The organism is Stieleria neptunia (assembly GCF_007754155.1).
Lineage (GTDB): Bacteria > Planctomycetota > Planctomycetia > Pirellulales > Pirellulaceae > Stieleria > Stieleria neptunia.
This window is the reverse complement of sequence record NZ_CP037423.1, coordinates 2,536,956-2,594,626: the sequence shown is the minus strand read 5'-3', so window position 1 is coordinate 2,594,626 and position 57,671 is coordinate 2,536,956. Positions and strand designations below refer to the sequence as shown.

Below are 57,671 nucleotides of genomic sequence, written 5' to 3'. Positions count from 1 at the left end.
GCTTGAGCGAAAAATGGCAAGCCTTGAAATCCCGCACCGACAAGGGCGTGATCCTCTACGCCGGCGAAGACCTGGACGGGGATGCGTATTTCGTCGGCGGCGGCGAAAAAGGGAAACCGCCCGAAGATGGCAAGGTCCAACGGTTCGCCATCGCCTCGCTGGATCGCATTCGCGAGGTCGCCGAAACCGAAGGCGCTTCGATTCCGTTGGTCCGCAGCATGCAAACCCTGTGGAATCAAACGAGTGTCGACAGTGATCTGGTCGCCCTGGTCACCCCCAACTTTCTGTTCGCCGACGGCCGCGAGATGTTGGCATCGTCGTTGCCGGAATTCAGAGACCCTCTGAAACGCTGGCTGATCCCCGATGTCGCCGCGTTCTCCTTCGCCGCGTCGGCACAGGACGGTGCGCTGTATCTGGAATTGCGCGAACTGCCCAGTGGCGGCGCGACCGCGGCGACGCTGCTGAAGTCACTCAAACAAACCGCCCAAACGTGGCCCGATTGGGCCGACAACTTCATTTTGAATTCGGTGCCCGACCCCTCGTGGCGCTTGTTGGCCACCCGCTTGCCGCTGATGTTGCGATTCGTCAATGAACAAACACGCAGCACGATTCTGGGCGAAACGGTCGTCGCATCGACTTACCTGCCCACCGATGCCGGAACCCAAGTCGCGTTGGCCACATTCCTGGCCATGAACACCGAACCCGGACAAGAAAGCCTGGCCCAAACCCCGACCGCAGACCCGCTGACGGTGGACGAATTGCTGGATCGCCCGATGTCGGTTTCGTTCCTGCAACTTTCCCTGCAGTTCGCCGTCGATGCCGTCGTCGATGAATTCAAACAATCCCTGCCGGCCGGGTCCACGATGCCGGGCGTCCGGATCATCGGCGCCGATCTGGAGAAAAATGGGATCACCCAAAACCAACAGATCCGCAACTTCCAACGCGATGAACAACCGCTGCGAAAGGTGCTGACCGACCTGGTCTTGGGCGCCAATCCCGACAAGACGGCGACGGGTCCGAGCGATGAAAAACAATCGCTCGTTTGGGTCGTGCATCCGAAGGGGAAACCGCCCGAGGAAACCGAGATTCTGATCACGACCCGCGATGCCGCGAAAGACAAGTACGAACTGCCGGCGGAATTCCAACTCGCCAGCCCCTAGTGGCGTAAGCTTCCAGCTTGCGATCCGTGCCTGCAAGGAACGCAGAGTGCTGACGCACTCTGGACGGCAAGCTAGAAGCTTACCCCACGTTTATTCGATCAGATCCAACAGGGCGTCGACTTTGGCTTCGGCGGGATCGATCGAGGCTGAGCGTTGGGCTTGCAAGACGCTGCTTCGCCAATGCTGCTTGGCAATCGCCGTCGTCGACTCCGCGGTCGCCGCTTGTCGCGGCCGCAGGTGCAAGTCCCAGCCTGCCGTTTCGGGGTCGACGCCGACCACATAGTCGCCGGGAGTGACCAGTGTCGACTTGCTGCTGCCGTCACCGAGTCCGCGATCGAAATCGATGCGTGCCGGCCCGTCCAACCGATGCTGCATCACCGTGCCGGCTGCGGCGATCTGCGGCTGACCATTGAGCAGGTAATGGAACGCTGCGGGCGAATGATTGGCGTCGATGCTGACTTCCACAGCGGTCTTTTGACGAACATCCCAGCCGTCTTGATCGACCACCCAGCGATACATGCCGTCGTTGATCGTGTATCGCTTGACAACGCCTTTCCCGTTTTGAAACGCGACGACAAACGATTGGTCCAACGGTACCATCTCACCCGGGGCAAGCGTGATCTCCAACGCGTCGTCACAGACAAAGCTGATCGGTGCCGTGTTGATCTCGGGGCTGTAGAGCACCACCGCTGGAATCCCTTCGGGAAGCTGCATGTCGGTGACGGCATTGCCGCCGGCTGCCAAGCTGACGCCCAGCAATCCCGTGACGGCTTCATCCGGCGCATCGCTCTTGGCCGCCGCTTCGGCGATCCGCGCGAACAGGTCGTCGCGGCGCTGAGCCCCCAGCACTCGCGCGATCTCGCTCAGCACGCCCATGTTGCGGATGTTCTTGGCGCGCTGGGCAATCACCGCGATCTCATTGCCGCTGAGCACCGACCCCGTGACGCCGGTCAGTTCACTTCGCAACGCTTCGATCGCTTGCGTCAGCGTTTGCCGGTCGGATTCCGGCGGCAACGCCGCGATCCGATCGGCAGCATCAGCCGCTTTGAAGAGGGGCGACCAGGATTGGCCGGTCCCCGTGGCGGTCAGTGCCGATTCGTGGTTGACCAGCAAGGCGGCGCGAGCGTTGTCTCGATGCTCGTTGTGCGCGAGGTTGCGATAGTCGCGGCGCAACGCTTCCACTGTCGAATCGCCACGCGATTGGTCAAGGGATCGCATCACGGCTTGGTCGAGCTGGTTGGCGATTTGGGTCGCTTCGGCGCGTATCACTTGACCGGTCAATTGCGGGCCTGCGGAAACGACATGGGTCAGTGCCATTTCGGTCGGCGACGGGTTGGGCGAAACCGACGGTCGCGTCACGATTCGGTTTTCCGGCGGATCAACCGGCGGCGGAGCGTTCGGCGCCGGGGCGACGTCGGATGGCGGCTGACTTTGGTACGAACCCGAGGGGACCGTTTGCGAAGAGGGCTGGGAACGGATGACTTGCGGCGATCCCTGACGTCGTGAAGGACGCGTCGGCACTCGACCGCCACGTCCGGGAAGCATTCCGCCTTTTCCGAATCCTCCGTTCAATCCCTTCTCCAGGATCTGGCCGCCGGCACGATCCAGGATGACAGGGCCGACCGCCGGCAAGATGATTTTCCCCAACGCTTCGCCGATGATGTCCTGCCCCGAAGAAGCAGACGGAAACGCGGTGAGTGTTCCAGCGGCAGCCAGAAGACAAAAGATTTTGTGTCGTCGATTCATCTCATCGCGTCATCGTTGGAGGATTCAGTGGTTCGGAAAGACTAGCTCAGAAACCAGCGACGTGGCGTCCGAGCGCTTGGGCAACGCTGTGAAGCATTTTCCCTTGTGTTTCTTGAGGTTTTAGCGGCAGGGCGCGAGCCCTCCGGTTCTCCATCTCTGCCAAAACACCGGAGGGCTCGCGCCCGACCGCTAAAAAATGCGTCACTGCATCACCGGCCGCCCCCTTCCATTGTGCCCGATTTCAGATCGCCGGGGGGGATTAATTTTTGCCCCCGACACCACCAGCCCACCGATAGCAGCGCGAACCCGCCGATGGGGAGCAGCAAAACATCCGTGGGTCCGCGCTGCCATCGGTGGGTTTTCTCCCTGAGGATCAAAATCGCAGGGACAGAGAAGTCGTGCTACTTTGACGCCAAGCAGGGTGCTTTTTGTTAGCGGTAGGGCGCCAGCGGGCTGTCGATTTAGTGAGCCGCGCGCCGCGTAAGCGGCCGGGCACTGCGACGTTGCCCGAGGCCTTACGGCCAGCGGCTCACCATTAACTCAGCAGAACCCGACTAAATCAACAGCCCGCTTGCGCCCTGCCGCTACACCCTCGCAAACCACAGGAAAGGAATGCGCTACAACGTTGCCCCTGGGGGCCGCGTTTCACCGTCCCGGGCGATACGGGTTGAACAACAGATAATTCAGATGGCGATACAGATCGCTGTCGCTGAGCAATTGGGAATGGTTTCCTTCGCCGGCGAGATTGGGGCCGTTGAGCAAAATCACGCGATCGGCCGTACGCAATGTTTGCAGCCGTCGTGGCAGCATGACGACCAACGATCCTTGGTCGACCAGTTTCTTGATCGCCTTCAAACACGGATCATCGGCCAGTTGCGCGTTCGGTGCCGGCGGTTCGTTGACCAGCAAGATCGGCGGGCGATGCAACAGCGCCCGCGCCAGCCCGATCCCGTAGGTCGCTTCGGTCGACAACGAGAACCCTTCGACCGATGCATACGTCGAAAGCCCCTCAGGAAGACGCTGGATCTGTTCATACACATCGACTTCGCGTAACGCATCGACGATGTCCGCGTTGCTGATCGAGCCGCCGCTTCCGGCCGACAGGTTCTCTTCGATCGTCCCATCCCACAACGGCCCCGACGGTTCGATCCACATCACATTCTTGGCCAGCGACGCGGGGTGCACTTCCAACAGCTTTAGCCCATCGATCCGCACCTCGCCCGAGCCGGGGCGTCCAAAACCCATCAACAATTCGACCATCGCTTGTGGGGACACCGAATCGGTGCCCAACAGCGTCACCAACGACTTGGGCGTGAACTCCGTCGTGATGTGATTGAGGATCGCTTGGCCGTGGGAATCGACCAGCGTCACGTCGCGAAACTCGACGCCGTCGCGCAGCCCCGCCAGACCGACCCGCTGTTCCGACGGGGTCGCTCCATCGCTTTTTCGCAAGTACGCATAGACGGCATCGCAGGCCGTCCCGCTGGCACGCAACCGTCGGCCGAGCGTCTGCAATCGCCAGACCCCCGACACCGCGCCGGCCAGCGACAACCCCAACACCACCGCCGACGAAAGACTCAATCCGGCATCGGTTTCCAGCAGGTTCAAGCCCAAGCCGATGACCATGATGGCGGTGGCCGCCGACGCGGCTAAAAACAACAGCGGCCAAACGCGTCCCCGATGGGCGTCGTTTTCCTCCAGTTTCTGATACAGCTGATCCAGCTCATGCTGAAACGACGCTTCGGCGATCCCTTGCGCCTGCAAGCGAGCCATCTTGGGGGCGCGACCGACCAACGCCGCCATCTGGGCGCGCAACTGCGGCAACTCCCATCGCCCCGCTTCGTCGGCGTCACCGCCACGGACCTGACGATACAAACGCCACACCATCACACCGCTGATGACCGCAACGATGGCCAACCAGATATGAACCAGTAACGCCAGCGACACACATCCCAGCAACAAAAACAGGCTGCGGGGCAAGGAACGATACCAAAGTGAAAGCCCGGATTGGACCGACGGCAGGTGTCGACCGATCAGCTTCTGAGCGTTCAACGATTGCGCAGCGGCGCCTTCCAGCTCGGCGCGTCGCACGCTCTGTTTCAAGACTTTCTGATGCAACGACTTGGTGATCGCCGCGGCACGACGATCCGCCAAGCGGCGATGACGCCAAACCGCAACGCTCAACACCACCGCCATCGCAAACGACAGCGAGGTCAGCTGGGTCAGCTGGACCAACGGCGGCTGATCGACAAACGACGCCGGCAACCGAACGTACAGATTGACTCCCAGCCGCACCGTCGATTGGCTCAGCTCTCCCGACTGCAGCAACAGCGAAATCAAGCCGACGACCAAGACCACGCACGGGACCAGCAGCCCGGCGAGCGTCGCCCAAAATAACGAGAAGAGTTTGCCCGGGCCCGCCTCCGGTTCATGACGGGCCGCCGAGAGGGTGTGAAAACGATTCAAAGCAACGGCTCCCCGATAATAAACGCCACTGAGTCTGCGGGGAACGAAACGTCTGTTGATCGAATCCGAGGGTTCCCGCAGTGCGTCCGGCGTTTGCCGCCCTGCGAAAACCTGCTTTTTCGTTCACCCACTATGCCAAATCGCGGTCTTCGAACAACAGCATCGCCAGCATCCAAATCGCGACCGCGAAACACACAAGATAGTTAAAAGAACCGGCCAAGTAGATCCAAGGGACCTGGCTTCCACTATCCATGGCGCTTTGAACGTTAAAAATGTTCAAATTCGGGACAATGACCGCGATCAGATTGCCAAAGAAGCCGACCAACGGGTTTTCGCCCTGGGCGGACGCGACGAGCGGCTGCGTCAGGTTTCCGATCACATAGATCACGAAACACAGAATCAGATTGGCCAGCAGGGGCAGCCGGGTGGCCAGGGCAACGGCGATCGACGCGATCACCATCGTCTGCATGAAGTACAGCCCGAGGACCGGAACGGTGGACATGATTTCGTTGAATCCGATTTCCCAGATCGGCGTCGCCTTGGCCGTCTCGCGGGCGTCATAGATCGGCTTGTAGGCCATCAACAACAACAACACGGCTCCGATGATGACAAACATCACCGCGACCGACATGACGATCCCGGCATACTTGCCCAGCAAAAACGATCGTCGCGAGACCGGTTTGCTGAGCACCGTCAACGCCGTTCGACCTTCGATCTCTTCGCTGACCGAGGTTCCCGAACTCCAGACCGCCTGCAACATGGCCAACACCATGATCAGCGTCACGCTGCTGTCCTTGAACATCCGAATGTCATCGCCGAGCGTGTTGAACGGGTAGATCGAAAAAATGATCACCCCGACCACCCCGATGACCAACAAGATCAAATACAGCGTCTGGGCCATCTCGTTCTTGGCCGTCGACCAGGCCAACGCCCAGACACGTGGTGCGGCTTGGCGAAACGCGACCAGCCCGCTGAACAGAAAGAACACCAGGGCACCGATGCCGGCCGCCTGAGTGATCTCGGGAATTTGGGGGATCGACGTCATCGTGATCGTGACGGTCGCCGGATCGAGTTCGCGGTTCTGGATGTGGAACCGAGACGGGTCTTGCGGCAGCGGCGGCTGGTCACGATCTTCATAGCGAAACACCAACGTCTCGCCGGCATCGACGCGCGTCGGGTTGCGTTCGAAATCAATCATCTCGGCGCCGTCGGCCAACATCACGGTCTTGTCGGTCGAAATCTTCAGCTCGGAAATGCCGGTCAAATCGTAGTCGATCGACTGCGGGTGAAACGTCGCCGCGTCGGGGCTGACCGACGGATCCGCCCCCGGAATCGTCAACGCGACTTCCGTGACGCCGTCACCGACCCAATGGACCTCCGAGAGCGAGCGGACGAACCGCATCGGCTCGGAAATGAAGTAGCTGCCCGCCAAGCCGACGACGACAAAAATTCCGGCCACCGACAACACGTAAGGCACGATGCCCTCGGTCAAGATCTCTCCCCATTCCACCCGCGTGCGATACCACATCGCGTAGATGATCGCATAGCCCATCACCACCCCGATCAGGCTCAGCGGCAGGATCAATGTTTGCGAAAAGCCGTCGTCGGACCACGCGTACTGGCTGCACAGCAGCACCGCAATCACCGCCCCGATCACGAGCGATGCGACGTTGCCGGTGGTCGAGGAATCGGCCAATTTCCCCAACGGCGGAATGAACGACAGCAGCGCCAGGGCCGCATAGAACACCGCCGCGACCCCCGCCCCGACCAGCAGGCCGACCGCGATCGTGTAGATCGGTGTGACCCAGATTGGAAACCAGTCCGCAATTTGTCCGAGCAGCATCGGTCCGGGGAACAAATTGGAAACGTCCAACGGTAAGCCAGAAATAGCGGCAGGAGCCGATAGCACAGACGGGGCCATGAGCAGGGCAGCAACGAAGTGAAGGGAGACAAGCGCGAGCGACGGACCTTTTCCGCCGACTGATCGCTACGCAACGAGTCGCCAAATGGTTGACCGGCTTCCCCGAGATTTCTCAGTTTCACTGCGAAGGGAAACCAAGCGTGAACCCTTCCGCTTCAGCCGACCGCCTTGCGCGCATGTACGATGGCCCTTCCGGGCCGTCGTCCAAGACTTGTTCCCAGACTCCGTCTGGGAACACACTGCCTTGGAGGCTCCGCCTCCGCGGTCCGCCGGCGGAGCCCTACGCCGTGAACGATTTTTTAGCGGCAGGGCGCGAGCCCTCCGGTGTGTTGGCAATAACAAGGAACCGGAGAGCTCGCGGCTGTCGATTGAGTGGAATTGGTTGAGTCAATGTGAGCCGCTGGCCGTAAGGCCTCGGGCGGGCGCCTGGATGCCCGGCCGCTTACGCGCCCGCGGCTCATTCACTAAACCGACAGCCCGCTTGCGTCCAGCGGCTTAAACCTCGTCAAACACGGGAAAGAATTCGTTCACGGCGTAGGGCAGAGCCCTGGGAACGAGTCGCGAAAGGACGTCGTACAAACGATCCGCTGACCCTCTCACTGACCGGCCGCGGACGCCTACAGCGACTCCAGCTTAACGCGGATGTCATCGGGGATTGCCACTTTTTCCAGTCCCCCCCGGGGCCGAAGACGACAGCAGACAACAACCGTCGCCCCTTTGGCGACCGGGACTGCACCCCCGCTTCCGTCTTGGCGTGAAAACGTCACCTCGTAACGGATGCTGGAGCGGCCGATGTGGACGACCGAGACCTCGATGTCCAGCCAATCTTCGAATCGCGCAGCGTTCGCATAATCGCAACTGACGCTGACGCGGGGCCAAGTCACCGAGGGGTCGTCGTGTGAATCGGGCAAGACCTTGATTCCCAACGACCGCAGCATTTCGTGCTCGGCGGATTCCATCCACGGAAAAAACGCCGAAAAATGAACAATTCCGGCGGCATCCGTGTCACGAAACTCGACAATGCGACGAGTCCGAAAACTCATCAATCGCCCTGGAAGGGCAACAGAGCCATGTAGCGGGCGCGTTTGACGGCGGCGGTCACCGCGTGCTGGCTGACGGCCGTGCAACCGCTCTTGCGTCGTCCGACGATCCGACCTTGGCGATTGATCATCTTTTTCAATAGCTCGACGTCCTTGTAATCCACGTACATCGGACGGGGACGCTGACCGTCGACAAAAATCGGGTCTTGCTTCTTGGCGCGGGAGCGGACGCGTGAACGTTTTCGGGCTCGGCTACGCGAGCTCATCGGTCGGGCTGGCATGTTTTGGCTCTAGGGAAAATCTGGCGATCGGACACTCAAGGCGGCGTGCAACACCCTTAAATCGCTGAAGCGGTGTTCACGGTGAAGACGTCGCGAGTGGTCGGTGAGACAGGAGCTTGGGCGGAAACCATTCCCGCGGGCGGCTCAGCGACTCGCCAAAGGATCAAATGAAGCGGGGGAGTATGCCGCGGCCGACGCCCTTGGGCAAGAGGAAACCGGTCGGGGTCTTGTGAAAACGGTGTGAAAAGCGGTCGAATTGTTGGCCGCTCCCGTTGGATTTGCCCTTTCCGCTGGGACAAACCTTTGCCATATTCCGCAAAAATTTTCGGCGTGATTCAGTCGGCCTCCTTTGCCGCGACCGAATCGGCCCTTCCCCGTTACTGAGACTTGTACCGACAACTGCTGTACCGTTTGCCCTCTCAGGGGGCGTCGCGGACGACACAGATCGGTGCCCCACAACACAATTCGTTCCGACCCACCATTCTCGGTCTTTCCAATAAACAAGTTGACGCGAATTGTTTTCCGCGTCCCCGAGACGTCTTCGGTCGGCTGCGACAGCTAGGTGAATGAGATGAAATTGGAGAAAGTTAGAAACATTGGGATCAGTGCCCATATCGACTCGGGCAAGACCACACTCAGCGAACGCATCTTGTTCTACGCTGGTCGAATTCACAAGATCGAAGACGTCCGTGGCGGCGGCGACGGCGCGACGATGGACCACATGGAACTGGAAAAGGAACGTGGGATCACGATCACCAGTGCCGCCACCAGCCTGGAATGGAAAGGCTACAAGGTCAATTTGATCGATACCCCCGGCCACGTCGACTTCACCGTCGAAGTTGAACGCTCGCTCCGCGTGCTCGACGGCGCCGTGCTGGTGCTCTGCAGCGTCGGCGGCGTGCAAAGCCAATCGATCACCGTCGACCGGCAAATGAAACGCTACCAGGTGCCCCGTGTCGCCTTCATCAACAAGATGGACCGCACCGGTGCCAACCCCTTCCGCGTCGTCGAACAACTCCGGGACAAACTCGGTGCCGAAGCGTTCTTGATGCAGTATCCGATCGGTGCCGAAGACAAATTCGAAGGCGTCGTCGACCTGATCGAAATGAAGTCCTACCGCTTCTCCGGCGACGAAGGCCAAAACGTCGACGTCGGCGAAGTCCCCGCCGATCTGCTGGAAAAATGCCAAGCGCAACGGATCCACATGCTCGAACAGTTGTCGATGTACAACGACGAGATGATGGAACTGTTGCTCAGCGAAGAAGAAGTGCCGTTGGAAATGATCTACAAGGTCACCCGCGATGCCGTCCTCGGCGGAGCCACGCCGGTCTACATGGGCAGTGCCTTCAAGAACAAGGGTGTCCAACCGCTGTTGGATGCCGTCAACCGATACCTGCCCAGCCCGCTGGATCGTGAAATCCGCGGCGTCGACCCCAAAGACGAAACCAAAAAGATCGAACTGAAACCCGATCCGGATGCACCGTTCGTCGGCATGGCGTTCAAGATCGTCGACGACGAGTTCGGCCAATTGACCTTCATGCGGATCTACCAGGGAACGATCGAAAAAGCCGGCACCTACGTCAACCAGCGAACCGGCCGCAAGGAACGCTTCAGTCAGATCGTGCGAATGCACAGTGACAAACGCGAAAAAGTCGACTCGGCCTGCGCCGGCGATATCGTCGCCGTCACCGGCATCGATTCGGCCAGTGGTGATACCTACGGCATCGAGCGTGATCAGTGCACGCTGGAATCGATGTTCGTCCCAGATCCTGTCATCAAGATCGCGGTCATGCCCAAGAACCGCAGCGACGGTGACAAGATGAGCAAGGCGCTGCAGCGTTTCCGCAAGGAAGACCCCACGTTCCGCGTCATGACGGACGAGGAAACCAACGAAATCTTGATCAGCGGCATGGGCGAATTGCACCTGGAAGTCTACATCGAACGGATCCGTCGCGAGTACGACGTCGAAATCGAAGTCGGGGCCCCCAAGGTCAGCTACCGCGAAAGCCCCACCCGCGCCATCGAATTCAATTACAAGCACAAGAAGCAAACCGGTGGTTCGGGACAATACGCCCACATCGTCGGCAAGCTCAGCCCGCTCGATTCGATCAGCGAAGACAGCTTCGAATTCGAAGATCACGTCGTCGGCGGTCGAATCCCCAAGCAGTACATCCCGGCCATCGAAAAAGGGTTCCGAGATATCCTGGGCAAGGGACCGCTGGCGGAATACCCCGTCGTGGGCACCAAGATCGACCTCGATGACGGCTCGTTCCACGAAGTCGACTCGTCGGAAAAGGCGTTCTACACCGCCGCCCAAGGTTGCTTCCGAGAGTACTTCAAACAAGCCGCTCCGAAGCTGCTCGAACCGATCATGAAGATCGAAATCGAGTGCCCGGAAGATTTCCAAGGGACCGTCGTCGGTGACGTCATCCGTCGCCGTGGCATCATGAACAGCAACGACATCGTCGACGGAAACAGCGTCATCATCGCTGAGATCCCGCTGGCCGAAACCTTCGGCTACTCGACCGATCTGCGCAGCATGACGCAAGGCCAAGGAACGTTCACGATGGAATTGGCGACGTATCGCGAAACACCGTCCAACGTTCAGGACGAAATCATCGAAATGAAACGCCGCGAGAAGGAAGGCAAGTAGACGGCCAGCGGCTTTCGTCATTGATAAGCGGAACGGCGCATGCGGGCTGTCGATATTGTGAGCCGCGACGCGTAAGCGGCCGGGCACTCCGACGTCGCCCGAGGCCTTACGGCCAGCGGCTCACCATTGACTCGTTCCAAGGCTCCGCCTTGGAACGCAATGCCCCGGAGGCTCCGCCTCACGCCGAACACGTTCACGCCGCGTCCCGCTCCACGGTCACGCCCCCTGCTCGGGCAACCGGCTGCGAATGATCTTCGTCGTCGGATCGCCGGGCAGGATGGTGTCGCTCCAGAGTTCCCCCTCAAAACGATAGCGGACTTGGATCGCGCGGGCCGTCCCCTGGGCGAAGGCCGCTTCGGCGTCAGCCAACGTCACCGCGGCATCGTCCGATTCGGTGCGCAGTTGCACGTGCCGGATCTCCGAACCGGCCTCTAGATCGGCGAACAACGCCATGACCTGATCCCGCGCCCATTCGGCCTGCAGGATTTCTGGAAGCGGCTCTTCGGGCGTCATCATGGCAAGCTCGGACGATTGAACAACGGCATCAGCAGGATCGCGTTTTCTGGTGCCGGACAAACATAACGACAGACGCCGCAACCGGTGCACGCGGCTTCATCAATCGTCGGCTTTCCATCGACCACTTCGATCACCCCTGCCGTCGGACAACGCTCGCTGCAAACCGTGCAGGTCGTCGAGTGATGGGCTAGGCACAGGTGCTCGGTGATCTTGGCGGTGCCGATCGTTTTGGGCAGCGCATGAGACAGCACGCCGGGTTCGCAAGCGCTAATGCAAGGAAAGTCCTCGCACATCAGACACGCGTTGGCATCGGCGTCGATGGTCGGCGTCCCCGCGATGGCGCCCATCCGCTCCGGTGCCTTGATGATCGCATCATAGGGACAGGCATCCGCACAATCGCTGCAGCGCGTGCAACCGGCCAGAAACTGAGGCTCGGCGACGGCACCGGGAGGCCGAAAGACCGGAAACGATCTCGGCGGCGCCGTGTCGGTGAACTCGGTCGGTCGAACCGGTTCGATCGCGATGCCGCCGATGCTGCGGGGCGGAACAGACGGTGTTTCTGGAGGCGATGTCTCTGGAGGCGACGCGTCGACATCCGCGCGTGTTTTTGGATAACGCATCACCAGCGGCGGACGCTCCGAGGGACGAATCAATTTCCACAGTCTGCCCTGTAGCAGATCGCGGCGATTGAGCCTCGGTTTTCGATTGGATTGATTGTCGTCAGCCGGCGATGGCATTGGATCGATCCGTCGGGTTTGGTGTCGATGGCCGTTGGCAGGTCCGCATCGCGTGGCGCTGGTCCACTGAAGGTGTGAGCTGTGAAATGATGTGATCCAAGACGCGATCACCTTCCCGTGTGGAGGTTGTGCAATGATGAAAGTCACCCTCCTGGCAGGAGGGTCGAGCGAAGCGAGGGGAGGTCGAGAACGGTGAATCGCGGCGTTCACTTCACTCTTGTTGGACGACCCCAAGCAACAACGCAAACCCTCTCCTCGCTGCGCTCGACTCTCCCATAGGGAGAGTGACCTAATCCCTTTATCCCATACGCCCCAAACGACACGACCTCCAGACGATAGGGGCGACGACCGGTGGCCGAATCTAATTCACCACCACATCCAGCGGCGGCAACATCGGAACGGTCTCAGCCGGAATGGCTTGATCCAGGATCGCCGACGGCGCGTGGCATTGAGTGCAATTGGTGCGCCAGGGGTGCGTCGATTCCATCCCGGCCCAACCGTTGGGTCCGCCGTGACAGGCGTTACAGCTCTCTCGCATCCACTGCGAATGCGGAATCGTCGGGGGCGCACCGGGGTAGGCCCGTTTGCCGGCCTGGGGTGCCGCCAGGCCGACGAAGCTGTTCTCGACATCGTGCGGTTGATCTTGAAACGGCGTCGGCGGCGGCGGTGCGTGGCACTGGACGCAGTTGGCCAAATACGCGTGTGACATCACGCTGGCCTTCATCCCGGCCATTTGAATCCCACCGCCGTGGCAGGCGTAGCAGGCCGCATCGGTCGTGTTTTCTACCGCGTGCGGAATGATCGGCGGGGCCCCGTTGTACGCCCTCCGAGACGACCGGATTCGACTCGATGCCGCTTTGTCGGCTTCACTCGGCTCGATCTGCTTGAACAGATCATACTCCGGCTGATCCGAGAGCGCGACGGGCTTGGATTGGTACGCGACGGTCGGCCCCATCGGCGTGCCGGGAATCTCCGCATAGTTGACCGCCGGGACGATCTTGCCCGACGCATCGGCCGCGGAGGTTTCGGCAACCTCGGTGGGAGAGCGCTCGGACACGCCATCGGGCATCGGCACACCGTCGGAGAGTCCGACCAGATAGCCGATCGCGGCCACCGCGATGGCGGTGAACAGAAACAGAGACATCAGGCGGCCGCGTCGGGCGGGTTTGTCTTGACCGCTCATGATGACGCCTCACTGAGCTTGCGAACCCGGACGGCGCACTTCTTGTAATCGGGTTGCTTGGAGAACGGATCGTGTTCGTCCAAGGTGCAGTTGTTGATCAGTTTTGTTTCGTCAAAGAACGGGACGAAGACCGTTCCGCGTGGCGGCCGGCCGCGGCCGTCGATCCACACCGGCAGCTGCGTTGTGCCGCGCCGGGATTCGATCACCACCGTTTCACCTTGGCGAATGTTCTGCGCCAAAGCATCCTGCAGATTCATTTCGACATAACCGGTCGGCATCGCGCGGTTGAGCTGGGGCAGACGCCGGGTCATCGTCCCGGTGTGCCAATGCTCCAAGACTCGACCGGTGCACAGCCACATCGGATAGTCGTCGTCGGGAACCTCCGGCGGCGGTTGGTAATCGTGGAACCAAACCTGGGCGCGTCCATCACCGCTGCTGGAATGATAGAAGTCGAATTCCTCACCTTCGGCCACGAACGGGTCGTCGAAGCCGGCGAAACGAAATCGCGTTTCACGCCACGATCCATCGTCCTGTTGAACGACCGGCCAACGCAAACCACGGGCTTTGACATACTCGTCATACGGCGCCAGGTTCTTGTGTTTCATCGTCGTGAACTGGCGATACTCCTCGAACAGATGCTTGTCGACATTGACGTCGTAATAATGTTCGAATTCCCAAATCGGGACCTCTTCGCCCTGCTCATCTTTGACCGCAAAGATAAATTCACCGTCCTTGTCTTTCATCCCTTCGTGACCGAGTTCCAGCAACCGGTGCGCGATAGCGATCGTCATCCAGGTGTCGTCGCGGGCCTCCCCTGGCGGGTCGACCATCTTGAACCACTGTTGGGTGCGGCGTTCGCTGTTGCCGAAGATCCCGTTCTTTTCGACCCACAGCGCGGCCGGCAAAATCAGATCGGCCAATTGCGTGGTCGCCGTCGGGTAGACCTCCGAGACGATCAAGAACTTGTCTTTCAGCTTTTCTTTGTCGTTGAACAATTTGTTCAAGTTGGGCAGGGTTTGCCCCGGATTGGTGACCTGGACAAAGACCGTGTCGATGTCGCCCCCTTCATCGGCAGATTTGGTGAACTGGTCGAACATCTTGACGGTGTGATAGCCCGGCGTGGGGCTGATGCGTCCGGCCGGCACGTTCCAAAACCCTTCACACTGGGCGCGGTGATCCGGATTGGCGACCACCCGACCGCCCGGCAAGGCATGGGCCAACGTGCCGACTTCGCGAACCGTCCCACAGGCGGACGGTTGCCCGGTCAGACTGGTCGGCGCATCGCCGGGACGTCCGAAGTGACCGCTCAGCAGATGGACGCCGTGGACCAGCGAGTTGATTGCCGTGCCCATCGTGTGTTGGTTCATCCCCATGCACCACAAACTGGTGATCCGCAGGTCGCGGTCCCCGAACAGTTTGCCCAACATGCGGATCTGGTCGGCGGGAACGCCCGAAAGCTCTTCGACACGTTCGGGGGTGTACGCCGCGATCCGTTTGCGAAACTCGTCCTCCGAAATCGCCTCACCTTGCAGCGTCGGGGTATCGGATTCGGGCGCCCGAAACGCGCAGTGTTTTGCAACAAAGTCTTTGTCGTAGGAATCCGAAGCGATCAACTGATTCATGATCCCCAACGAGATCGCCACGTCGCCGTGGGGGGCCATTTCCAGATAGTCGTTGGCCGCGTCGGTGGTCCGCGTTCGGCGGGTGGAAATGTCGATGATGCGAACGTTTTCCCCGCGGGAGCGTCGATCGGTCACCCGCGAAAACAGAATCGGATGCATTTCCGCGGGGTTATTGCCCCAGGTGATCAGGACATCGCAGGCGTCCAGATCGTCGTAGCATCCGGCCGGCTCGTCGACCCCGTACGTCGCCAGAAACCCGGTCACGGCCGACGCCATGCACAACCGCGCATTGGGATCGATATGATTGTTGGACAAACCACCTTTCATGAACTTCTGTGCCGCGTAACCTTCGGGGATGGTCCATTGACCGCTGCCGTAGAACGCGAACTTCTCGGGAGCCGCCATGATGCGCTGGGCGACGATGTCGAGCGCTTCGTCCCACTCGATTTCGACCAAACGGCCGTCTTTGCGAAGCAACGGTTTGGTCAATCGATCGTCACCATACAAGATGCCGCCGACGTGATAGCCCTTGACGCACAACAGCCCCTTGTTGACCTCAGCGGCTTTGTCGCCGGCGACCGCCACAACGCGGCCGTCGTGCACACCGACTTGGACGTGGCAACCGGTTCCGCAGAATCGACACGGCGCCTTGTTCCACGTCAATTCATCACCGTCGGTGGGCGGATCGGCCGCGCCGAGCACCGGCAAGGAAAACTCTGCGTCGCCGAGCACCATCGAACTGGCCGCAGCCATCGCGGCGGACTTGAGAAAACCACGTCGCTTTGAATCCATTTCTGTTCCCTACTGGTCAGTCCGCCGAATCGGTCGTTGAAGAGGAGTCTGCGATCGCTTCGTCATCGAATCCGACGAATGCAATCTGAATGCTCGCTACCCCAGGCAAGTCCTGTACCCACTGGTAAATCTTTTTGTCGTCCGCTTTGGAAGGCGTGTCGACCACGATCGCACATTGTTGCTCGTCGCGTGCGCCGATTTCGATCGTGGGTTCGGAACGCAACATCGCAATCGTTTCGCCGACGTCGTCGAACGTTTGATCGAAAGTGATCACCAAGCCGCTGATTGGCACTTCGCTTGCTTCTTATTCTGGAGTAGTGTTTAATCTACACTGCAGTGTATAGGTTTTATCTCGTCCGTTGAACCCAATCTCCGCCAGAAAATGCATGACGCGAATCGCCAGTCTTCTTTCAGCCGGTGTCGTTTGTACAGCCGTGCTGATGGTGGTGGTGTGCTGGGACGGCGCACCGCCGCGCGACAAATCGCACAGCGAGCGCGACGTTGCGGCGCAGTCGATCTCTTCAGCGCCATCCGGCGGACCGGCTCACGCATCCGCTGAGGCGCAACGCACCGTCGGTGAGACAGCGCATCACGCCGTCGTCGTCCGCCAGCCCGAAGGCCCACCGTTGATCGAGCTGGCCGAAACGGACCCGCAAGGGCGGACGGGCAAGGTCGCCTGCTCGACCTGTCATAGCGTCCGTAAACCCAACCTTGCCAACCGAACCAGCGCCTCGCTGGACGAGTTCCACCAGGGTTTGACGTTCAATCACGGCACGTTGGCGTGTTATGCCTGCCACAACCCCGACCAGTCCGACGCCTTGCGACTGGCCGATGGCAGTTTGGTCGAGTATCGCGACGTGATGACATTGTGTTCGCAATGCCATGCCGCCCAGGCGACCGCATTTCGACATGGTGCCCACGGCGGAATGAACGGTCATTGGGATCTGTCGCGTGGTCCGCAAACGAAAAACAACTGCATCGATTGCCACGACCCCCACGAGCCGAGTTACCCCAAGATGATCGTCGGCTTCAAGCCACGGGATCGCTTTCTGAAGGATGAAACGACGCATGACGACCACGAATGATTCGCCACCGAAGGGAGAGGACGGGCGTGATCGGTCGCTGCCTGTCATCGCAAATCCCAGCCGTCGCACCGCGGTCAAAGGCGCATTCGCGACCCTGGGCGCCGCCGCCTTTGTCGCCGCGGTTTCCCCGTTGCGGCAAGCCGCCGAGCGGACCTCGGCGGCCGAATTCATGCAGTCCCACTACAAACGCTTGACCGATGAAGACAAACGCAAAATCATCGAGCGGCTGGAAGCGGAGGCGAAAGAAAACCATGGCGTCGAGGTCGAGATCGCTGACGACCGTCCGATTCCGGGTACCAAGTTTGTCTACGCGATCAACTTGAGTGTTTGCAACGGCAACGGAAAGTGCGTCGAAGCCTGTCACAAAGAGAACAATCACGACCGTTCGACCGGCCAGTCGTACATCCGTGTTTTGGAAATGCCCAAGGGCACGATGGACATGGAAGAGGGCAACACGACGTACAGCGGCGTGGTCCCCAAGGACGACAAATTTTACTTGCCGGTCCAGTGCCAGCAGTGTGACGAACCGCCTTGCGTCGATGTTTGTCCGGTCAAAGCGACCTGGAAGGAAGAGGATGGGATCGTCGTGGTCGATTACAACTGGTGCATCGGTTGCCGGTACTGTGAAGCGGCCTGTCCCTACCACGCCCGGCGTTTCAATTGGAAACAGGCGGAGATTCCGGCCGAGGAGATCAATCCGGACCAAAGTTACCTGAGCAATCGCCTTCGCCCGGTCGGGGTGGTGGAAAAGTGCACGTATTGTCTGCATCGGACACGGCGCGGCAAGCTGCCCGCCTGCTTGGAAGCTTGCCCGACCGGCGCCCGCGTGTTCGGAAACATTTTGGACCCCGATTCGAACATCCGTTGGATCCTGGAAAACAAACGGGTCTACATCCTGAAGGAAGAACTGGGGACCAAACCGGCGTTCTTTTACTACTTCGACTAACACTCACAACATCCAAACCGTTGGTGTCCAGGCTTTAGCCGCCTCCTCGCAGCCGCGTCGCGGCTGCCGCCTGTACGGGATGCCGAAAGGCATCCGTGGAAACGCCTCAAGGGACCGTCCTGCTTTGGAAAGACACGAAACGCGACAAAGACCAACGAACTGGACGGTTGAGTAACGATGCGGTCAGCAGATCGTTGTACGACGTCCTTTTTAGGTCGTCGGGCAGAGCCCGACGGACGACGGCCCCGAAGGGCCATCGTACGTGCGAAAAGCAGTCGCCTTAAACTGGACGGTCCCTCAAGGCGGGGCACCAACGATCAACGCCCACCAACCCAATGCTTCGGCAAGCGAATCAAGGAATAGCATGAGCAGCACGACGGCCATTCCCACAAGCGATGATCATCGGAGCGAAGACTCCCATCTGCTGACCTACCCACGGTTCCTCAAACGCATCCTCTCGCTGGCAACCGAAGGATCGTTTGGATTTTACGCCTGGATGACGGTTTTGACCGCCTTGTCTTTGGTGGGAGCCAATGCCTGGGCCAATCAGGTCGCCGGCGGCATGATCGGCACCAACATGACCGATCACGTCAGCTGGGGATTGTACATTGCCAATTTCACCTTCTGTGTCGGGCTGGCTGCCGGCGGCGTGATGATGGTGATCCCGGCCTACCTTTATGACGACGAAGACATGCACAAGGTCGTGATCATCGGTGAAATGGTGGCGATCGCCGCGATCGTGATGTGCACGCTGAGCGTGGTCGTCGACCTGGGCCGTCCGGATCGGTTTTGGCACATGATTCCCGGCATCGGCGAATTCAATTGGCCGATGTCGATGTTGACCTGGGACGTGATCGTGCTCAATGGCTACCTGCTGATCAACTTGCACGTCGTCGGCTACTTGCTCTACATGCGTTACTTGGGTCGCAAACCGAACCCCAAGTGGTACATTCCGTTTGTCTTCTTGTCGATCTTCTGGGCGATCAGCATTCATACGGTCACGGCATTCTTGTACTGCGGACTGGGCGGACGACCGTTTTGGAACACCGCCCTGCTGGCGCCACGATTCCTGGCCTCGGCGTTTGTCAGCGGCCCCGCCTTCATCATCCTGGTGATGCGCGTGATACGGATCACCACCGGTTACACCGCACCGGTGGGACCGGCCAGGACGCTAGTTCAAATCATTCGCGTTGCGATGGTGGTCAACCTGGTGATGCTGGCCAGCGAGATCTTCACGCTCTTTTACACCGGTGGTGGGCATGCGTCCTCGGCCAAGTATCTGTTCTTTGGCGCCCACGGTCACTACGGTTTGGTGCCTTGGATGTGGTCCGCCATCACACTGAATTTGCTCGGCACGTTTTTGTTCTTCATGCCGTCAGCCATGGAACGCAGTACCGTCCGCATCGTCGCTTGCCTATGCTGCATCGTCGGCATTTGGATCGAAAAAGGGATGGGTCTGATCATTCCAGGATTCATTCCTTCGACGCTTCATGAGATCGTCGAGTACACACCCAGCCTGATCGAGTGGAAAGTCACCGTCGGCATTTGGGCGTTTGGAATGCTGATCCTGACCGTACTGATCAAATTAGTCGTCAGCGTCTTTACCGATCAGGTGAGTTCGAAACAGCCGACGGCGACGAGTTGAATTCTTGCGTGGCGTAAGCTTCCAGCTTGCGTCCCCTGAATCGCAAGCCGCAGGCTTGCGTCACTTCTTCAAACCGCCAATCGTTCGTCCGGCGGCCGTGTATAATAGGCGTCAGCATGCGTCCGTTGGTGCCCAGCTTTGGGCGACCGCCTTTCATCTGTACGACGGCCCTTCCGGGCCGTCGTCCGGAGGGCTCGCCCCGACGACCTCGAAAGGACGTCGCACAACGAGTTGCTGAACGCATCAACCACAATCGGCGAGATTGCCATATTTGTCGTGTCTCGCGATCGCCTTAAACGGGATCGGCTAAAGCCTAGACACCAACAACCATGCCCGTTTTATTCGCGTCCTCTAACGTCGTTGTCATGCGCCGATTTTCATTTTGCCTGTTGCTGGTTTTCTCCATCGGACGTCCCGCCTATTCAGCAGAACCTGCGATTCAACGAGATCTTTCGTATGCCAAGATCAACGGCGTCGATCTGAAACTGGATTTCTACCCCAGCCAGGCCGATGGCGTGTCGCCGTTGATCGTTTGGGTCCATGGCGGTGCCTGGCGAGCCGGTGACAAACGCAACGTGCCGATCAAACGCTTGACCGGTCAAGGATTTTCGATCGCAACTCTGAACTACCGCTTGAGCGGGACGGCACGGTTTCCCGCGCAAACCGAAGACATCAAAGCGGGAATCCGTTTTCTGCGTGCACACGCAGCAAGGTTTGAAATCGATCCCGATCGAATCGTGATTGCCGGCGCGTCTGCCGGTGGCCATCTGGCCGCATTGGTCGGCGTCAGCGACGGCGTGCAAACCGTGGAAAATCTGGCGATGGGAAACGCAGAGATTTCGTCTCACGTCTCGGCAATCGTTTCCTTGTACGGAGCGAGCAACTTGCTGACAATCCTCAGCCAATCGACGCCGCATGGTTTGAGCGATCGCGAGCCGGCACTGAAGCTACTACTCGGTGACTTGCCGACCGGCGCTCCCGAGGCGGCTCGGCTGGCCAGTCCGGTCCAGCACGTCGATCCCAGCGACCCGCCGCTACTGTTGATTCACGGCGATCAAGACCCGCAAATGCCGATCAACCAATCGCACGAACTCGAAGGAGCCTACCAGCGTGCCGGATTGGATGTCACGTTTCATGTCCTCCACGGCGCCGCCCACGGCGGAAATGCATTCTATGATGACCAGCACTTGAAACTGATTGCGGACTGGATTCGCAGCCGGCTGGATTAGCCAGCCCGTGTACAAGATGTCGTGCAGTTTAAAGTCACCCTCCTGGCAGGAGGATCGAGCGAAGCGAGGGGAGGTCGAACGATTGCCATTGAGCAACTCCAAGCCACAACAAACCCTCCCCGGCAACTCGTCCCTCGCGTCCGACCCTTCGTTTCCCACCAAAGAACTCCATGATGATCCTACGCCTTCTCATCCTATTCCTTGTTGTTTGCTCGGGCTTCACCTCGGCCCGCGCGCAATCCCCCACCCAACCACCGAACATCCTCTGGATCATCGGCGAAAATTTTGACTTGGATTTTGGATGCTACGGCGCGAAGAACGTTCACACCCCGAACGTCGACTCTTTGGCCACGGCAGGCATTCGCTACACCAACGTCTTTTCGACCTCACCGGTCTGCGCCCCCAGTCGTTCGGCGTTCATGACCGGCATGTACCAGACGACGACGGACACGCACCACATGCGTTCGCATCGCAGCGATGATTTCCGTTTGCCGCCGGGCGTGCGTCCGATCACCCAACGATTGCACGACGCCGGTTACATCACCGCCAACCTAAAAACAATCGGTGATCGCGTCATCGGCACGGGAAAACTGGATTTGAACTTCGTCAACGAAGGCCAGTTGTACACGACCGATGACTGGGAGAAACTCAAGCCCGGCCAGCCGTTCTTCGCCCAGATCAACATGCCCGAAGCGGAGTATGACATTTACGACCGCAAGTCGGCGGAAAAGGATCGCGTGAAGTGGGTCGGAGAAGAGTGGCATCCCAAAGTCGCGACGCCGGAAAACGTGACGCCGCCGCCGTATTACCCCGATCACCCGATCACGCGTCAGGAATGGGCGCGGTATCTCAATTCGGTCACCGGAACCGACGTCCGAGTCGGCTGGATCTTGGATCGGCTCGAACAAGACGGATTGGCCGACGACACGATCGTCGTTTTCTTTTCCGACAACGGCCGACTGGAAGCACGCGGGATTCACTGGTGCTGGGATTCGGGGTTGCACGTCCCGATGGTGATTCGTTGGCCCAAAAATTATCCCGCGCCGAAGCAAATCAAACCCGGCGCGGTCAGCGATGAGCTGATTAGCCTGATCGATCTGACGGCCACGACACTTTGGATGGCCGGCATCGAGCCGCCCGTCGGTATGCAAGGCCGTCGCTTCCTCGGTGATGCCATCGGACCATCACGCAAGTACGTCTTCAGCGCCCGCGATCGTATTGATGAAACCGAGATTCGATTGCGCAGCGTCCGCGACAAACGTTACCACTACGTTCGTAACTTCACGCCCGGAGCCGGATTCACGACGCTGAATCGCTACAAGGAAAAGTGTTTCTTGGTCAAGCCGTTGATGCGGAAACTACACGCCGAAGGAAAGTTGACGGGACCGCCGGCGGAGTTGATGAAGCCGTTCCCCGACGAACAGCTTTACGACACACAAGCCGATCCGTACGAGATTCAGAACCTGACCGATTCCGACGACGCATCGCATCAAGAAGCCTTGCTTCGAATGCGAGCAGCGCTCGACACCTGGATCGTCGAAACCGGAGACCGCGGAGAGATCCCTGAACCGCAGAGCGTCGTCGCTCCCTTCGAAAAAGAGATGCACGATTGGTTCGGCACGCCCGATTGGTACTCCAAGGGAGAGTGAACCACGTCTTGTTCCCAGGCTCCGCCTGGGAACACACATGACCAGAGGCTCCGCCTCCATCGCGTTCCAAGGCGGAGCCTTGCAACGAGGTGACGCGTGATGAGACGCGGTCAGCGGATCACCAGTACGACGTCCTTTCTAGGTCGTCGTCGGGAGTCCAACGGACCGTTGTACGACGTCCTTTCTAGGTCGTCGTCGGGAGTCCAACGGACCGTTGTACGACGTCCTTTCTAGGTCGTCGCGCAGAGCCCCACGGGCGACGGCCCGGAAGGGCCATCGTACATCAGAAAAGCGATCGCCTTAAGCTGGACGGTCTCTCAAGGCCGGACACCAACGGTGTGCGACTTCAATCCCCTGTCGGCTCCAAAATCAACACGACACTTGATTCACGTCTCGCGTCTACCGAATAACTTCGATTGAGATCGACGTTTAACTTCGGCTGGGTTTCCAACACGGTGTACCCTTTCGTCCGCACTCCGACCTCATAGACTTCGGGGGCCGCGTCGAGAATAGAAACCTTCGACGTCGTCTTTTGTTCCAGCGGCAACTGGGAACCGCGCCAACCGTAGCGTCGTCCGATGTAGACGTAACTGTCTTTCGGAAGTGGCGATCCGTCGCTGGTCGTCACGGTCACCAACAACCGCCTCGGTTCGACCGCCGCAATCTCCCCCAGGTCCGCCATTTCACCGTGTCGAGGTGCCTCGATCAAACTCAGCGGCAGCACCGCCGATGCAGCCTGGCCGGTGTGGGTGTAGACGGCGTAGTCGAGCCCCGGAGGAAGCTGGTCAAAGGTAAACACACCTGCTTCGTCGGTGTAAACCTCTTGGGGCGTCACGATGTTGCCCATCATGCGAATCTTTTGGACCAGTCCGACTTCGACGCCCGCGACGGGCTTGTCACGAAACACCAATTTTCCGCGCAGGCCTGCGCCAGACCCGAGCGAGATGGTGAGTCCGTCGTCGCCCGCACGAGTCCACCGAGTTTGTGCCGGCGCGTAGGCGGATGCGTTGATCCGCAGGTCGATCCATTCGATGTGATTTCCCACCGACATTTCAAAGACGCCTTCGGCATCGGTCAGCGTCAGCGGAGTCACCGAGCGGTCGGATCCGCCACCGATTCCGTTGTTGCGAAAGATGGTGTGTGGCCTGACTTGGGCGCCCGCGATCGGGTCACCGTCGAGGTTGATCACGCGGCCACGAAGCACTTCAATCTTTTCGGTGCGCTGGATCGGTTCGAGTTCGAATTGGATCTCGGGATTTTGTTCCGGATCAAAGTGCTCGGAGACCTGGCCTTGATAGCCTGCGCCGCCGGCGGCCAAGCTGAACAGCAGTTGATCGGACAACTCGGTGATCGAAAACGCCCCGTTTTCGTCGGTGACCGTGCGTTTGGTGCAATCGCGGTAGCACGACGGGCAAGTCGTGGCCGGGCCGACGCGAGGCTTGGCGGTGCTGACGACGACGATCGCTCCGGCAACGGGAGCCTCCTCGGAATCGACCACGCGGCCCGACAGTTCGGCCGTCCCCGCGGTCAGCAACAACGACAACAGAAATTTGATCGAAAGCATTTTGCGTGTCCGAGGGTGAAGGGGAATTGAAAAAGTGGGATAGGCTTCCAGGCTCGTCAATCACAGTGGGATAGGCTTCCAGCCTGTCAATCACAGTGGGATTGGCTTCCAGCCGATCCCACTTGTCCTACCGTTTTGGCGTGATCTCGATCGGCACCAACACCGGGATCGCGGGAGAACTCGGAAGGTTGAGCGTGATCTCCAGATCCGTCTCGCCGGTGCTGACCGAAACCATGGTCGAGATCCGTGTCGCCGAGACGGAGCTTTCGCCACGGGGGCCGCGGACCATCAGTTGATAGTTTCCTTGCGGGACGTTTTTGAGGTGAAAGCGTCCATTTGCATCGGTGGTCGATTGACTCTCACGATCATGATCGACCCAGAAATTTGGGATGACGTCTCGGTCACGGCGGATAGAAACCATCGCCTTGGCGACGGGGCTGCCATCAGCATCAATGACACGTCCGGCGATGGCTTGATCACCGCGGATCAATTCGAAGTCTTTGACGATCAGCTTTCCGTCGCCGGCGGGTTGCGCGTAGTAGCCGATCCCTGATCGGACATTAAGATTCGGAACGCTGCTCAGACTGACGCTGACCCGTTTTCCGGCCGGCACCGAGGCCCGATACACACCTTGGGAGTTCGTCGTGACGAATTGGTGACCGCTGGATTGATAAAACGTCATCGTCCTGCCGTTGGCCGTCCGCTGGACAGGCTTCGTCAGGCTGACCTGCACCCGAGCCCCGGCGACCGGTTCTCCGTCGACCAGCACGCGGCCTTCGACGATCGCGGAGGAATTCAGCACCAAATGGACCACGCCGTCCTTGGCTTCGCTCAGCTTGACCGTGCCGTCGAAGGCGTCGACGTCGCCGAGGTACTTGACGTCGATGAACGCTTTGGGGGACGTCATCCCATTGGGTACCAGCGTGACACGCCCGAGTGAATTCGTAGTCTCGGTCTCGGATCGATCGACGGTGCGAGTCCCCCGGTCGATTTCCGCAGCGTTCGGGCTCGCCGGTACTTCATCACGCAAGATCACCGACGCACCGACGGCGGGACTGCCATCGGGCAGCGACACGATGACCTGGTAGGTGGAAAGCTTGGGGACCACGATCGGTTCCAGCTCGCGAGGAGTAAGGTCCGTGATCGTGATTTTTCGATGGAGTAGCGATTCGGCCTCCTGCTTCGTCATTCCATACGAAGACGAAGGGATCGCGTACCCCGGTTCCCTGGTTGCCAACACCAAGAAATGCTCTCCAAGGGGGAGTTTCAGACTGAATGTTCCATCCTCTTTCGAATTGGCCCCATAGGGCGATGGGCTGTCGAGCGAACGAACCGAGATCCCTTTTACGGGAATTCCCGACGCGTCCACCATCTTCCCCCTGATCGCGACGGCACGTGGAAGCACAACGTTGATCGGCTCTTTCCCTGTCACTTGCCCCTGGGAAAGCTCGATCTGTTTCGACAGAAACGGGGTTTCCTCGGGCGTTACGACAGAAAACTTCATCGGCCGATCGTCGCGATCCAAATAGTCTTTGATCAGGTGCGTCGGGACGCGAAATCGAAAACGGCCCTCCGAATCGGTCTGGTGGCGATCCACGCTGGACGCTGGATAAACGGTGATTTCCGCGATCCCCATCCCTTGTTCGTCGCTTACGTGGCCGTGGAGTGTGTAACCGGGATCGGCGACGATCGTTGCCGGGCTCGCCACGACCTCTCCGCTAGGAAGCCAAGGGTTCGGGCGTTCAAATTCTCCGATCGCGACTTCATCACTGGTGCGAACCGCGGCGAATCCATTCTCCCAGTCATCATGAGCGGCGTGGATCGATGCGATCAAACCGGCGGGAATGTTTTCGAATTCGAAGTAGCCGGATTTATCGGTCGTGGCCCTCGGTGCCAATTGGCTCATCGACAATTCGAATCGCTCCGGAGCGTCCCAGGGGTCGGCCGTCGGAGTGAACAAGCCCGCCAAGTTGACGATCGCCCCGGCAAGGGGTTGGCCATCGGGCGTGACAAAACGGCCGCTGACCGAGTTCGTTGTCGTGAGCTGCAGGGCGACCGCTTCGAGCGGCGTCGGATTTGACTTTTCGATGATCAGCTGCGACGTCGCGACGCCCACGCCCGGCATCGCAGCGACCAACGATCCGACCCAACGGCCGGATCGATCACGTGGAAACGCTGGGGCCTTGAGATGAGAGAACTCAAATTCGCCGCTCGCGTTCGTCTCCACCAGAGCAATCGCGTCTGGAACGCGAATGAGGTTTCGGTCGACTGAGAGCAGATATTTGTTGAGATCGCTGGACGCACGACGCCCGCTTGATTCCCTCAGAACCACCGTTGCCCCAGCAACCGGCTGGCCGTCGGGCGAGAGGACTTTGCCGGAGACACTGACGATCACCGCGACATCCTCCGGCTCGCCCACGATCGGTTTGCACGTCACGATTCTGGCGATCAAATCGTTGTCTTCCGGTCGAATCGGCTCGATCAAGGACGTTGCATCATCTGTTTCCGCTTGAACCGGTTTCGTCGCAGCCGGCTTGGTGTCCTCGGTGGAAGTCTCTTGTGCGACCGAGCGATCCAGCCGCACCGTCGTTGCGACCGCAGTGACGGCCAGCATCGCGACCATCAAACGCAGCGACGCGATCCGCCAACGGGAAAGCCCCGGGACGCCGCCGAGAATCAATCTCAAGCGGTCTTCAATCTCCGCGTGGCGGCTCATCGCGATGGCTGCATGATCCGGCAGACGACGTGTCGCATCAGCGGCTCGAAATCGCGTCACGATGTTCAGCAAACTCTCCGCGTATCGCCCCGAAGTCAGTTCGCCGTCGATCGAAGACGAGTTTTCCAGTACGTCGCGATCGGTCGCCCATTCCCGCGATTCGGTCAATCGCCGATCGACCAGCCAGACGGCCGGATGAAACCAGTAGACCATCAGGTTCACCGACGCCAACAACTGGCCGACGCTGTCACGCCGGCGCACGTGCGTCAGTTCGTGAAGGAGAGTGGATCGGATTTCATGGTCATCCCACGTTTCAAAGTCCGTCGGAACCAAGATGACCGATCGGAACAGCCCAAAGACCAATGGCATCGATGTTTGATCCGTGCGAACGATCGTTGGCGTTTTGGACAAGCCGATCGTCCTCGAAATCTCGTCCGCGGTGTCGACGATCGGTCCACCGACACGCCCTCCCTTCGACGCGGTGCTCCGCAACCGAATCATCCCGACCGACAAACGTAACGCCACGAACGCAAATCCGATCGCGTATGCACATGCGAGTAGGATTCGCATGGCTGCCCCGCCGGACATGAAGTCAGCGGCAACAGACGTTTGGCCGACAACACCCGCTGTTTGCGGAAGCTCCGTTTCTGGAAAGCCGGATGCCGGTCGTGCTGTCGTGGGTGATGCATGCGAAAGTCGATTCGGATGCGTTTGCGATGCACGATCCGCGGGTGTTGAGCTATCGATGGAACCCGCGACGCTTGGCATGACCGGATTGTCTTGCATCGCTGGGTCATTGAGTTGTCCTTCGGCCGGTGTCGTCGCGACCGATCGCGTCGCCAGATCGACTCCGGCGGAAGCCAACGGAATCCGCCACCCACCGACCAGCAGGTGCGCCGGCAGAATCGCCAGCGTCAGACAAACCGCTGTCAGCCAGACGGCATACGTGCGTCCGGCGTCGACGCGTTTGATCCGCGATGCGACCAGCCACGCGATGGCCGAGACGATCGCGACCTGGACGACTACGACCACGCACAGCGACAGAGGACCGTCGATCAACCAGTGATTCATGTGACCGCTCATTGCTTGCCGCCTTTGGTTTGGTGTTGGTTCAACAATCGACGCAGACGTTTGACTTGCTCGTCGCTCAATTCCGTCTTGGGATCGGCAAGGTGCGTGGCGAGGGCGTCTTCCACTGAACCGCCAAAGAAAATCTCCAAGACTTTGCGAAACGCCTTGGCCGCGGCACTCTTGCGCGGCACCGCGGGCAAGTACACGAATTGTTTGCCTTCGCGGCGGTGTTTGACGACGCCCTTGGATTCCAGCGTGCGAAGCTGCGTCCGCACGGTCGCGTTGGCAAGCTCGTCGGGCATCGCAGCGACGATCTCGTTGGCCGTCGGTTCGCCGAGCTGATAGATCACTTCCATGATCTGCCGCTCGCGGCGGGAAAGGTCAGAACGCACGTGATGCTCCGGGGCGAACAGGGCGGTCGAATCCAAGTGTTAGAAATCTAACAAGTTGAAGGTCCGCCGACAAACCTTTTTTGTTATTTTTCTAACATTTGTTGGCCTGCACGCCGTTCATCGGCGTCGCGGCGCTAACCGCGTTTTAATCTCATCGGTGCACTCGAAACATCCATACCGGCACGATGAGTGAGACGCTCATTGACTTGCACGCCGAACGAATTGCGATTTATCCGGGTTCAGGAGAACCGGGGAAAGACCGGGCGACAGAACTCTGTCGGCCTTCACGTGGGCCGGTATCCCGGAGGGATTGCAGCGAGTAGCCGGAGGTCAGCGCAGCGCCACCTTCGGACCATGCCCCCAATTACGCGCCTCGACCCCGGACGGGGTCGCAGCGAATCCCATCACTCCGCCGTACGCAACCGCCGGCTAAACGGAAACCCCCGAGACCGACCGGAAACTCAGGAACGACACACTGGGCGCAAGTCGTTTTCCCAACCAGCCAGATGCAGACAGAAGAGAGGAAAATTTCGGGTAGGGAAAAGGGCTGTTGAAAAATGCCTCGTCCGCAGAAAAGTTGGGTCGAGAGCGTCTTGTCCCAAAACTCGCTCGCAGTCTTGAAGCAGTGACGAAGTAGGAAAACGTCTGGCTCACCACGTCGACAACTGAAATGGCAATCCGAATTCGATCCGATCTGACCGAGGAAGCTGTCGCGTTTTATCGCCGAGAAGCCAGCCTTCCGGCGGGACGCGTCAAGACGTGGAGCGTTTGGCCGCGAAAGAGCTCAAAGAGCACAAAAGGGAAGAACGCTATCCGCGCGCACCTTTTGCGTCCTTTGCGCTCTATTGTGGCTCTCTCTCCTTGCCAGACGTCTGGTGGATTGTGCCGACCGCGTTCTGATCTCATGGGTGCACTTCAAACATCCCAAGGCGCTCGACTCCCAAGGATCGGCGTGAGCGTGCGTTCAATCGGATTCGTCTCTTCGTCAAAGAAAAACACCCTCGGACCACACAACGCGAGTGACGGGGGAGTCATGCGCCGCCGGATCACTCGGGTGGGCCACAAGAGATCAAGACGGCTGCCGAACCATAACGCTGACGACCTACGGCCAGAGGATTCAAGAAGCTGGCGCCAGCCTTGCGTTGGCGAACCTCACGCAACCCCGGCCCACCGTGACCGCGCGTCAACCTTCGAAGCGGAAAGCAATTCGATCAAGTTCAACGGCACGCGTCACCCGGTACGCGAGAAGATTTCAACTCATAAACGCCGACTCGCGTACTCGGATACACGCGATGGTTCTGTCCCGTCATCTGCTGACCTGACGCTTGCCATCATAGTGTATCGCTCGCTGTCGGCCAGCAACCATGTCCCAATCCATTCGATGCGGCGGGCTGAGATAGTGTCGGTATGCGACAGCCATTTGCCGGGCGACCTCAAGGAAGGGCACACCGCCGAACCCCGCCCCCATGGCAGGAAACACCACTGTCTCGATCTGCGTTTGGCTTGAAGCTTTGTGGCGGTAGACCGCAAGAAGCGATGCCCATGTTGCGGCATACACTTTGTCGGTGCCCTCAATTGATCCCGGAACCCGCATTGTTGGAGAGTGAGCAATGAATGGATAGCCAGCAGTGCCAGTGGATTCGATGAATGAGGTGCCGATCGGTTGTTCGCCAAGGTATTCATCCATGATTCGAGCCTGCACGCGACGCATCAATTCGTCACCATGAAATCGAACGACGGCAGCGTCGATGCCAGCATTCATGATTCCGAATGCGTTTGCAGCGGTAACGAAGCAGTCGTGCGGTGGCAAATCCTCGAAACGTGATTGAATGACCGTGACACGTGGTAGTCCTTCGAAGCGATCGCGGAACGCATCGCACATTTCCGCTTCTGGATGAATCAGCCACAAGTCAATCGGTAGTGCCATTGCGTAAAGGTTCTCCAAGTGACAGAACGTCCAACGTTCACCGCGGCACGGCGAACGACATTGCGTTTTCGATTGACGCCGACTCCGTGCCTGCGTGTGCGGGCGGATGGTTCGCGCGTCCGGCCACGACGACAGCCCGAGCCATCGCCGCTCTGTGCCAATGTACCCCATCGGAATCGCCTTGAAAAACTTCACTCCCCTTGTTGGACCGATTTCTTTGTGAAGTCGCGATGAAGCCTGGAGGGCTGGCACAATGCTTGCCGGTGGCGTCAGCCACCGGTATCGAAAGAACGGATTTGCTGAGGCCTGAAAGGCCGGCACAATGGGGCTCCCGGTCCACTCCAAGCCGGGCATTGTGTCGACCCGCTGGGCCTTGGGGATTCCTTTGAATCCACCCCCGATGGCTGACGCCCAATGCCATCTACTTTGGCACGAGAGGTGTTAGCGGAATGGCACGAGTCGTCCGGTTGCGCTTCAAAAACACCGTGAAAGACCGGAGGGCTCGCGCCCTACCGCTAACAAAAACACCCCGCTTGGCGTCAAAGTAGATGGCATTGGGCTGACGCCACCGGCAGACACTTCACCGGCCCTCCGGGCCTAAGACACATCGCCCCGCCAGCCAAATCCGCTCCACCGATCCCTTCGGATTCGGAAACGCTAAGCAGTCACCATTTCGGGCGTCAGTTCGTTTTCCTCGGCCGAGTCGACCGCGCACCTAGCGAACGGTGACGTCAAATGCGAAACCCAGGAAACGGAGGTTCGACGAATTCCGGTGGGCGCCCTTCGGGCCACGATCAAACGACAGCAAATCAATTGCCACAAAAGAACGCGAGAAGACGCAAAAGAAGAAGTGGGCGCTGTCGTCAGACGCCGGTTGTCAGCGTGAACGTTCGGATTCAGCGAGTGCGAGCAGTTGATTCTACGCGAGGTGAAACAGCCGATCGAGCACTTCGTTGCAATCCATGGTTCGTCCATTATTCGGCGTTGCCTTGATTCGTGTCAAGCAAATTGGAATCGCCAGTCCCACGGTCGAATTCAACGAATATGGTTGGGTTAAGTCCTACTCCTACACACGCTTCAAGCAGATCCATATTCGCATTCGCCCCAAAGCCGAAAGTCGAATCGGTTAGCGGCAACACGACATGAAGTGAAAGCAGAAAGTAGTCGACTCCTGGAAAGTTACAACAGCGTCGTAGTTCCTCCTGATTCTTACGGATGAATTCCACCGCTATTGTCTGCTGAGCTTGATAGCCAAGTGCTTCCTCAGTGAGGTAAATGATAAACCCGTCCGTATCTGCCCGAACCATTCCGTGCGACCGCTGTCCGACATTCCACGTCAGTGACGGTATCAACGTTGAACTCCCAATAAACCGTTCGACGTCGAACGAATGCCCGTGAGCGAGTATGTAGAAAAGGTTCATTGAGGATGGCGGAATCACCTTTTGCGACGAACGGCGGTGGTCACCGCGTCGGCGCGATGGACCTGAACTCAAAAACAAACTCGACTCACCGACTGCGGTGCACCGAACCATCGCCGTTGACGGCCAATGTACTCGATCGGAATCATCGAGGGAAATTTCACCCGCCTTGCTGTACCGATTTCTTCTTGAAGTCGCGATGAAGCCCGGAGGGCTGGCACAATGCTTGCCGGTGGCGTCAGCCACCGGTATCGAAAGAACGGATTTGCTGAGGCCTGAAAGGCCGGCACAATGGGGCTCCCGGTCCACTCCAAGCCGGGCATTGTGTCGACCCGCTGGGCCTTGGGGATTCCTTTGAATCCACCCCCGATGGCTGACGCCCAATGCCATCTACTTTGGCACGAGAGGTGTTAGCGGAATGGCACGAGTCGTCCGGTTGCGCTTCAAAAACACCGTGAAAGACCGGAGGGCTCGCGCCCTACCGCTAACAAAAACACCCCGCTTGGCGTCAAAGTAGATGGCATTGGGCTGACGCCACCGGCAGACACTTCACCGGCCCTCCGGGCCTAAGACACATCGCCCCGCCAGCCAAATCCGCTCCACCGATCCCTTCGGATTCGGAAACGCTAAGCAGTCACCATTTCGGGCGTCAGTTCGTTTTCCTCGGCCGAGTCGACCGCGCACCTAGCGAACGGTGACGTCAAATGCGAAACCCAGGAAACGGAGGTTCGACGAATTCCGGTGGGCGCCCTTCGGGCCACGATCAAACGACAGCAAATCAATTGCCACAAAAGAACGCGAGAAGACGCAAAAGAAGAAGTGGGCGCTGTCGTCAGACGCCGGTTGTCAGCGTGAACGTTCGGATTCAGCGAGTGCGAGCAGTTGATTCTACGCGAGGTGAAACAGCCGATCGAGCACTTCGTTGCAATCCATGGTTCGTCCATTATTCGGCGTTGCCTTGATTCGTGTCAAGCAAATTGGAATCGCCAGTCCCACGGTCGAATTCAACGAATATGGTTGGGTTAAGTCCTACTCCTACACACGCTTCAAGCAGATCCATATTCGCATTCGCCCCAAAGCCGAAAGTCGAATCGGTTAGCGGCAAAACGACATGAAGTGAAAGCAGAAAGTAGTCGACTCCTGGAAAGTTACAACAGCGTCGTAGTTCCTCCTGATTCTTACGGATGAATTCCACCGCTATTGTCTGCTGAGCTTGATAGCCAAGTGCTTCCTCAGTGAGGTAAATGATAAACCCGTCCGTATCTGCCCGAACCATTCCGTGCGACCGCTGTCCGACATTCCACGTCAGTGACGGTATCAACGTTGAACTCCCAATAAACCGTTCGACGTCGAACGAATGCCCGTGAGCGAGTATGTAGAAAAGGTTCATTGAGGATGGCGGAATCACCATTTGCGACGAACGGCGGTGGTCACCGCGTCGGCGCGATGGACCTGAACTCAAAAACAAACTCGACTCACCGACTGCGGTGCACCGAACCATCGCCGCTGACGGCCAATGTACTCGATCGGAATCATCGAGGGAAATTTCACCCGCCTTGCTGTACCGATTTCTTCTTGAAGTCGCGATGAAGCCCGGAGGGCTGGCACAATGCTTGCCGGTGGCAACAGCCACCGGTATCGAAAGAACGGATTTGCTGAGGCCTGAAAGGCCGGCACAATGGGGCTCCCGGTCCACTCCAAGCCGGGCATTGTGTCGACCCGCTGGGCCTTGGGGATTCCTTTGAATCCACCCCCGATGGCTGACGCCCAATGCCATCTACTTTGGCACGAGAGGTGTTAGCGGAATGGCACGAGTCGTCCGGTTGCGCTTCAAAAACACCGTGAAAGACCGGAGGGCTCGCGCCCTACCGCTAACAAAAACACCCCGCTTGGCGTCAAAGTAGATGGCATTGGGCTGACGCCACCGGCAGACACTTCACCGGCCCTCCGGGCCTAAGACACATCGCCCCGCCAGCCAAATCCGCTCCACCGATCCCTTCGGATTCGGAAACGCTAAGCAGTCACCATTTCGGGCGTCGGTTCGTTTTCCTCGGCCGAGTCGACCGCGCACCTACCGAACGGTGACATCAAATGCGAATCCCAGGAAACAGAGGTCTGACGAAATCCGGTGGGCGCAGTTCGCTGCGTACTCATTGCGGCATCAGCGTGGTCAAGGGGAACAAGGACCACGCAAAGCCGCCAAGGAATGGGTTCTAATCTTTGCGGCTTTGCGACTTTGCGTGAGCCCCTTCCAGCGAGTACGTCAGCGCACCAGTCAAACCGCCGCAGATCACGTGCCACAAAAAGCACAAGAAGACACAAAAGAAGAAGTGGACGCTGTCGTCAGGCGTGGGGCAGCAGCGTGAACGGCGGTGGTCATCGCGTCGGCGCGATGGACCAGAACTCAAAAACAAACTCCACTCGCCGACTGCGGTGCACCACTTAGTTCACGCGTCCGGCCTCGACGACGGCTTGAGCCATCGTCGCTCGGTGCCAATGTACTCCATCGAAATCGCCGTGGAAACTTTCACTCCCCTCGCTGAACCGATTTCTATGTGGAGTCGGGATGAAGCCCGGAGGGCTGGCACAATGCTTGCCGGTGGTGTCAGCCACCGGTATCGAAAGAACGGATTTGCTGAGGCCTGGAAGGCCGGCACAATGGGGCTCCGGGGCCACGCCAAGCCCGGGCATTGTGTCGACCCGCTGGGCCTAGGGCGTGCCTTTGAATCCTCCCCCGGTGGCTCACGCCACCGGCAGACACTCTACCGGCCCTCCGGGCCTGAAAGCCGCCCTCGTACTCAGCACCGTGGTACTCGTGCTCGTACTCGAATCAACAGGCGTCGGTTTGTCTTCCTCGGCCGAGTCGACCGCGCATCTATCGAACCGTGACATCAAATGCGAATCTCAGGAAACAGAAGCTCGATGAAATCAGAGGAGCGTCCTATGGGTCACGATCCAACGACGGCGAATCAATTGCCACAAAAGAACGCGAGAAGACGCAAAAGAAGAAGTGGGCGCTGTCGTTCAGGGGTTCGCTGTGGGCAACAGCTCCCGTTAGAATATCGGCAGGAGCAAAGCATGGCAAACCATCGGAACAAAGAGATTCGAGCGGCCCTGACGCTGGCCGAAGCCGCCGGATGGACAGTAAAGAAAAGTGGGCCAAGAGCCCATGCGTGGGGTACAATTAAATGTGGATACGGGCACCGTCCCTGCTGGATGGCGATCTACTCGACACCGAAGAACCCCCAGAACCATGCAAAGCAAATTGGACGAAAAGTAGCCGCGTGCCCCGGACCCGATAACTAAAGTGAGCAATCAAATGACGGAATACCGATTTCGAGTGGTGGTACCTCACCAAGTGATGTCCGAACAGCAGATTCTCGATCTGGCGGATAAATTGGCGGCAGCGGGGTGCGATGACGGTCATCTCGCGGGGCATGACGACGGTATCGAAATCGTGTTTGATCGCGAGGCAGAATCACGTGACGAGGCAATGCGTTCCGCAGTGGCACAGGTCGAGCAGTGCGGCTTGGCGGTCAAGCGTGTCGAACTGGATCGCGAGGCCATCACCGCGTAGGTGCTGTCCGGTCGGGGAACGGCGGTGGTCACCGCGTCGGCGCGAGTGACCTGAACTCAAAAATAAACTCAACTCGCCGACTGCGGTGCACCACTTGGTTCCTCGCTGTCATCGAGTGGCAGTACGCAATTATTTTTTTCTCGCGGCCTTTTTCTTCGCGACCTTCTTTGATTGCCGCTTCGTTGCTGCCTTAAGCGACAAGTCATTGTCCCGTAAATATTCGACAACCGCATCGATGCCACGTTCATCGAATTTCAGATCCCATCCATCCCATGCTGGTTGAATCTTTGCAATGAACTTATCGGGTGATTCCGCTAGCAATTCATCCAATTCAACAAGATCTGGAAACGGATTGCCATCACCGTCAACCCAGTATTCCGGCCCCCAAGAATAGCCGTAAAGAATGCACTGTTTTGCGTCGTGATCAATGAGGATAGCCGCTTCCGCGAAAGCGCTGTCCATTAGCTCATCAACTTCTTCCGCCTCATACGTAAGTTCATCGCTGAATTCGTCTGGCCCCTTGGCGGCCCCGTAAATGGCTCCCATTGCTCCGTAGCTGTTGAAATAGGCGACCGCGACCCCATCTTCCACGATGACGTAGTTGGCACGATGGCTCATGAGCATTCATTTTCCGACGAGGAACGCCTGCCGTAACCGGGAACGAACGGAAGACTTTGATTTCAGTTGCCGCGTGATTGAGTGCTCCGGTTCACGGCTTTGTTATCGTGCGTTTCGGTGGGACGTGTGAGCGACAATCAGTGAGCCGACGGGAAAACACTTTGGGTGGATTTGAATCAATGGCGGCGAGAAATTCGTGGCCACAGATCACGATCGAATTGGTTTGCGGGAATCCGTAAACCCCAAAGCGGTGGTCATTTGGAATGAACAGGTAGAAATCGCCGTCGGGAAGAATTGGAACTGCCCATTCATACGGTGCCCCATCTGATCGAAGATTATGAGGATTGAAGCTGTACCAATCATGCTGCCAGTCTATCGCATATATTTCTTCAGTTGGCTCGGTGCATTCACGCAGCGCTTCCAGCATTCGCAGGTTGAGGTCTGTCTCCAATTCGGTGTAATTAGATTCCGATGCGTAGATTACGGATATATCCCATGTCGCGTGCGGTTCAGGTGGCTGGGAGTTGTCTAATGGGTAGCGGATTCGCAATTTTGCCTCGAGTTGCGCGTCCTCGACCGGCGACAGTTGACGCCAGCCCACCTGCTGCAAGTCGGCAGCGCGCCTGTCCATGATTGACCGAAAATGTGCGAACCGCTCATCAGCGGTCGTAAGGTCCGGCGGAGTTTGGTATTGCCATGGCATTGGGTGATTCGGATCAGATGTTCTTGCACGATAACGGTTGCCGTCACCTGGGACGGACGAGTGATTTTCCACTTGTGAAACCGCGCAAGCCGTCCTCAGGTGCACGGCTTGGTTCTGGTTTCCTGCCTTGATCGTACTCGTACTCGTACTCAGCATCGCGGTACTCGTACTCGGTCCCTGCATTGTACTCCACCGGCGATTCGGCCACGGCATCGGATCTCGCGATCAACCGAGTCAGCATCGAAACGATCCGATGAAGCGAACGTTTCAGTTCGTGGTGGCGTTCAACATCCAGTCCATCGGTTGCGGCAAGCACGTCTTGAATTGCGACACATTCCAGCGCCGAGCCACGAGCGATGTCAAGAAATCGACTACGATCTTTGAGGCTTCGCTTCCCGTTGCCCTCGGCGATGTTCAGCGGTATGGATTGAGCGGCGCGAAGCCATTGATCACGAGCGTGGCGATGACAGTCGCTCAAATCTCTCGCGGCGGCGAATGACGAAGCAACGTATTCGATAGAGAAACGGTAAACGTCTAGTCGATCGTGGTCGAAGATGGGTTCGGCACATTGGTGCCCCGAGTCGAGTAGGAGTACGAGTACCGGGCGGCGCCCTGAGTACGAGTACGATTTTCAATGCCAGAACGGCGGTGGTCACCGCGTCGGCGCGATCGACCTGAACTCAAAAACAAACTCGACTCGCCGACTGCGGTGCACCACATGGTTCACGCGTTCGGCCACGACGACAGCCCGTTCCATCGCCGCTGTTTGTCAATGTACTCGATCGGAATCGCCGTGGGAAATCGAGTGTCCCAATCTGCGGTCGGCACTTCAGGCGTCGGTCTGTCTTGAATCGTACTCGTACTCAGCATCGCGGTACTCGTGCTCGTACTCGATCAACAGGCGCCGGTTTGTCTTCGTCGGTCGAGTCGACCGCGCACCTATCGAACCGTGACCTCAAATGCGAAACCCAGGAAACGGAGGTTCGATGACATCCGGTGGGCGACCTTCGGGTCACGATCAAACGACAGTAAATCGCTTGCCACAAAAGAACGCGAGAAGACGCAAAAGAAGAAGTGGGCGCTGTCGTCAGGCGCCGGTTAGCAGCGTGAACGGCGGTGGTCACCGCGTCGGCGCGATCGACCTGAACTCAAAAACAAACTCAACTCGCCGACTGCGGTGCACCACTTGGTTCACGCGGTCGGCCACGACGACAGCCCGAGCCATCGCCGCTGTTTGCCAATGTACTCGATCGGAATCGTCGTGGGAAATCGAGCGTCCCAATCTGTGGTCGGCACTTCAGGGGTTGGTAGTCAGCGTTGGCATCGACTGGCGTCGGTTTGTCTTCGTCGGCCGAGTCGACCGCGCACCTATCGAACCGTGACATCGAATGCGAATCTTAGGAAACGAAGGTTCGATGACATCAGGTGGGCCGAGTTCAGTCACAACGTTCAGCAGCGTGGGCGTCCGGCATCGGTTTGTTTGCCTTCCAGTCGAGTACGAGTAGGAGTACCGGCTGACGCCTGAGTACGAGTACGAGTACGATTTGGGAACGTGAACGATAAGGATCACGCGGCGGCGACGCGAAATCAACCACTTCAAGAACGTCTACTCGCGGCCTCCGTTGCAACCGATGGTTCGTCGGCATCTGTGCCAGTAAAGACGCAAGAACGCGACTCATGATTGTAGCACGATGCCGAACGTGAGTCGTCTATCGATTTTCCGCCGCGGGACGGCGTCGCGTGATTGCATCCGACCGATCGCACGCAGTTGTCCGTAGACGTCGATCAAAACAAATGTCTTTACCACATTGAGGACATGAAACCAGGAGCGAAGGAAGACGATCCCATTCGACCTTCGTTCCCGGGGATAGTGTCAGTTTCACACCACAGCGGGTTAAGTCATGTTTTGCAATATCGGATAATGCATTCCCGCACCATGGGCAGTCCATTGACGCGATCGTGTTTGCCGACTTTCGGTCGCTCCGAATCATGAGAGGTATCGCAACCGCGTACATCGGCAGCGAAAAAATCACGATAACGAGTTCAATTGCTGTGCTGATGATACGCCACAAACGAGCTGTATCCTCTGGGGCATGGAAGGCTTTTCGTGCGACGAACGGTAGGCATAACCGAGTGGCGGCGAACGATTCTCCACTTCAAAAACCACGACTCCGCCACTTCGGTTCATGCCATGGTTCGTCGTGCCGTCATCATAGGAATGACCGCACCTCCGCGGATTCGCTAGTGCCATCAAGATACCTCATCACCTCTATGAAGTCTTCTTCACGCAGGAATCTCGGAACAGTAAAGCCAAAATCATAGAAGACCTTTGCATCGTCGGACATGTCGCGTTGAATACCGAAGGAAAACAGGTGAAACTGCCGCCAAATTATTCGAGTCTCTGGTGCAAACCACCCGGTCGCTCTGAGTTGCTCCTTTGCCAATGTGAAGAGTTTTGGCTTGAGCTTGGGCCAAGACTGGAGCACGTCTTCGGCTGCCTGACGGAGGTGTTTGTAGTCCCGAGAATCTTTCTCAGCCCAAACCGTGACGCCAACTCTTCGGCCTGTGAAGTCTATGTTGCCAAGGTATGCCTGAATTCCGGCATCCCAAGTCAGGCGCTTGATGATCTTGTCACTCAAATCACAAATTCAAGGAAGGTGCAGAATGGCTCGGAAGTCTCGACGAACGGCGGCGATCACCGAGCACCGCCAATGTGGTTTCCATTTGTAAAACCGTCATGCGGTGCTTCGTGTGAATCGCATGGTTCGTCGTGGCTTTGGTGATGTGCGTAACGTGACCATTGTGTCAATCAAATCATGCACTATACGCTACCACCAATCGTCCGAGTATCGCATGCATTGTTCGATCTCTGACTCACTGGGCCTTGCGCCGAAGGCATGGTCAAACGGCGCAGGAGTCACCATGCCTGGTGCTAAACCCGGCCTGGACCACGAACCGTAGCCTTGCCTACTCAGATCGGTGCATCTGCTTGCAGCGACCAACCGGTATTGCGAACCCTGTTGCACCAGAAACCATGCCTTCTGAAAGTCGGCAAACGAATGTTCGATCCGTTTGTCAATCAATTCGATCTTCGTAGTAGCGGGGAGATTGAGGTCATGACGAAGGGACACGGTTAGGTCCTCTGGTCGCCAATGCCACGCGAAGATGACCGCGTAAATCGCCGCCCCGGCCAGCAATGCGTGAATCCCGAATCGTGCGCGTCTCATCAGTAAAGCGTCATTCAATTGCAGTTTTTCATCATTCGACGAACGGTACCGATCACCGAGGACCGGCGGTTGAGTTTCCATTGTCAAAACGCGATGCCCGGTCCTTCGGTGCATCGGATGGTTCCCCGCTTCCTGGCATCACGGGCATTTGCTGCTCCATCGTGTCAAACGCGTCGTTCCAAACCGCCCGCATTCGAGATGTAAGCGTGAAGCACTCGTCATCGCAAGTTGCGTCTATGCAGCACCAATAGTATATCGTGCTCGCGTGAATGTTTGCATCGCGCACAAGCCGGTCATGGATCACGCGCCATTCGGAATCTGTTAGGACCGCCGGAACAATTAGTGTCGCGGGTTTTCGCTGGATGGGGTAGACTTTCCGCGTCTCAATCCACCAGCGAGGGTGCCAAGGATGGCGTTTGTATTCGAAAATCAGCTTGACGATCTGGCTGCCAAGCGAGCAGTCGATTTTTATTCAACCTTGTCCGAAAAGGATCGCCGTCGGTTCGCGGCTGTCGAGGCACAGCGTCTCGGGCGAGGAGGTGTACCGTACATCAGTCAATTACTGGGCTGCTCGACTCGCACCATCGAACGAGGTATCGCTGAGCTCGATCAACTCTCCAATGATCCGGCGAAAGGTAGGATACGGCGGCCAGGTGCTGGACGAAAAAAAAGATCGAAACCGATCCCGACCTCGAAGACAATCTGAACGAACTATTGAGCGTTCGTGTTGGAGGCGATCCTGATGAGCCCGACGTGGTTTACACAAACCTGGCCTCCACTGAAATGGCTGAGAAGGCGGCCGAGGCCGGCACCCCTGTGAGCGACAAGACGGTCTCCGCTTGGCTGAATAGCTTGAAGATCGGTTTTCGAAAAATGATCAAAACTATTTCCGGTGGCTTGTCAGCGGATCGCGAGCAGCAGTTTGATCTCATCGCAGGACATGTGGAGAGCTATCAGGCTGCCGGCAATCCGGTCTTTTCGATCGACACAAAAAGCAAAGAATTCCTGGGCCGTCTTTACCGGGCCGGTCGCATTCGCACCACAGAGCCCATTGAAGCGTTCGACCACGACTTTCCGAGTTGGGCTGATGGCGTTGTGATTCCTCACGGAATCTACGACATCGGACGAAATGCTGGGCACGTCAACATTGGACTCTCTCACGAGACGAGTCGCTTCGCGACCGATAGCCTCAAATGGTACTGGAACCGGATAGGGAAACGTTGTTATCCGGATACCAATTCCATTTTGCTATTGTGCGATTGCGGCGGTAGCAACTCAGCTTCAAAATACATCTTCAAGCACTACCTTCAAAAGTTGGTCGACACGATCGGCATCGAAATTCGGGTAGCCCACTATCCAAGCTACTGTTCAAAATACAATCCGATTGAACGCCGTTTTTTTCCGCATCTTGGACGTGCTTGCTCCGGGATGCTTTTCGATAAGTTGGAAACAGTTGTCAAGTTGATGCGGAACACATCGACTCGGACCGGCCTTCGCACTACGGTCAACGTCTTGCGAGGGTTGTACGAGACGGGTGAGAACGCGACCGCAACAATGAAAGCAGCTCTGCGTACAGTTTTTGACGAACAAATACCGAGATGGAACTATCGATTCTCGCCAATTAACCGACACTAATTGTTCCGGCGGTCCTTAGTCCGTGAAAGTCCAAGGCGTCGTGGGCGGATGCAACTATCAATGCCATCAATGCGAACCGCTCGTCCTCATTAAGACTGAGTGTGTCGTACGCTTCGACAAATTCTCGTAGCCGCTGGCCATCAGAGAGTTCAATCTCCCAGTCTTGCATGTAAGCATCGGCAGAAAATCCGAACACGCCATCAAGCCATTTCCTGGCGTTCGGTACTACAAATCGATCTTTGGGTTCGGGTGGCACCATCGAAGAAAATGTGAAACTCTCTGGTGTCGGGGAACGTCTGCGATCACGCGGTCGCCGCGAGTGATCATCCACTTCAAAAACCACGACTCGGTGACTCGTCGTGCATCGCGTTGTTATCGGCCCATGCAGTCTACCACGTTGGATGCATCAAAGTCGGTCCCTCATCACCATCGACTTGATCCTGGTCTCCAATCTGGTATGCGTCATAATACTCGAGCAAGTCGTCAACACTGTCACTCCCTTGAACAATTAGGGGCTCGACCAGCGTGTCATCAAGGTAGACATGTGGGCCGCAGAGTGCCGCGACGGCCTTCAATACAGAAAAAGCTGTTTTGGGATCGCAGCGATCGAAGACGAATCTAGCGGGTAAATCCAAGTCGTTCGGATCCACGCTGAAATTGATTGCGGCCCAATGTGCACTATCGGAGCACCTTTCGATCTCAACGTAGAATGCGGCACTAAGCACATCATTTCGAACGACCGTGTAGCCCGGAAGAGAACTGCAAATGGCAAGCATCTCATTGGGAGAAGGAAAGCGGTTGTCGTTAGACGGTACCACCCCCGTTGGAAGATGCTCGAACATTCCTGCAGCAGCTTGCGTGAGCGGCTCTGTGATGTAGGTCAAGCTCATGTTTCAACGTGCTGTGTCTGTCCGATAACGGTACCGATCACCCGGTCGCCGCGAGAGATCTTCCATTTTCAAAACGCCCGACTCGGCGACTCGGGTGCATCGGATGGTTCCCCGATTTCTTGCGGCTATGCTTCGCCAGAGTATCCAAGATTCAGCACTCGTTTACCATCCGTACGAACGCTGACACCATGCTCATCCTCAAACTCGGCACCAAAATCAATCAAGGTTCGCGGAATGCCATCATCGGTGTCCGAAGGAAAGATCTCAATTCTAGGCTCATACAGGACAGCAAAAAGGTCTTCCGGTTCCCACATACGGTCACGCTTGAGTCGTTTAAGAAGCACTTCGCGACACGCGAGAGCGACGGTTACAGGATCACGGCTCCACCACATGCCATGTCCTTCGTGGCGACCTGAGTCATCATAGCCCTGTTGTCGCAAGTCATCAAAAAATGTCGTGCAGATGTTTTTCACGAGTTGCTTCTGCGACCGCTTGATCGCCTGAAGCATTTTGATCGCAGCTTGTGACGGTTCGCCATCGTCGTAGATCGCGACAGGAACCTTCTTGGATCGCCTGCGTTTACCGTTTCGGACATACGAGAATACAGCGAAAGCCGGTAATTCGAGATCGGCCTCCCAACGAAGGTCGTCGAACTCTTCGCGTTGGGTAAACGTGCCGAGCGTCTTGTGGCGAAACTGTGTCATGGGGCTAAAGCGTCAGTGCAACGTTGGATCCAAAAGTAGAGTGCGACTCTTTCGGGGAACGAAATGCGATCTATCCGGGCACGGGACGTGCAGGGATAGATCGTGCGTTGAAGTTTGTCGGCTCGACTTGGCCGGGTTCGGGTAGACCGCTATTAGAATAGCTGCAGTTGCCGCGTGCCAGCTCTGGCGTTTGATTCGGGTGCGGTTTCGGGGGCCGTCCGCTCCCTTGCACTTTCAATGCCACTTTTCAGATACCACGCGTACCATTCCGAAAAGCCCTCACCCATTGCCCCGTCCCAAAAGCGAATGTCATCTTTTTCTTGACTCTCGCGGTACCAAAGTGGGCTATCTTTCGAGTCCCGCCGGAAGATTTCGCTCCACGGTCGCTTCTCATACTCGTGCGTCAGACGAAGCGATTCGCTGCCACAGTGCTCACAGCACAACGTCGATTCGGGCTCGGCCTCGACCGAGTCGACTTCATCAGAGAGCAAGTCGAGAGTCCCCGCCTGCGATCGGTCGGCATCGGTGAGTGACGCTCGGCACTTCGCGAGATATTCTTCAGCTTTTGTATTCGACCAGCCTCCAAACTGACGTGTTTTGGTCAACTCTTTTGGCAGAATGTGCAGGCACCAGCGACGGATGAACTCCGATGTCGAGAGAGTGAACGGAACTTGAAGCGATTCACCACCGGTGGTGCGGCCTTCGCGGGCCCAAAATGTGACCTCGTGGTCGTCCGCGGCGATGATGCGGTAGTCACTGATCGGCCCACCGGTCAGATAACGCGTTAAGTAACGAACCACGTGCTCGCCGCGACTGCTTTCGGTCGGAGGGGGTTCGATGTAGCTGACCCATTCCTTTGATTCGAGCTGATCGATCATCTCCTCCCAGGCTTCGTCACCTTGCAGATACGCCAGCGAGCCGTCGAGTTTCAATTTGTCGTTCTTACGAAGACGCTGTAGGTGAGCCACCGCGATCTTCCGAAACGATCTTCGAAGATTGATCGCATCGACGAGGTACTGGCGGTCATCTTCATAGCCGTCGACTTGCGGCGCCCTGGCTTTAATCCAACCTCCATCGCTTAAACTGGGCCCCGCCCCCGGAACCAATGCGTGAACATGCCAATGAGCATCCAGCTTCTGGTTCCAGGTGTGAAGCACCATCAGCGCAGCGAGCTCATATTGCTGTTCTGTTTCAACCGTCTTTTTGAGAGACTTCCAAGCAGAGTGGAACAGCAACTCCGCGATCTCTTGACGATTCGCCAGTGCCATCGTCGAGACCACCTCCGGCAACGTGAAGACGACTTGGTAGTAGTTCACACCGTCGAGGATCAGTTTCGAAGCTCTATCGGAGAAGTTCTGGCGTTTTCCGCCACTACATTGCGGACAGTGCCGATCGCCACAGGAGTTGTGTCGTTTCGTCAGGCGATCACAATCATCACACTGATACCAACGACCACCGAGTGCCGAAGTACGGCAGAGGCTGGTCTTGGCCAACACGCTTTGGACCGTCATGCTGGCTCCCCCGTCGCGGTGCTCGTTGACGTAACGTTCAGCACCGCGACGAATGAGTTGATGGACGGTTAGCTTTTCTTGCCTGAATCGTCCTGTTCGCCGTTCTCCGTCGGCGGCGTGTAAGTCGGAAGTTGCTTGACCGGCAACCAGTCCAGTGGACTCGGGGCACTGTGCAGGTGCTCCCGGCGGCAATGCAGATAGACCATCGTCGTGATGAAGCTCGCGTGACCAAGGAGCTTGCTGATCGTCAACAGGTCCACGCCAGCTTCCAGCAGTCCCGTCGCGTAGGAGTGTCTCAGGACATGAGGATAAATCCTGCGTTTGATCCCCGCCTTCTCCCCTGCATCCTTCATCGCTTTGCGAATCGTGGTGTCGGCGTAGGGTTTTCCCGGAATCTTTCCCGGGAACAACAAGTCGGTCGGCTTGTACTTGAGCCAGTAGATCCTGAGCTCTTTCAAGAGCCTCGGTGAGAGAGGGATCAAGCGTTCCTTTTTGCCCTTCCCATTGGCGACTCGAATCATCATCCGTTTGGAGTCGATGTCGTGGATCCTCAAGTTGGCCGCTTCGGCGAACCGCAGCCCTCCGGAGTAGAGCGTCATCAGAAAGGTTCGGTGTTTCAGATTGGCCGTGCATTGAATCAGCTGGTCGACTTCTTGTCGGCCGAGCACGGTAGGCAGCTTCTTGGGCCGTTTGCCGAAGGGAACCATCGTGACCGGCCAGGGCATGGGCTGGGTGTAGCGATAGTAAAACCGTAAAGCACAAACGGCCTGGTTGAACGATCCGTATGCAAGCTTTCGTTCTCGGATCAGATGGAGCTGGAAGGTTCTAACGTCTTCGACGGTTGCCTGGTCGAGCGGTTTTTGGATAAAGTCGGCAAACTTTCGCACGTGATAGGTGTAGGCGTCGATGGTGGCTTCGGCCATGTTGCGGATCATCATGTCTTCGGCGAGCCGCTTGGTGAGTTTGCAGGTTCGTTTTTTGTGTGACATCACGGTTGCTTGTCCTTGTTGTGAAACAGAGTTCAAAAGAAGTTCGCGCCGCAGCGTGCGGGGAACACAACAAGGGTGCGTCAACGAGCAAAAAGCGCAAGTTAAAACGCCAGGCAAGGCTTAAAGAAAGAGACAGAAAGAACGCCTAGCGCGCACAACTGGCTAACCGCAAAAGCGCCTACAGGCGCGCCGAAAGACAGACACGTTGTGACCCTCACACACTCACCGCACTGACAAGAGAAAACGGTCACGCCAATGAAGTCGCTGCCGATTAAGTTCAACGGTGGCGATATGCGGGCGGCGGCAGTTGACTAACCACTTCAAACCGGCGACCACCGCCGCTCCGTATCATCGCGTGGTTCTGTCGTTGCCTCCTCGCGTTCCCAAACGACGTCGGTAACGTCTAGAGGTTTATCTGCCAGTGACGGTGAGTATAGATCATGTGGATTGCCGATGCTAAAGGCGCTGTGCAGGAAGTCCAGCCCGCCATTCGGAACATAAATCGCACCTGAGTCGGGCGAGATCAGCAGAAGCACTGGGCTGCCGGGCACGAAACCCAGCACCTGCGATTCAAACGTGACCGCTATCCCGTCGCCACAGCGCCAAGATCGCATTCCAGAACCGCTGGGAGCCGTCCAATGCTCGATCGTCCATTCCGCAGGACGCCGCGAGATGTTCTCTTGTTCGGAAAACCAATGTTGGTACGTGCTTCGAATGCGCTCTCGCTCGCCGTCGTCGCTTGCATCGGCCAAACGCCGATCGAGTCTCGTTTTCATTCCGGTTTCCCTTCTTTCTACGATATGAATCCATCCCTCTTTCCACCATTGAAACGCGTCTACTTTTGTACGGACGTGCGGCATCCATAGAAATTCGCCTGGAACATCTTTGCGAGACCATTCAACCCATTTCGTTGGAGGTGCAAACATCATCCGTACGACGCCACGATCGTCGTCAGGATCAAATGCAAGAGATGTGGGCGGAAGCAAATTGCTGTCAGGGACACCACGTCTAGGAAACGGAATGCGAAGAGGAAAAGGCGTGTCGATTCGGAAACACTTCAGCATCTGCACTTGTCGACAGAACGTTAACGATCACGTGGTCGCCGCGAGCGATCAACCACTTCAGTAAACTCAACTCGGCGACTCAGGTGCATCGTCTGGTTCGCCACTCTTGCGTGATACAAGGTGTAGCCGTAAATAAAGCGCAATCGCGATCGCTAGAAAAACGCACGTGGAAATCCAAGCCACATCCGCGATTGAAGCAAACGCAAGAATAGCACATGCACCGGTAAGAGTGAGCATGTCCCTAAGCGAGCAAGTCAGCAGACACCCGATTCGCGCCAAACGGATGACTTCGATTCCGACACCATAGCTGGGAATCGTGCAGAATATCCCAATCACGAATGGGATAAGGACCTCTGTGGTAACGAATCTGGATTCAATGTCCGCGTAATACGTAAGCATGCAAGCATGCACGATCGCATATCCCGCCCAGAATGAAAAACCGCGAACTGCCCGATCGTATGAAAGGATCAACGAAGCGACCAATCCAGACATTACCGCGATGACGCTTATCGGCGCGAAAAGTAGGAAGTCTTGCTCGAGCTCATAGAGAGAAGCGGGGCCGTTGCTGGAAAGGAATGATGTCAATTCGATAGTCAGCGGGTTCCGCGTCACTGCCTCTGACAAGCGGAAGGTAGAAAGTCCAATGTCGCTGGCCAGAAGAGCGCCCAGCATGAAGAGGCTGACCCACGCGATCTTGCGTCCCATTAACTCTCTTTGTCGGCGAACGGCAGCCGTCACCGGGGACGGCAAGTGGATTCTCCATTTTTAAACGCGCGACGCCGTCCTCCGTGTGCACGGCATGGTTCGCCGCGATCCTGCGTTAGGATGACCCCGTTCCGGAGGATGAGCCTCCGTCCGACTGGTTGGGAGCCGAGGTCTGTTGCACTTGTTGCATTGGCGGAACGCTGGCACCGCGTTCTTCGGTTGGCACCGCTTGCATAGATGGCACTGAAGCGCCATTTTCAACGCGCACCATTCTGGGCACGGCAGCACCGTAGCGGTCGGTGGTTCTAGAATCGTCGTCAGCCATGAAGAAGCTCCTTGCGTTTAGTCACTTGATTGCGTCGAGGAATCGGTGTTCGTGGTACCGCCTGATGGTGCGTCCGTCCGTTGCTCGGGAAGCTGTTGCATCGGTGGAATGCTCGAGCCCAAATCGTCGGTAGGCGCCTGTTGCATGTTCGGAACAGTTGCTCCACCCTCGATTTGTTGCATACGGTTTACTGACGCGCCCTTCTTTTGCGACCCTGGGATTTCCTTGGTCATGTCCGCCTCCGGCGTGTTTTGATGAAGGTTTGATCCGAAAAAACATAGCAGCAGAATTATACCGCAAATAAATGAAATCGCCGACCACCCGGCAAGTCGATCCGTCCATTCTGCGGCTTTGTTCGACGCCGTTAAGGCGTCGTCGTTTTTCTTGAGGTAGTAATCCTCGGCGAGCTCGAGCTGACGCTTGATTCCAGCTTGGCTGGTCTGGAACGAGACGAGCGTTGCGATTATTGCCCCTACAAATGCGACCCAGGACAACACTAACCACCAAGTGCCGTACTCTGCGGCCATTCCACGTAGAAACGCGACGCTGGTTGCGAGCCCTGCGCTCGATAAGGTCAGAATCGCGCGGTCAAAGTTCTCGTTGTTGGAGAGTTGACGTTTGAGTAGGTCGTCGCGAGTTTGTGCGTAAAGTTCGTTTCGCTTGTCGTCAGCCGTCATGCTTTTCCAGTGGCAAGCGTTTGGAGTCGTATCCCAGCAGGTTATGGGGCCCGGAATCTAGCAACAGAGAGCGCGAAATCTCAAAGTCGGCGAACGTCGCGGTTCAGGGGGTTCGCGCCCGACAAGCAAGCCTTCGCATGGCACCTTGACCGCGAATTCCCCTGCAACGGCTGGTTATTGGCTGTCCATCACGGAGGGCGTCCGCATCGGTGCGTCTGCGTTGCTCTCGGGCAGTTCAATAACAGTGTAACCGACCGTCTCGGGTCGGCGTGTCCCGTTCCACCGAGCACCATCGGTCCACGGCGAAGCGAGAGTGAAGCAGACAATGCCAAGGCATCGCTGCGTGGCATCAATCCTGCTCGTGAAAGCCGGACTGATCATTAGCACGGCGAAACGCCGTACTCTACTTGATGGCTGATCAAGTCCATCAAGGTTGGTCCAGTGGTCCGATCCCAAAGGATCAAACCGCCTGAACCGCGACGTCATTGGCATGGACGCCAATAACGGCGGTGGTCACCGCGTCGGCGCGAATGACCTGATCTCAAAAACAAACTCAACTCGCCGACTGCGGTGCACCACATAGTTCACGCGTCCGGCCACGACGACAGCCCGAGCCATTGCCGCTCTTTGTCAATGTACTCGATCGGAATCGCCGTGGGAAATCGAGCGTCCCAATCTGTGGTCGGCACTTCAGGCGTCGGTTGTCGGCGTTGCAATCAACAGGCGTCGGTTTGTCTTCTTCGGCCGAGTCGACCGCGCACCTATCGAACGATGACATCAAATGCGAATCCCAGGAAACGGAGGTTCGACGAATTCCGGTGGGCGACCTTCGGGTCACGATCAAACGACCGTAAATCAATTGCCACAAAAGAACGCGAGAAGACGCAAAAGAAGAAGTGGACGCTGTCGTCAGGCGCCGGTTAGCAGCGTGAACGGCGGTGGTCACCGCGTCGGCGCGATCGACCTGAACTCAAAAACAAACTCCACTCGCCGACTGCGGTGCACCACATGGTTCACGCGGTCGGCCACGACGACAGCCCGAGCCAGCATCGGTCTGTGCCAATGTACTCCATCGAAATCGCCTTGGGAAATTTCACTCCCCTTGCTGTACCGATCTCATTGTGGAGTCGGGATGAAGCCCGGAGGGCTGGCACAATGCTTGCCGGTGGTGTCAGCCACCGGTATCGAAAGTACGAATTTGCTGAGGCCTGGAAGGCCGGCACAATGGGTTTCCCGGTCCACTCCAAACGCGGGCATTGTGTCGGCCCGCTGGGCCTTGAGCATTCCTTTGAATCCACCCCCGGTGGCTGACGCCACCGGCAGACACTCTACCGGCCCTCCGGGCCTGAAAGCCGTCCTCGTACTCAGCAACGCGGTACTCGTACTTCTACTCGAATCGACAGGCATTGGTTTGTCTTCATCAGCCGAGTCGACCGCGCACCTATCGAACCGTGACATCAAATGCGAATCTTAGGAAACAGAGGTCTGGTGAAATCAGATGGGCCGAGTTCAGCCACAACGTTCAGCAGCGTGGCCGACCGATGTTGGTCTGTTTGCCATCCTATCGAGCACGAGTACCGGCTGACGCCGAAGTACGAGTACGATTCAGGAGCGTGAACGGCCGCCGTCACCGAGGACGGACGATTGATTTTCCATCGGTGAAACCGCGCAAGCCGTCCTTCGTGTGCACGGCTTGGTTCTGCCTTCACTTGCTACGGAACCATGACGTGAGAAGCATGTAGTAAAGTTAACGCCCCAGACGTCTCAACGCAAACTCGGCGTGGAAATCGGTCACCACTGTATGCGCCAAGCAAAAAGGAAATCACAAGCAACAATGTAAATCCCGCGATAGACAATCGCTCAATTTGGGCCAAAGTCAGCGAAACGACTGATGGTGAGTGCCAAATCGTTGGAAAAGCAATCGGGTAGAAGGTCAGTTCCATGGACAAATGCATCAAACAGAGGACGCCCAAGAATACTACGACGCAAAATCGAAGCGTCGGCAATTCGCGAACCGGGGTTCGGTATCGAACGAACGGCGAGGCATTGGTCAGTCGACCGGTTTGACGCGCAAGCAACGCAGCGTAGGCCAGTGCAAGGTACTGAAGTGCAATCACTGCAATGATCGCCAAATAGAAGGCGGCGCCCACCCAAATCAAAAACGCCGAAATCGTCATCCAACCCAAGCACGAGCGCAAACTGAATGTGACTGCTGAACTATCTCGCCGTTTGATTCTCATTTTGTGGTGGACAAAAACTCCATGGCAGAACGGCGGTGGTCACCGCGTCGGCGCGATCGACCTGAACTCAAAAACAAACTCAACTCGCCGACTGCGGTGCACTACATGGTTCACGCGTCCGGCCATGGCGACAGCCCGAGCCATCGCCGCTGCTTGCCAATGTACTCCATCGAAATCGCCGTGGAAACTTTCACTCCCCTCGCTGAACCGATTTCTATGTGGAGTCGGGATGAAGCCCGGAGGGCTGGCACAATGCTTGCCGGTGGTGTCAGCCACCGGTATCGAAAGAACGGATTTGCGGAGGCCTGGAAGGCCGGCACAATGTGGCTCCGGGTCCACTCCAAGCCCGGATATTGTGTCGACCCGCTGGGCCTAGGGCGTGCCTTTGAATCCACCCCCGGTGGCTCACGCCACCGGCAGACACTCTACCGGCCCTCCGGGCCTGAAAGCCGCCCTCGTACTCAGCACCGCGGTACTCGTGCTCGTACCCGAATCAACAGGCGTCGGTTTGTCTTCCTCGGCCGAGTCGACCGCGCACCTATCGAACCGTGACATCAAATGCGAAACCCAGTAAACGGAGGTTCGATGACATCCGGTGGGCGACCTTCGAGTCACGATCAAACGACGGCGAATCAATTGCCACAAGAGAACGCGAGAAGACGCAAAAGAAGAAGTGGGCGCTGTCGTCAGGCGTCGGCTAGCAGCGTGAACGGTAGAAATCACGCGGGACGGGCGAAAAACATGCAAGCAGACCAAAAACCGCGACTCCCGTCCTCGCGTGCATTTCATGGTTATTTGCCGTTTTCGATACGCGGTGGAACAGCCGGACCGGCGGCGGAATCAAATCCATCATGTTCGTCAACAACGCCGTCGCCGTTTACGTCTTCGTAAGTGTTGGGTTGACGACTATAGCGAGTGCCCAACCGCTTGAGTGTACCATCATCGAGCCGCACATTGCAGAACAGCCATACGCTTCTGGGTACAGACGCATTGAGAATGTTGTATTCGCGTTCCGACAGCATCCGATTTGATCGGACATGCTGCAGGTTGGTAAGACGAGAAAGCGTACGAAGATCGGCAACCGTGTATCCGCGTCGGGGTAGAAAGACAGAGCAAACGTCGCCCGCCGTATAGACAGGAAGCAACGCACAATGAAGACCGGTGCCCTCGCACGGGTCTCGGCCGGAGAGCTGGATCCCGTGCGATCGCAACCGTGCGACGGTGGCGTCAGTTGATTCAAATGCCGGGGGCGCGATCAGCACCAAAGCGACAAACGTCTTTAGGATGGCAGCGGGTGCGAACATTGGAAGCGTCCGTGCAAATAACATCAGCGATCACCTCGCACACGGACCACTACGATTGAGATGGCGTGAGCGTGATGAAGGCGGTCGGTGTGAAAGTTTGTGTATCGCAACAATGAGTGTGCTGGGGTGCATCGCCGGGTTCGTGGCGTCGGTCGGCACGCCGGTTTGGAACATCGTCGCGGCTTGCCAATGTACTCGATTCGATTTGCCAAGGGAAATCCGAGCGTCCCAATCTGCAGCCGGCATGTCAGGCGTCGGTCGCCAGCGCTGAAGTCGTCAGGCGTCGGTTTGCCTTCGTCAGCCGAGTCGACCGCGCACCCGTCAAACCGCGACATCAAAAGCGAATCCTAGGAAACGGAGGTTCGATGACTTCAAGTGGGCCAACTTCGAGCGCACCAATCAGCAGCATGGACGACAGGCGTTGGTCGATCGCAGCCACGTCTACCGCCACGAACGATACGGATCACGTGGTCGCCGCGAAAGACTTACCACTTCAACAAACTCAACTCGGCGACTCACGTGCATCCGCTGGTTCGCCGTTTCTTACGCGTCTAGAACGGCTCGAACTGAGTGTTGAACCGTTCGATGTCCAAGCACAATACTGCCGACCCCCAGGACGATATTGCGTTTTTGTTGTTCACCTTCAGCGTTCACGAAATGAAATTCTTCACCACGGTTTCGAAAGTCCGACAGGTTTCCTGAGACGGAGTTAATCACGCACTCTCCCTTTGCAACCAGCGAGCCATCGCTCAGCGTAGGGTGAACGCATTTATACTGGAGGGAGAACTCGACATGACCGATGTTGGGATCATTTGTCGCAAAAACCGTATGATCGCCTGACAGCAATTCAGCAAGCTCGTAGCCCTCGGAACCAATAAGCCGTTCTGTTCCGTCGCTTATTGTCGGGTAGTATTCGCGGTGAAGAAACGAATAATCTATTTCGATCGGGTCGCCAATACGTTCAAGAATTGAACTGATGTCGTGCGCGATTGATATTTCGTGCGTTGCCTGCTGGGCCTCTTCAATGAGATTGTCTGCCAGCCCCTTTTTGTAATCTTTTGCTTTGTAGAAAGCCTTGTCTTGCGTAATGAAAAGAACTGGTGAGTCCATGGCGAGCGTTAGACAATCTGCCCAGATTACTCCATCCTTGAATTGTTGATTCTTTGGCCCACTGGGCGGCTCAGATCGAATCGTCTTCTCAAATGAGGATCGTGCGGACTTAAGCGAAAAAGGGAAGTCAGTAATTTCAATCCCAGCGTTTGCGAACGCAGTAGATGCGATTACTGTCAATTCGTCGTCGGTCGGCAGGACCTGTTCTTTAAGCTCTCCAACGAGTCCAAGCAGTCGCCGATGCCCTTCCCGAAGACGTGATGTCAGTTCTTTCAATTCTTTTTCGAGATGCAGTTCGACCTCTCGCCGTACTACTTCTGGAACAACCACGTGTGCGCTGTGCCTACGAAGGAAGAAGCGAACAGCGCTACCGACGCTGTGTCGCAGCATCTGTTCATTTAGCCAGATGTTCGAATCGAGAACGACAGTAAGTGACATGTTTGGTCTTGTCGGCGAACGTCGACGATCACCCCGTTCGCGGACCAGCGGATTGGAGTCGGCAGTCGAGTGATCGCGGGGACGGGTCAAAGTTTGGGTCTCGCAACGATGAGCGAACTGGGCGTGCATCGTGTGGTTCGCGCATCCGGCCGGAACGCCACTTTGGAACCATCGTCGCTAGCAGCCAATGTACCCGATTGGAATAGCCACTGGAAATTCGGTGTCCCAATGGTGGCAAGGTCAAGGCGTTGGTCGTCCGTGTGAACTCTCAAGTGCACTTTGCCACAGAGGACTCCGAGAGCACAGAGCAGAAACTGTCTCGCCTCGGTGTCCTCGGAGATCTCAGTGGCCAACGATTCAGCACACCATCCCAACCGTGGTATCAGACGCCCATCACTGGCCATGGAGGTCTGATGAAATCAACGAGGGCGAGGTCGAACGCAACATTCGGCAGCATCGGCGACCGGCGTTGGTTTGTTGGAAGCTGTATCGAGTAGGAGTACGAGTACCGGGCTGCGCCCTGAGTACGAGTACGATTCAGCAGCGCGAACGTTAACGATCACGTGGTCGCCGCGAAGGACTCACCACTTCAATAAACTAAACTCGGCGACTCACCTGCATCGTCTGGTTCGCCGTTTTCATCGAAGATGGCGTCAATCGCAGATTTCGGCACCCCGTGCTTCGCACAAGCAAGCAGAAAACTTCGTTCAGCTTGAGTCATCCCAAACATAGAAATATGCAAGGGCGTTAGCATCATTGGTAGAACAAACGCCCCAACCATTCCAGCGAAGTAAGTCAACGATCCGTTCCATCCTGCGAAGTAATACCCTGCGGCAAGGCCGGCGACCAGCCGCAAAATCGGGTTTGCAAAATGAGAAAGTGATAGCCAACCGGGAATCCAAGCATAAAGTTCTCGGGGGACAAACTGAGTCGCAATCATCGTCGCAACAACCACCCACAATGGCTGGCCGGCTGCAAATGCAACCATTCCTCCGACGAACGAAAGAAGTGCAGGAGCCATTTCAAGCGATTCGGTGGAATGCAGCACATCTTCCGCTGTTCCAAAACGTGCTTGTTGAATGGCGTTGAACGATGCGACTTCTTCAAGTCGGATTTTCAGTCCATTTGGAGTCATAAATGGCATGAAGGCGTTAGGCGATGCAAAGGATGAACGGGTGAGTACGGCGTCATTTCATTCGGCGAACGAAGTTGCTTCAGATCAATCCCGGCTCCATGCCTTCGGCAGGTTCGCCGTTTTTGCTATTCGAAGCTGCGTGGGATCGAGCGTATAAGTTCGTCGCGATTCTCATCAATGTGAAATTGGGCGTTCTTTTCGTACTCAAAAACATATGCGTCGTCGGCGTCTGGCTTGGACCATCCACTCCCGGTCCAATGCAGATCGTATTTCCATTCCGAGTGGTGGTCGAATTGAACCAATCGCAAACCGTGAACGATTATCCAAGGTCCACCGGCGCGAATGCCGTAGAGAGACAGTACGGGATCGGGTGGATCAATCATTGTGGTGGCGTTGAAGACTCAACTGGAATTGGATGACCGTTCCGGCTTCAATGTGTTTACCGGTATAAACAGATATTGGGAATACCGCCATACCTCTCCGGTCCGCTGGTCGATCTTGAAAACGGTATCGCCTGACCCCCTGTAGGTATGCTCGATCGTTCGCGGTCTCATCGTAATGCGTGTAGATCAACGCCGCTGCGATAATTGGAGCAGGAATCACGAGTCCCGCCATGTTAACGTGGCGTGATTGCCTCCCAGTCAACGTATAGGTCAAAACCTGGAATGTGAACGGTTCTTACGCACTGTCCAGTAACGTATACCGTGGGATGAAGCCCCTCCTCTCGCAATTCCGCCTCGGAATCTTCGTACCACTCTTCCGCCTCATAGACGACCTCTGCGTGACGTAGCCTCTCGTACGCAACTTTGGACGCGGCCAGTTCGGCGACAATTGCGAAGGTACGATTCCAAAATACATCGTCCGTCTTGGCGACTTCAATTATCGAGTCAACCGTGTTTTTATCGCTATCAAGAATGAACATGTGATCCATGATGTTCTGACAAACAATCCGGTATGTCGTGCCGACTCGATAGATATCAACGATGTCCACAAGAAGAATCACCTGCTGGCCACGATGGCTATCGATCCTCTCTTGTTCTTCGAGTGTAAAATCTGGGTTGCCAGGCGGGAAATCGCGTCCGGGTGACGTGTAGACAACAGCGTCGGGAAAGCGTTGTTGCACCCCGTCCATTGCCATCCAGTATGAGTCGTTTGATGCAATTGCTCGTTTTGCGGCATCGTCCTCTTGTGTTACGGTTGAGTCGCGTGGTACTTCGGCATGCGATTCGGACTCGATGGTTTTTGTACATCCGAACGCGAAGATAGCCGTGCAGATGATTGTTGCCGTTGAGAGCGAACACAGCCGGTCTAGCGAACAGTAAGCGAAACTACGCAAAACGATCCTCTCTCGTTGGCGAACGGCGGTGGTCACCGCGTCGGCGCGATCGACCTGAACTCAAAAACAAACTCGACTCGCCGACTGCGGTGCACCACATAGTTCACGCGTCCGGCCACGACGACAGCCCGAGCCGTCGCCGCCAAGGGCCAATGTAGCCGATCGGAAACGCCAAGGGAAATTCCGTGCCCCAATCAGCGGTCGGCACTTCAGGCGTCGGATTGTCTTGGATCGTACTCGTACGCAACATTGCGGTACTCGTACTCCTACTCGAATCGACAGGCGTCGGTTTGTCTTCGTCAGCCGAGTCGACCGCGCACCGATCGAACCGTGACATCAAATGCGAAACCCAGTAAACGGAGGTTCGATGACATCCGGTGGGCGACCTTCGAGTCACGATCAAACGACAGCAAATCAATTGCCACAAGAGAACGCGAGAAGACGCAAAAGAAGAAGTGGGCGCTGTCGTCAGGCGTGGGTTACCAGCGTGAACGTTGACGATCAGCCGGCGGCGACGGAAGATCAACCACTTCAAAACGCCCGTTTTCGCCGCTCGGTTGCATCGTTTGGTTCTGCGTTTTCATTGAGTCGCGAGAAGACGTCGCCATCAGGTATCTGATCTGGTTCCCAGAGTCGATCATGTTGGCAAGCGTACTCATACACCCACAATGTTTGCTTGTCAGCATCATATCCCGTATATGCCGCCTGCCCAACACCAGAATCATAGCCGGAATACCACTTCATTGCTTCGGTTGCGCGAAAATCGATTGGCGGCGGGGACCACCAGTCAGGTGTGTCACCTGTCTTTGAGTGTAGTGGTGGTGGGCCAGGTACGATCCTGCGAACGCCTTCCAAGCCTCGATCGTCTGGCCGTAAAGATTCGCGAGAATGGCGCTCGCGATCTGAATGCACAGAGTCTGCCCAGAGTTGAGCGGAAGCAGTATCTAATTCAATCTTATACCACGTTGAGTGACTGTCGATCGAGTAGTCGCGTTTTCGCGACACCGACCGGACTGCCGCGGTAGCAACATTCGAAGGCCATTCATTAATCGAGCGTTTGGCAGCGGAACCAGTCTTGTTAGCGAATTCCGATGATCCGGCAAATCCTCCAAAAGGATTGATGAGGAAAGATCCACATACCAGGATTGGAAACAACACGACTATCACGCAGCAAGCATAGACTACATAGCGGACGACGGTTCGGAAATTTCGCCATGCGTTGCGGGTCATAGATTTTGTCTTGCACGCAGAACGGCGGTGGTCACCGCGTCGGCGCGATGGACCGGAACTCAAAAACAAACTCTACTCGCCGACTGCGGTGCACCACGTGGTTCACGCGTCCGGCCACGACGATAGCCCGAGCCATCGCCGCTGGTCGCCAATGTACTCGATCGGAATCGCCGTGGGAAATCCAGTGTCCCAATCTGCGGTCGGCACTTCAGGCGTCGGTTTGTCTTGGATCGTACTCGTACTCAGCATTGCGGTACTCGTGCTCGTACTCGATCGACAGGCGTCGGTTTGCCTTCGCCGGCCGAGTCGACCGCGCACCTATCGAACCGTGACATCAAATGCGAAACCCAGTAAACGGAGGTTCGATGACATCCGGTGGGCGTTCTCCGGGGCACGGTCCAACGACGGCGAATCAAATGCCACAAAAGAACGCAAGAAAACGCGAAAGCAGAAGTGGACGCTGTCGTCAGGCGTCGGTTAGCAGCGTGAACGGC

47 protein-coding genes (1 of these 47 only partly in view) are annotated in these 57,671 nt (G+C 57.3%); 12 read left to right on the top strand and 35 right to left on the bottom strand.

What is annotated here, in order from left to right:
• Positions 1 to 1,160 carry the 3' portion of a serine/threonine-protein kinase gene (locus Enr13x_RS09080; protein ID WP_145385710.1) on the top strand. It extends 1,966 nt beyond the left edge of the window, so the window shows 1,160 of its 3,126 coding nt (coding positions 1,967-3,126); its start codon lies off the left edge, out of view; its stop codon occupies positions 1,158 to 1,160.
• Between the two features lie 90 nt (positions 1,161 to 1,250).
• Here the strand turns inward: Enr13x_RS09080 and Enr13x_RS09075 are convergent, their stop codons facing one another.
• From Enr13x_RS09075 to rpsR, 5 genes are all read right to left on the bottom strand, one after another.
• On the bottom strand, positions 1,251 to 2,906 hold the full coding sequence (locus tag Enr13x_RS09075) for a hypothetical protein (RefSeq protein WP_145385709.1): 1,656 nt from the start codon (positions 2,904 to 2,906) through the stop codon (positions 1,251 to 1,253).
• A 645-nt stretch (positions 2,907 to 3,551) separates the two neighbouring features.
• Complete coding sequence (locus Enr13x_RS09070) at positions 3,552 to 5,372, bottom strand: ABC transporter ATP-binding protein (protein ID WP_145385708.1); 1,821 nt, start codon at positions 5,370 to 5,372, stop codon at positions 3,552 to 3,554.
• A 130-nt stretch (positions 5,373 to 5,502) separates the two neighbouring features.
• The gene (locus Enr13x_RS09065) at positions 5,503 to 7,245 is read right to left on the bottom strand and encodes an ABC transporter permease (RefSeq protein ID WP_231744173.1); all 1,743 of its coding nucleotides are present in this window, start codon (positions 7,243 to 7,245) and stop codon (positions 5,503 to 5,505) included.
• A gap of 665 nt (positions 7,246 to 7,910) precedes the next feature.
• Positions 7,911 to 8,336 (bottom strand): acyl-CoA thioesterase, encoded by a 426-nt coding sequence (locus tag Enr13x_RS09060; RefSeq protein ID WP_145385706.1) that lies wholly within the window; start codon positions 8,334 to 8,336, stop codon positions 7,911 to 7,913.
• Positions 8,336 to 8,599 (bottom strand): 30S ribosomal protein S18, encoded by a 264-nt coding sequence (rpsR, locus tag Enr13x_RS09055; RefSeq protein WP_095736868.1) that lies wholly within the window; start codon positions 8,597 to 8,599, stop codon positions 8,336 to 8,338. The genes Enr13x_RS09060 and rpsR overlap by 1 nt, the downstream gene beginning before the upstream one ends.
• Before the next feature lie 586 nt (positions 8,600 to 9,185).
• Here rpsR and fusA point away from each other — a divergent pair.
• Entirely contained in the window at positions 9,186 to 11,267 is a 2,082-nt protein-coding gene (gene fusA, locus Enr13x_RS09050; RefSeq protein ID WP_145385705.1) for an elongation factor G, read from the top strand.
• A 216-nt stretch (positions 11,268 to 11,483) separates the two neighbouring features.
• Here the strand turns inward: fusA and Enr13x_RS09045 are convergent, their stop codons facing one another.
• The 5 genes from Enr13x_RS09045 to Enr13x_RS09025 all read right to left on the bottom strand — a co-directional run bounded on the left by Enr13x_RS09045 (position 11,484) and on the right by Enr13x_RS09025 (position 16,409).
• Entirely contained in the window at positions 11,484 to 11,783 is a 300-nt protein-coding gene (locus tag Enr13x_RS09045) for a hypothetical protein (RefSeq protein ID WP_231744172.1), read from the bottom strand.
• Complete coding sequence (locus Enr13x_RS09040; protein ID WP_145385704.1) at positions 11,780 to 12,520, bottom strand: 4Fe-4S dicluster domain-containing protein; 741 nt, start codon at positions 12,518 to 12,520, stop codon at positions 11,780 to 11,782. The genes Enr13x_RS09045 and Enr13x_RS09040 overlap by 4 nt, the downstream gene beginning before the upstream one ends.
• A gap of 361 nt (positions 12,521 to 12,881) precedes the next feature.
• A complete protein-coding gene (locus Enr13x_RS09035) occupies positions 12,882 to 13,703 on the bottom strand; it encodes a multiheme c-type cytochrome (protein ID WP_145385703.1) in 822 nt (273 codons plus the stop codon).
• Positions 13,700 to 16,117 carry a molybdopterin-dependent oxidoreductase gene (locus Enr13x_RS09030; protein ID WP_145385702.1) on the bottom strand — a complete coding sequence of 806 codons (2,418 nt, stop codon included), beginning with the start codon at positions 16,115 to 16,117 and terminating at the stop codon, positions 13,700 to 13,702. Before Enr13x_RS09030 ends, Enr13x_RS09035 begins: the two co-directional genes overlap by 4 nt.
• A gap of 16 nt (positions 16,118 to 16,133) precedes the next feature.
• Positions 16,134 to 16,409 (bottom strand): hypothetical protein, encoded by a 276-nt coding sequence (locus Enr13x_RS09025; protein ID WP_145385701.1) that lies wholly within the window; start codon positions 16,407 to 16,409, stop codon positions 16,134 to 16,136.
• A gap of 94 nt (positions 16,410 to 16,503) precedes the next feature.
• Here Enr13x_RS09025 and Enr13x_RS09020 point away from each other — a divergent pair, with 94 nt between their 5' ends.
• The 5 genes from Enr13x_RS09020 to Enr13x_RS09000 all read left to right on the top strand — a co-directional run bounded on the left by Enr13x_RS09020 (position 16,504) and on the right by Enr13x_RS09000 (position 22,671).
• Positions 16,504 to 17,202: a cytochrome c3 family protein gene (locus Enr13x_RS09020; RefSeq protein ID WP_145385700.1), complete on the top strand. Its 699-nt coding sequence runs from the start codon at positions 16,504 to 16,506 to the stop codon at positions 17,200 to 17,202.
• A complete protein-coding gene (locus Enr13x_RS09015; protein ID WP_145385699.1) occupies positions 17,186 to 18,148 on the top strand; it encodes a 4Fe-4S dicluster domain-containing protein in 963 nt (320 codons plus the stop codon). The genes Enr13x_RS09020 and Enr13x_RS09015 overlap by 17 nt, the downstream gene beginning before the upstream one ends.
• A 364-nt stretch (positions 18,149 to 18,512) precedes the next feature.
• Positions 18,513 to 19,793 (top strand): sulfate reduction electron transfer complex DsrMKJOP subunit DsrP, encoded by a 1,281-nt coding sequence (dsrP, locus tag Enr13x_RS09010; RefSeq protein ID WP_145385698.1) that lies wholly within the window; start codon positions 18,513 to 18,515, stop codon positions 19,791 to 19,793.
• Positions 19,794 to 20,122: 329 nt separating this feature from the next.
• Positions 20,123 to 21,022, top strand: coding sequence for an alpha/beta hydrolase (locus Enr13x_RS09005; protein WP_197455885.1), 900 nt, complete (start codon positions 20,123 to 20,125; stop codon positions 21,020 to 21,022).
• A gap of 170 nt (positions 21,023 to 21,192) precedes the next feature.
• On the top strand, positions 21,193 to 22,671 hold the full coding sequence (locus Enr13x_RS09000) for a sulfatase family protein (protein ID WP_145385697.1): 1,479 nt from the start codon (positions 21,193 to 21,195) through the stop codon (positions 22,669 to 22,671).
• 346 nt (positions 22,672 to 23,017) lie between these two features.
• On the opposite strand, the gene Enr13x_RS08995 is transcribed toward Enr13x_RS09000, so the two are convergent.
• The 4 genes from Enr13x_RS08995 to Enr13x_RS08980 form a co-directional block, all read right to left on the bottom strand.
• Positions 23,018 to 24,235 carry a carboxypeptidase-like regulatory domain-containing protein gene (locus Enr13x_RS08995; protein WP_145385696.1) on the bottom strand — a complete coding sequence of 406 codons (1,218 nt, stop codon included), beginning with the start codon at positions 24,233 to 24,235 and terminating at the stop codon, positions 23,018 to 23,020.
• A gap of 127 nt (positions 24,236 to 24,362) precedes the next feature.
• Positions 24,363 to 28,022, bottom strand: coding sequence for a carboxypeptidase regulatory-like domain-containing protein (locus tag Enr13x_RS08990; protein WP_197455884.1), 3,660 nt, complete (start codon positions 28,020 to 28,022; stop codon positions 24,363 to 24,365).
• An 8-nt stretch (positions 28,023 to 28,030) separates the two neighbouring features.
• Complete coding sequence (locus Enr13x_RS08985) at positions 28,031 to 28,414, bottom strand: BlaI/MecI/CopY family transcriptional regulator (protein ID WP_145385694.1); 384 nt, start codon at positions 28,412 to 28,414, stop codon at positions 28,031 to 28,033.
• A 1,306-nt stretch (positions 28,415 to 29,720) separates the two neighbouring features.
• Positions 29,721 to 30,341 (bottom strand): macro domain-containing protein, encoded by a 621-nt coding sequence (locus Enr13x_RS08980; protein WP_145385693.1) that lies wholly within the window; start codon positions 30,339 to 30,341, stop codon positions 29,721 to 29,723.
• A gap of 962 nt (positions 30,342 to 31,303) precedes the next feature.
• On the opposite strand from Enr13x_RS08980, the gene Enr13x_RS37795 reads away from it, so the two are divergent.
• The 3 genes from Enr13x_RS37795 (at position 31,304) to Enr13x_RS08970 (ending at position 35,336) form a co-directional block, all read left to right on the top strand.
• A complete protein-coding gene (locus Enr13x_RS37795) occupies positions 31,304 to 31,471 on the top strand; it encodes a hypothetical protein (RefSeq protein ID WP_197455571.1) in 168 nt (55 codons plus the stop codon).
• Between the two features lie 1,219 nt (positions 31,472 to 32,690).
• Positions 32,691 to 32,858: a hypothetical protein gene (locus tag Enr13x_RS37790; protein WP_197455571.1), complete on the top strand. Its 168-nt coding sequence runs from the start codon at positions 32,691 to 32,693 to the stop codon at positions 32,856 to 32,858.
• A 2,220-nt stretch (positions 32,859 to 35,078) separates the two neighbouring features.
• Positions 35,079 to 35,336 carry a hypothetical protein gene (locus tag Enr13x_RS08970; RefSeq protein WP_145385691.1) on the top strand — a complete coding sequence of 86 codons (258 nt, stop codon included), beginning with the start codon at positions 35,079 to 35,081 and terminating at the stop codon, positions 35,334 to 35,336.
• A gap of 129 nt (positions 35,337 to 35,465) precedes the next feature.
• Here the strand turns inward: Enr13x_RS08970 and Enr13x_RS08965 are convergent, their stop codons facing one another.
• The 5 genes from Enr13x_RS08965 to Enr13x_RS08950 all read right to left on the bottom strand — a co-directional run bounded on the left by Enr13x_RS08965 (position 35,466) and on the right by Enr13x_RS08950 (position 39,296).
• Positions 35,466 to 35,954, bottom strand: coding sequence for a hypothetical protein (locus tag Enr13x_RS08965; RefSeq protein WP_145385690.1), 489 nt, complete (start codon positions 35,952 to 35,954; stop codon positions 35,466 to 35,468).
• Positions 35,955 to 36,045: 91 nt separating this feature from the next.
• A complete protein-coding gene (locus tag Enr13x_RS08960) occupies positions 36,046 to 36,813 on the bottom strand; it encodes a DUF2716 domain-containing protein (protein ID WP_145385689.1) in 768 nt (255 codons plus the stop codon).
• Positions 36,701 to 37,174, bottom strand: coding sequence for a four helix bundle protein (locus Enr13x_RS08955; protein ID WP_231744394.1), 474 nt, complete (start codon positions 37,172 to 37,174; stop codon positions 36,701 to 36,703). The genes Enr13x_RS08960 and Enr13x_RS08955 overlap by 113 nt, the downstream gene beginning before the upstream one ends.
• 206 nt (positions 37,175 to 37,380) lie before the next feature.
• Positions 37,381 to 37,527 carry a hypothetical protein gene (locus Enr13x_RS37785; protein WP_197455883.1) on the bottom strand — a complete coding sequence of 49 codons (147 nt, stop codon included), beginning with the start codon at positions 37,525 to 37,527 and terminating at the stop codon, positions 37,381 to 37,383.
• Between the two features lie 1,340 nt (positions 37,528 to 38,867).
• The gene (locus Enr13x_RS08950) at positions 38,868 to 39,296 is read right to left on the bottom strand and encodes a hypothetical protein (protein WP_145385688.1); all 429 of its coding nucleotides are present in this window, start codon (positions 39,294 to 39,296) and stop codon (positions 38,868 to 38,870) included.
• Between the two features lie 1,302 nt (positions 39,297 to 40,598).
• Here Enr13x_RS08950 and Enr13x_RS08940 point away from each other — a divergent pair.
• On the top strand, positions 40,599 to 41,519 hold the full coding sequence (locus tag Enr13x_RS08940) for an ISAzo13 family transposase (protein ID WP_231743739.1): 921 nt from the start codon (positions 40,599 to 40,601) through the stop codon (positions 41,517 to 41,519).
• On the opposite strand, the gene Enr13x_RS08935 is transcribed toward Enr13x_RS08940, so the two are convergent.
• The 12 genes from Enr13x_RS08935 to Enr13x_RS08880 form a co-directional block, all read right to left on the bottom strand.
• The gene (locus Enr13x_RS08935) at positions 41,506 to 41,778 is read right to left on the bottom strand and encodes a hypothetical protein (protein WP_145385687.1); all 273 of its coding nucleotides are present in this window, start codon (positions 41,776 to 41,778) and stop codon (positions 41,506 to 41,508) included. The two genes, Enr13x_RS08940 and Enr13x_RS08935, sit on opposite strands and share 14 nt — an antisense overlap.
• Before the next feature lie 130 nt (positions 41,779 to 41,908).
• Positions 41,909 to 42,409 (bottom strand): hypothetical protein, encoded by a 501-nt coding sequence (locus Enr13x_RS08930; RefSeq protein ID WP_145385686.1) that lies wholly within the window; start codon positions 42,407 to 42,409, stop codon positions 41,909 to 41,911.
• 125 nt (positions 42,410 to 42,534) lie between these two features.
• Complete coding sequence (locus Enr13x_RS37780) at positions 42,535 to 43,113, bottom strand: hypothetical protein (protein ID WP_197455882.1); 579 nt, start codon at positions 43,111 to 43,113, stop codon at positions 42,535 to 42,537.
• Positions 43,114 to 43,265: 152 nt separating this feature from the next.
• Entirely contained in the window at positions 43,266 to 44,678 is a 1,413-nt protein-coding gene (locus Enr13x_RS08920) for an IS91 family transposase (protein ID WP_261344197.1), read from the bottom strand.
• 14 nt (positions 44,679 to 44,692) lie between these two features.
• Entirely contained in the window at positions 44,693 to 45,613 is a 921-nt protein-coding gene (locus Enr13x_RS38840; RefSeq protein ID WP_231743777.1) for a tyrosine-type recombinase/integrase, read from the bottom strand.
• Between the two features lie 320 nt (positions 45,614 to 45,933).
• Positions 45,934 to 46,677 (bottom strand): hypothetical protein, encoded by a 744-nt coding sequence (locus tag Enr13x_RS08910; protein WP_145385684.1) that lies wholly within the window; start codon positions 46,675 to 46,677, stop codon positions 45,934 to 45,936.
• A 66-nt stretch (positions 46,678 to 46,743) separates the two neighbouring features.
• Positions 46,744 to 47,382, bottom strand: a complete 639-nt coding sequence (locus Enr13x_RS08905) for a hypothetical protein (protein WP_145385683.1) — start codon at positions 47,380 to 47,382, stop codon at positions 46,744 to 46,746.
• A gap of 342 nt (positions 47,383 to 47,724) precedes the next feature.
• Positions 47,725 to 48,384, bottom strand: a complete 660-nt coding sequence (locus Enr13x_RS08900; protein ID WP_145385682.1) for a UbiA prenyltransferase family protein — start codon at positions 48,382 to 48,384, stop codon at positions 47,725 to 47,727.
• A gap of 1,712 nt (positions 48,385 to 50,096) precedes the next feature.
• Positions 50,097 to 50,561, bottom strand: a complete 465-nt coding sequence (locus Enr13x_RS08895; protein ID WP_145385681.1) for a hypothetical protein — start codon at positions 50,559 to 50,561, stop codon at positions 50,097 to 50,099.
• A gap of 854 nt (positions 50,562 to 51,415) precedes the next feature.
• Positions 51,416 to 51,928 (bottom strand): hypothetical protein, encoded by a 513-nt coding sequence (locus Enr13x_RS38835; protein ID WP_231744171.1) that lies wholly within the window; start codon positions 51,926 to 51,928, stop codon positions 51,416 to 51,418.
• Between the two features lie 543 nt (positions 51,929 to 52,471).
• Positions 52,472 to 53,476, bottom strand: a complete 1,005-nt coding sequence (locus Enr13x_RS08885) for a PIN domain-containing protein (RefSeq protein WP_145385680.1) — start codon at positions 53,474 to 53,476, stop codon at positions 52,472 to 52,474.
• 589 nt (positions 53,477 to 54,065) lie between these two features.
• Positions 54,066 to 54,620 (bottom strand): hypothetical protein, encoded by a 555-nt coding sequence (locus tag Enr13x_RS08880; RefSeq protein ID WP_145385679.1) that lies wholly within the window; start codon positions 54,618 to 54,620, stop codon positions 54,066 to 54,068.
• A gap of 65 nt (positions 54,621 to 54,685) precedes the next feature.
• On the opposite strand from Enr13x_RS08880, the gene Enr13x_RS08875 reads away from it, so the two are divergent.
• The gene (locus Enr13x_RS08875; RefSeq protein ID WP_145385678.1) at positions 54,686 to 55,030 is read left to right on the top strand and encodes a hypothetical protein; all 345 of its coding nucleotides are present in this window, start codon (positions 54,686 to 54,688) and stop codon (positions 55,028 to 55,030) included.
• A 197-nt stretch (positions 55,031 to 55,227) separates the two neighbouring features.
• On the opposite strand, the gene Enr13x_RS08870 is transcribed toward Enr13x_RS08875, so the two are convergent.
• The 4 genes from Enr13x_RS08870 to Enr13x_RS37775 form a co-directional block, all read right to left on the bottom strand.
• Entirely contained in the window at positions 55,228 to 55,947 is a 720-nt protein-coding gene (locus Enr13x_RS08870; RefSeq protein WP_231744170.1) for a hypothetical protein, read from the bottom strand.
• 103 nt (positions 55,948 to 56,050) lie between these two features.
• The gene (locus tag Enr13x_RS38830) at positions 56,051 to 56,197 is read right to left on the bottom strand and encodes a hypothetical protein (RefSeq protein WP_231744169.1); all 147 of its coding nucleotides are present in this window, start codon (positions 56,195 to 56,197) and stop codon (positions 56,051 to 56,053) included.
• Between the two features lie 281 nt (positions 56,198 to 56,478).
• A complete protein-coding gene (locus tag Enr13x_RS08860; RefSeq protein WP_145385675.1) occupies positions 56,479 to 56,691 on the bottom strand; it encodes a hypothetical protein in 213 nt (70 codons plus the stop codon).
• A gap of 588 nt (positions 56,692 to 57,279) precedes the next feature.
• A complete protein-coding gene (locus Enr13x_RS37775) occupies positions 57,280 to 57,426 on the bottom strand; it encodes a hypothetical protein (protein WP_197455881.1) in 147 nt (48 codons plus the stop codon).
• Between the last annotated feature and the right edge of the window lie 245 nt (positions 57,427 to 57,671).

Bases quoted from the DNA above. Each gene is read 5' to 3' on its own strand.
- Enr13x_RS09000 (WP_145385697.1), top strand. From the start codon at position 21,193: ATGATGATCCTACGCCTTCTCATCCTATTCCTTGTTGTTTGCTCGGGC.
- Enr13x_RS38830 (WP_231744169.1), bottom strand. From the start codon at position 56,197: ATGTTGCGTACGAGTACGATCCAAGACAATCCGACGCCTGAAGTGCCG.
- Enr13x_RS37785 (WP_197455883.1), bottom strand. From the start codon at position 37,527: ATGCTGAGTACGAGTACGATTCAAGACAGACCGACGCCTGAAGTGCCG.
- Enr13x_RS08995 (WP_145385696.1), bottom strand. From the start codon at position 24,235: ATGCTTTCGATCAAATTTCTGTTGTCGTTGTTGCTGACCGCGGGGACG.
- Enr13x_RS08905 (WP_145385683.1), bottom strand. From the start codon at position 47,382: ATGGGACGCAAGATCGCGTGGGTCAGCCTCTTCATGCTGGGCGCTCTT.
- Enr13x_RS08885 (WP_145385680.1), bottom strand. From the start codon at position 53,476: ATGTCACTTACTGTCGTTCTCGATTCGAACATCTGGCTAAATGAACAG.
- Enr13x_RS09020 (WP_145385700.1), top strand. From the start codon at position 16,504: ATGACGCGAATCGCCAGTCTTCTTTCAGCCGGTGTCGTTTGTACAGCC.
- Enr13x_RS38835 (WP_231744171.1), bottom strand. From the start codon at position 51,928: ATGTTCGCACCCGCTGCCATCCTAAAGACGTTTGTCGCTTTGGTGCTG.
- Enr13x_RS08880 (WP_145385679.1), bottom strand. From the start codon at position 54,620: ATGCCATTTATGACTCCAAATGGACTGAAAATCCGACTTGAAGAAGTC.
- Enr13x_RS08910 (WP_145385684.1), bottom strand. From the start codon at position 46,677: ATGCTGAAGTGTTTCCGAATCGACACGCCTTTTCCTCTTCGCATTCCG.
- Enr13x_RS08860 (WP_145385675.1), bottom strand. From the start codon at position 56,691: ATGAAGTGGTATTCCGGCTATGATTCTGGTGTTGGGCAGGCGGCATAT.
- Enr13x_RS37795 (WP_197455571.1), top strand. From the start codon at position 31,304: ATGGTTCGTCCATTATTCGGCGTTGCCTTGATTCGTGTCAAGCAAATT.
- Enr13x_RS09075 (WP_145385709.1), bottom strand. From the start codon at position 2,906: ATGAATCGACGACACAAAATCTTTTGTCTTCTGGCTGCCGCTGGAACA.
- fusA (WP_145385705.1), top strand. From the start codon at position 9,186: ATGAAATTGGAGAAAGTTAGAAACATTGGGATCAGTGCCCATATCGAC.
- Enr13x_RS09030 (WP_145385702.1), bottom strand. From the start codon at position 16,117: ATGGATTCAAAGCGACGTGGTTTTCTCAAGTCCGCCGCGATGGCTGCG.
- Enr13x_RS08900 (WP_145385682.1), bottom strand. From the start codon at position 48,384: ATGACGGCTGACGACAAGCGAAACGAACTTTACGCACAAACTCGCGAC.
- Enr13x_RS08970 (WP_145385691.1), top strand. From the start codon at position 35,079: ATGACGGAATACCGATTTCGAGTGGTGGTACCTCACCAAGTGATGTCC.
- Enr13x_RS09035 (WP_145385703.1), bottom strand. From the start codon at position 13,703: ATGAGCGGTCAAGACAAACCCGCCCGACGCGGCCGCCTGATGTCTCTG.
- rpsR (WP_095736868.1), bottom strand. From the start codon at position 8,599: ATGAGCTCGCGTAGCCGAGCCCGAAAACGTTCACGCGTCCGCTCCCGC.
- Enr13x_RS09015 (WP_145385699.1), top strand. From the start codon at position 17,186: ATGACGACCACGAATGATTCGCCACCGAAGGGAGAGGACGGGCGTGAT.
- Enr13x_RS37780 (WP_197455882.1), bottom strand. From the start codon at position 43,113: ATGACACAGTTTCGCCACAAGACGCTCGGCACGTTTACCCAACGCGAA.
- Enr13x_RS09060 (WP_145385706.1), bottom strand. From the start codon at position 8,336: ATGAGTTTTCGGACTCGTCGCATTGTCGAGTTTCGTGACACGGATGCC.
- Enr13x_RS38840 (WP_231743777.1), bottom strand. From the start codon at position 45,613: ATGTCACACAAAAAACGAACCTGCAAACTCACCAAGCGGCTCGCCGAA.
- Enr13x_RS08990 (WP_197455884.1), bottom strand. From the start codon at position 28,022: ATGAATCACTGGTTGATCGACGGTCCTCTGTCGCTGTGCGTGGTCGTA.
- Enr13x_RS37775 (WP_197455881.1), bottom strand. From the start codon at position 57,426: ATGCTGAGTACGAGTACGATCCAAGACAAACCGACGCCTGAAGTGCCG.
- Enr13x_RS37790 (WP_197455571.1), top strand. From the start codon at position 32,691: ATGGTTCGTCCATTATTCGGCGTTGCCTTGATTCGTGTCAAGCAAATT.
- Enr13x_RS08935 (WP_145385687.1), bottom strand. From the start codon at position 41,778: ATGGTGCCACCCGAACCCAAAGATCGATTTGTAGTACCGAACGCCAGG.
- Enr13x_RS08965 (WP_145385690.1), bottom strand. From the start codon at position 35,954: ATGAGCCATCGTGCCAACTACGTCATCGTGGAAGATGGGGTCGCGGTC.
- dsrP (WP_145385698.1), top strand. From the start codon at position 18,513: ATGAGCAGCACGACGGCCATTCCCACAAGCGATGATCATCGGAGCGAA.
- Enr13x_RS08960 (WP_145385689.1), bottom strand. From the start codon at position 36,813: ATGCTGAGTACGAGTACGAGTACGATCAAGGCAGGAAACCAGAACCAA.
- Enr13x_RS08930 (WP_145385686.1), bottom strand. From the start codon at position 42,409: ATGAGCTTGACCTACATCACAGAGCCGCTCACGCAAGCTGCTGCAGGA.
- Enr13x_RS08895 (WP_145385681.1), bottom strand. From the start codon at position 50,561: ATGACGATTTCGGCGTTTTTGATTTGGGTGGGCGCCGCCTTCTATTTG.
- Enr13x_RS09040 (WP_145385704.1), bottom strand. From the start codon at position 12,520: ATGCCATCGCCGGCTGACGACAATCAATCCAATCGAAAACCGAGGCTC.
- Enr13x_RS08980 (WP_145385693.1), bottom strand. From the start codon at position 30,341: ATGGCACTACCGATTGACTTGTGGCTGATTCATCCAGAAGCGGAAATG.
- Enr13x_RS09045 (WP_231744172.1), bottom strand. From the start codon at position 11,783: ATGATGACGCCCGAAGAGCCGCTTCCAGAAATCCTGCAGGCCGAATGG.
- Enr13x_RS09005 (WP_197455885.1), top strand. From the start codon at position 20,123: ATGCCCGTTTTATTCGCGTCCTCTAACGTCGTTGTCATGCGCCGATTT.